General features: G+C 36.5%; 50 protein-coding genes and 4 pseudogenes (1 of these 54 running past the window's edge). 26 read left to right on the top strand and 28 right to left on the bottom strand.

Annotation, left to right across the window (positions count from 1 at the left end):
• A protein-coding gene (gene tyrR / locus CUB63_RS05065; RefSeq protein ID WP_109847597.1) for a transcriptional regulator TyrR crosses the window boundary here: on the top strand, positions 1-902 show its 3' portion. It extends 664 nt beyond the left edge of the window; only the last 902 of its 1,566 coding nucleotides appear in the window; the start codon falls outside the window, past its left edge; the stop codon is at positions 900-902.
• Positions 903-971: 69 nt separating this feature from the next.
• On the opposite strand, the gene tpx is transcribed toward tyrR, so the two are convergent.
• Positions 972-1,475, bottom strand: coding sequence for a thiol peroxidase (gene tpx, locus CUB63_RS05060; RefSeq protein WP_006537004.1), 504 nt, complete (start codon positions 1,473-1,475; stop codon positions 972-974).
• Positions 1,476-1,749: 274 nt separating this feature from the next.
• On the opposite strand from tpx, the gene CUB63_RS05055 reads away from it, so the two are divergent.
• Positions 1,750-3,318, top strand: coding sequence for a peptide ABC transporter substrate-binding protein (locus tag CUB63_RS05055; RefSeq protein ID WP_415752986.1), 1,569 nt, complete (start codon positions 1,750-1,752; stop codon positions 3,316-3,318).
• A 613-nt stretch (positions 3,319-3,931) separates the two neighbouring features.
• Here the strand turns inward: CUB63_RS05055 and CUB63_RS05050 are convergent.
• Positions 3,932-4,492: an Ail/Lom family outer membrane beta-barrel protein gene (locus CUB63_RS05050; RefSeq protein ID WP_109847595.1), complete on the bottom strand. Its 561-nt coding sequence runs from the start codon at positions 4,490-4,492 to the stop codon at positions 3,932-3,934.
• Between the two features lie 257 nt (positions 4,493-4,749).
• The gene (locus CUB63_RS05045; protein ID WP_072062525.1) at positions 4,750-5,091 is read right to left on the bottom strand and encodes a DUF4377 domain-containing protein; all 342 of its coding nucleotides are present in this window, start codon (positions 5,089-5,091) and stop codon (positions 4,750-4,752) included.
• A 347-nt stretch (positions 5,092-5,438) separates the two neighbouring features.
• On the opposite strand from CUB63_RS05045, the gene zntB reads away from it, so the two are divergent.
• Positions 5,439-6,422 carry a zinc transporter ZntB gene (gene zntB / locus CUB63_RS05040; RefSeq protein ID WP_109847594.1) on the top strand — a complete coding sequence of 328 codons (984 nt, stop codon included), beginning with the start codon at positions 5,439-5,441 and terminating at the stop codon, positions 6,420-6,422.
• A gap of 307 nt (positions 6,423-6,729) precedes the next feature.
• Here the strand turns inward: zntB and ttcA are convergent, their stop codons facing one another.
• Both ttcA and leuE read right to left on the bottom strand, forming a co-directional pair.
• Positions 6,730-7,653, bottom strand: a complete 924-nt coding sequence (gene ttcA / locus CUB63_RS05035; protein ID WP_006536998.1) for a tRNA 2-thiocytidine(32) synthetase TtcA — start codon at positions 7,651-7,653, stop codon at positions 6,730-6,732.
• A 552-nt stretch (positions 7,654-8,205) separates the two neighbouring features.
• Complete coding sequence (gene leuE / locus CUB63_RS05030) at positions 8,206-8,847, bottom strand: leucine efflux protein LeuE (RefSeq protein WP_082147295.1); 642 nt, start codon at positions 8,845-8,847, stop codon at positions 8,206-8,208.
• Between the two features lie 933 nt (positions 8,848-9,780).
• Here leuE and CUB63_RS05025 point away from each other — a divergent pair.
• From CUB63_RS05025 to CUB63_RS05010, 4 genes are all read left to right on the top strand, one after another.
• Complete coding sequence (locus CUB63_RS05025; RefSeq protein WP_006536995.1) at positions 9,781-10,317, top strand: Ail/Lom family outer membrane beta-barrel protein; 537 nt, start codon at positions 9,781-9,783, stop codon at positions 10,315-10,317.
• A gap of 334 nt (positions 10,318-10,651) precedes the next feature.
• A complete protein-coding gene (locus CUB63_RS05020; RefSeq protein ID WP_006536994.1) occupies positions 10,652-11,191 on the top strand; it encodes an Ail/Lom family outer membrane beta-barrel protein in 540 nt (179 codons plus the stop codon).
• Positions 11,192-11,384: 193 nt separating this feature from the next.
• Positions 11,385-11,840, top strand: coding sequence for a GNAT family N-acetyltransferase (locus tag CUB63_RS05015; protein WP_109847593.1), 456 nt, complete (start codon positions 11,385-11,387; stop codon positions 11,838-11,840).
• A gap of 171 nt (positions 11,841-12,011) precedes the next feature.
• The gene (locus CUB63_RS05010) at positions 12,012-12,293 is read left to right on the top strand and encodes a lipoprotein (RefSeq protein WP_109847592.1); all 282 of its coding nucleotides are present in this window, start codon (positions 12,012-12,014) and stop codon (positions 12,291-12,293) included.
• A 108-nt stretch (positions 12,294-12,401) separates the two neighbouring features.
• Here CUB63_RS05010 and CUB63_RS05005 read toward each other — a convergent pair whose 3' ends face one another.
• Together CUB63_RS05005 and cls are read right to left on the bottom strand one after the other, a co-directional pair.
• Positions 12,402-12,731, bottom strand: coding sequence for an HI1450 family dsDNA-mimic protein (locus tag CUB63_RS05005; RefSeq protein WP_373273825.1), 330 nt, complete (start codon positions 12,729-12,731; stop codon positions 12,402-12,404).
• A gap of 109 nt (positions 12,732-12,840) precedes the next feature.
• The gene (gene cls, locus CUB63_RS05000; protein WP_072062521.1) at positions 12,841-14,301 is read right to left on the bottom strand and encodes a cardiolipin synthase; all 1,461 of its coding nucleotides are present in this window, start codon (positions 14,299-14,301) and stop codon (positions 12,841-12,843) included.
• A gap of 305 nt (positions 14,302-14,606) precedes the next feature.
• On the opposite strand from cls, the gene CUB63_RS04995 reads away from it, so the two are divergent.
• Together CUB63_RS04995 and tonB are read left to right on the top strand one after the other, a co-directional pair.
• Positions 14,607-14,789 (top strand): YciY family protein, encoded by a 183-nt coding sequence (locus CUB63_RS04995; protein WP_036913581.1) that lies wholly within the window; start codon positions 14,607-14,609, stop codon positions 14,787-14,789.
• Positions 14,790-14,901: 112 nt separating this feature from the next.
• The gene (gene tonB / locus CUB63_RS04990) at positions 14,902-15,621 is read left to right on the top strand and encodes a TonB system transport protein TonB (RefSeq protein ID WP_109847590.1); all 720 of its coding nucleotides are present in this window, start codon (positions 14,902-14,904) and stop codon (positions 15,619-15,621) included.
• Between the two features lie 130 nt (positions 15,622-15,751).
• Here the strand turns inward: tonB and yciA are convergent, their stop codons facing one another.
• Positions 15,752-16,183 (bottom strand): acyl-CoA thioester hydrolase YciA, encoded by a 432-nt coding sequence (yciA, locus tag CUB63_RS04985; protein ID WP_006536988.1) that lies wholly within the window; start codon positions 16,181-16,183, stop codon positions 15,752-15,754.
• 292 nt (positions 16,184-16,475) lie between these two features.
• Positions 16,476-17,030 (bottom strand): annotated as a pseudogene (locus tag CUB63_RS04980) (septation protein A); the annotation flags it as partial.
• Positions 17,031-17,326: 296 nt separating this feature from the next.
• Here CUB63_RS04980 and CUB63_RS04975 point away from each other — a divergent pair.
• Positions 17,327-19,132, top strand: coding sequence for a SulP family inorganic anion transporter (locus CUB63_RS04975; RefSeq protein WP_232240046.1), 1,806 nt, complete (start codon positions 17,327-17,329; stop codon positions 19,130-19,132).
• Between the two features lie 119 nt (positions 19,133-19,251).
• On the opposite strand, the gene CUB63_RS04970 is transcribed toward CUB63_RS04975, so the two are convergent.
• Positions 19,252-20,025 carry a YciC family protein gene (locus tag CUB63_RS04970; protein ID WP_109400366.1) on the bottom strand — a complete coding sequence of 258 codons (774 nt, stop codon included), beginning with the start codon at positions 20,023-20,025 and terminating at the stop codon, positions 19,252-19,254.
• A gap of 432 nt (positions 20,026-20,457) precedes the next feature.
• On the opposite strand from CUB63_RS04970, the pseudogene ompW reads away from it, so the two are divergent.
• A pseudogene (ompW, locus tag CUB63_RS04965) lies at positions 20,458-21,093 on the top strand (outer membrane protein OmpW).
• A 664-nt stretch (positions 21,094-21,757) separates the two neighbouring features.
• On the opposite strand, the gene CUB63_RS04960 reads toward ompW, so the two are convergent.
• The 6 genes and pseudogenes from CUB63_RS04960 to CUB63_RS04930 all read right to left on the bottom strand — a co-directional run bounded on the left by CUB63_RS04960 (position 21,758) and on the right by CUB63_RS04930 (position 28,915).
• Positions 21,758-22,072, bottom strand: a complete 315-nt coding sequence (locus CUB63_RS04960; protein WP_006536978.1) for a BON domain-containing protein — start codon at positions 22,070-22,072, stop codon at positions 21,758-21,760.
• Positions 22,073-22,348: 276 nt separating this feature from the next.
• Complete coding sequence (gene trpA, locus CUB63_RS04955; RefSeq protein ID WP_006536977.1) at positions 22,349-23,155, bottom strand: tryptophan synthase subunit alpha; 807 nt, start codon at positions 23,153-23,155, stop codon at positions 22,349-22,351.
• A complete protein-coding gene (gene trpB / locus CUB63_RS04950) occupies positions 23,155-24,345 on the bottom strand; it encodes a tryptophan synthase subunit beta (protein ID WP_109847588.1) in 1,191 nt (396 codons plus the stop codon). The genes trpA and trpB overlap by 1 nt, the downstream gene beginning before the upstream one ends.
• A gap of 48 nt (positions 24,346-24,393) precedes the next feature.
• Entirely contained in the window at positions 24,394-25,740 is a 1,347-nt protein-coding gene (gene trpCF / locus CUB63_RS04945; protein ID WP_006536975.1) for a bifunctional indole-3-glycerol-phosphate synthase TrpC/phosphoribosylanthranilate isomerase TrpF, read from the bottom strand.
• A 4-nt stretch (positions 25,741-25,744) separates the two neighbouring features.
• A pseudogene (gene trpD / locus CUB63_RS18040) lies at positions 25,745-27,338 on the bottom strand (bifunctional anthranilate synthase glutamate amidotransferase component TrpG/anthranilate phosphoribosyltransferase TrpD).
• Complete coding sequence (locus CUB63_RS04930; protein ID WP_109847586.1) at positions 27,338-28,915, bottom strand: anthranilate synthase component 1; 1,578 nt, start codon at positions 28,913-28,915, stop codon at positions 27,338-27,340. Before CUB63_RS04930 ends, trpD begins: the two are co-directional and overlap by 1 nt.
• 308 nt (positions 28,916-29,223) lie before the next feature.
• Between CUB63_RS04930 and rnm the strand changes: the two genes are divergently transcribed.
• The 4 genes from rnm to CUB63_RS04910 all read left to right on the top strand — a co-directional run bounded on the left by rnm (position 29,224) and on the right by CUB63_RS04910 (position 33,203).
• Entirely contained in the window at positions 29,224-30,084 is an 861-nt protein-coding gene (rnm, locus tag CUB63_RS04925) for an RNase RNM (RefSeq protein ID WP_109847585.1), read from the top strand.
• A gap of 24 nt (positions 30,085-30,108) precedes the next feature.
• The gene (locus tag CUB63_RS04920) at positions 30,109-30,729 is read left to right on the top strand and encodes an L-threonylcarbamoyladenylate synthase (RefSeq protein WP_072062510.1); all 621 of its coding nucleotides are present in this window, start codon (positions 30,109-30,111) and stop codon (positions 30,727-30,729) included.
• Between the two features lie 420 nt (positions 30,730-31,149).
• Positions 31,150-32,073, top strand: a complete 924-nt coding sequence (rluB, locus tag CUB63_RS04915; protein ID WP_072062509.1) for a 23S rRNA pseudouridine(2605) synthase RluB — start codon at positions 31,150-31,152, stop codon at positions 32,071-32,073.
• 179 nt (positions 32,074-32,252) lie between these two features.
• Entirely contained in the window at positions 32,253-33,203 is a 951-nt protein-coding gene (locus tag CUB63_RS04910; RefSeq protein ID WP_109847584.1) for a hypothetical protein, read from the top strand.
• Between the two features lie 23 nt (positions 33,204-33,226).
• Here CUB63_RS04910 and cobO read toward each other — a convergent pair whose 3' ends face one another.
• Together cobO and CUB63_RS04900 are read right to left on the bottom strand one after the other, a co-directional pair.
• The gene (gene cobO, locus CUB63_RS04905; RefSeq protein WP_006536964.1) at positions 33,227-33,817 is read right to left on the bottom strand and encodes a cob(I)yrinic acid a,c-diamide adenosyltransferase; all 591 of its coding nucleotides are present in this window, start codon (positions 33,815-33,817) and stop codon (positions 33,227-33,229) included.
• 25 nt (positions 33,818-33,842) lie between these two features.
• The gene (locus tag CUB63_RS04900) at positions 33,843-34,604 is read right to left on the bottom strand and encodes a YciK family oxidoreductase (RefSeq protein ID WP_174704118.1); all 762 of its coding nucleotides are present in this window, start codon (positions 34,602-34,604) and stop codon (positions 33,843-33,845) included.
• A gap of 213 nt (positions 34,605-34,817) precedes the next feature.
• Here CUB63_RS04900 and sohB point away from each other — a divergent pair, with 213 nt between their 5' ends.
• Positions 34,818-35,864: a protease SohB gene (sohB, locus tag CUB63_RS04895; RefSeq protein ID WP_072062507.1), complete on the top strand. Its 1,047-nt coding sequence runs from the start codon at positions 34,818-34,820 to the stop codon at positions 35,862-35,864.
• Positions 35,865-36,263: 399 nt separating this feature from the next.
• Here the strand turns inward: sohB and CUB63_RS04890 are convergent, their stop codons facing one another.
• Positions 36,264-36,512: a YciN family protein gene (locus tag CUB63_RS04890; protein WP_006536960.1), complete on the bottom strand. Its 249-nt coding sequence runs from the start codon at positions 36,510-36,512 to the stop codon at positions 36,264-36,266.
• 307 nt (positions 36,513-36,819) lie between these two features.
• On the opposite strand from CUB63_RS04890, the gene topA reads away from it, so the two are divergent.
• The 3 genes from topA (at position 36,820) to cysB (ending at position 41,312) form a co-directional block, all read left to right on the top strand.
• Positions 36,820-39,417, top strand: coding sequence for a type I DNA topoisomerase (gene topA / locus CUB63_RS04885; protein ID WP_072062505.1), 2,598 nt, complete (start codon positions 36,820-36,822; stop codon positions 39,415-39,417).
• A gap of 155 nt (positions 39,418-39,572) precedes the next feature.
• Positions 39,573-40,097 (top strand): superoxide dismutase family protein, encoded by a 525-nt coding sequence (gene sodC / locus CUB63_RS04880; RefSeq protein ID WP_109847583.1) that lies wholly within the window; start codon positions 39,573-39,575, stop codon positions 40,095-40,097.
• Positions 40,098-40,337: 240 nt separating this feature from the next.
• The gene (gene cysB, locus CUB63_RS04875; RefSeq protein ID WP_006536954.1) at positions 40,338-41,312 is read left to right on the top strand and encodes an HTH-type transcriptional regulator CysB; all 975 of its coding nucleotides are present in this window, start codon (positions 40,338-40,340) and stop codon (positions 41,310-41,312) included.
• Positions 41,313-41,373: 61 nt separating this feature from the next.
• On the opposite strand, the gene CUB63_RS04870 is transcribed toward cysB, so the two are convergent.
• Positions 41,374-42,204, bottom strand: coding sequence for a hypothetical protein (locus CUB63_RS04870; protein ID WP_109847582.1), 831 nt, complete (start codon positions 42,202-42,204; stop codon positions 41,374-41,376).
• Between the two features lie 219 nt (positions 42,205-42,423).
• On the opposite strand from CUB63_RS04870, the gene acnA reads away from it, so the two are divergent.
• Both acnA and CUB63_RS04860 read left to right on the top strand, forming a co-directional pair.
• Positions 42,424-45,096 (top strand): aconitate hydratase AcnA, encoded by a 2,673-nt coding sequence (gene acnA, locus CUB63_RS04865; protein ID WP_109847581.1) that lies wholly within the window; start codon positions 42,424-42,426, stop codon positions 45,094-45,096.
• A gap of 215 nt (positions 45,097-45,311) precedes the next feature.
• Entirely contained in the window at positions 45,312-46,676 is a 1,365-nt protein-coding gene (locus CUB63_RS04860; protein WP_109400382.1) for an LbetaH domain-containing protein, read from the top strand.
• Between the two features lie 297 nt (positions 46,677-46,973).
• Here the strand turns inward: CUB63_RS04860 and ribA are convergent, their stop codons facing one another.
• A complete protein-coding gene (gene ribA / locus CUB63_RS04855) occupies positions 46,974-47,573 on the bottom strand; it encodes a GTP cyclohydrolase II (protein ID WP_109400383.1) in 600 nt (199 codons plus the stop codon).
• A gap of 285 nt (positions 47,574-47,858) precedes the next feature.
• Here ribA and pgpB point away from each other — a divergent pair, with 285 nt between their 5' ends.
• The 5 genes from pgpB to yciH all read left to right on the top strand — a co-directional run bounded on the left by pgpB (position 47,859) and on the right by yciH (position 51,329).
• Complete coding sequence (gene pgpB, locus CUB63_RS04850; RefSeq protein WP_006536945.1) at positions 47,859-48,566, top strand: phosphatidylglycerophosphatase B; 708 nt, start codon at positions 47,859-47,861, stop codon at positions 48,564-48,566.
• Positions 48,567-48,725: 159 nt separating this feature from the next.
• Positions 48,726-49,043, top strand: coding sequence for a LapA family protein (locus tag CUB63_RS04845; protein ID WP_072063882.1), 318 nt, complete (start codon positions 48,726-48,728; stop codon positions 49,041-49,043).
• Positions 49,044-49,055: 12 nt separating this feature from the next.
• Positions 49,056-50,225: a lipopolysaccharide assembly protein LapB gene (gene lapB / locus CUB63_RS04840; RefSeq protein ID WP_006536943.1), complete on the top strand. Its 1,170-nt coding sequence runs from the start codon at positions 49,056-49,058 to the stop codon at positions 50,223-50,225.
• Positions 50,226-50,270: 45 nt separating this feature from the next.
• Complete coding sequence (gene pyrF, locus CUB63_RS04835) at positions 50,271-51,005, top strand: orotidine-5'-phosphate decarboxylase (RefSeq protein WP_006536942.1); 735 nt, start codon at positions 50,271-50,273, stop codon at positions 51,003-51,005.
• Complete coding sequence (gene yciH, locus CUB63_RS04830; protein ID WP_006536941.1) at positions 51,006-51,329, top strand: stress response translation initiation inhibitor YciH; 324 nt, start codon at positions 51,006-51,008, stop codon at positions 51,327-51,329.
• Positions 51,330-51,462: 133 nt separating this feature from the next.
• Here the strand turns inward: yciH and CUB63_RS04825 are convergent, their stop codons facing one another.
• From CUB63_RS04825 to CUB63_RS04795, 7 genes and pseudogenes are all read right to left on the bottom strand, one after another.
• Positions 51,463-52,011, bottom strand: coding sequence for an RNA 2'-phosphotransferase (locus CUB63_RS04825; RefSeq protein ID WP_109400385.1), 549 nt, complete (start codon positions 52,009-52,011; stop codon positions 51,463-51,465).
• A 185-nt stretch (positions 52,012-52,196) separates the two neighbouring features.
• Entirely contained in the window at positions 52,197-54,143 is a 1,947-nt protein-coding gene (locus CUB63_RS04820) for an exoribonuclease II (RefSeq protein WP_109847579.1), read from the bottom strand.
• Between the two features lie 114 nt (positions 54,144-54,257).
• Positions 54,258-54,896, bottom strand: coding sequence for an endonuclease III (gene nth / locus CUB63_RS04815; protein ID WP_006536938.1), 639 nt, complete (start codon positions 54,894-54,896; stop codon positions 54,258-54,260).
• Between the two features lie 12 nt (positions 54,897-54,908).
• Entirely contained in the window at positions 54,909-55,613 is a 705-nt protein-coding gene (locus CUB63_RS04810; protein ID WP_072063886.1) for an electron transport complex subunit E, read from the bottom strand.
• 1 nt (position 55,614) lies between these two features.
• Entirely contained in the window at positions 55,615-56,241 is a 627-nt protein-coding gene (gene rsxG / locus CUB63_RS04805; RefSeq protein ID WP_109400387.1) for an electron transport complex subunit RsxG, read from the bottom strand.
• A gap of 17 nt (positions 56,242-56,258) precedes the next feature.
• Positions 56,259-57,335: an electron transport complex subunit RsxD gene (gene rsxD / locus CUB63_RS04800; RefSeq protein WP_109847578.1), complete on the bottom strand. Its 1,077-nt coding sequence runs from the start codon at positions 57,333-57,335 to the stop codon at positions 56,259-56,261.
• Between the two features lie 6 nt (positions 57,336-57,341).
• A pseudogene (locus CUB63_RS04795) lies at positions 57,342-57,671 on the bottom strand (electron transport complex subunit RsxC); the annotation flags it as partial.

The following is a 57,671-nucleotide window of genomic DNA, read 5'->3' as shown; positions in this document are numbered from 1 at the left end:
TGGCAATAATGGATGCTCCATTGTTATTAGTGGGGGAAACTGGTACAGGAAAGGATTTATTGGCAAAAGCCTGCCATTTATTAAGTAACCGTTTAAGGTATCCATTTCTTGGCTTAAATTGTGCTTCAATGCCTGATGATGTTGTTGAAAGTGAGTTATTTGGCTATGCTCCGGGTGCTTATCCTAATGCCATTGAAGGGAAAAAGGGCTTTTTTGAGCAAGCCAATGGTGGTACTGTTTTACTAGATGAAATTGGTGAAATGTCGCCACAAATGCAGATCAAACTTCTACGTTTTTTAAATGATGGAACGTTCCGTAGAGTGGGTGAAGAAGACGAAGTTAATGTAAATGTGCGTATTATTTGTGCTACTCAGAAAAATTTGTGGGAATTAGTGCAAAAGGGGTTGTTTAGAGAAGATCTCTATTATCGATTGAATGTATTAACATTAATATTACCGCCATTAAGGGAAAGAAAGGACGATATAATTCCTTTGGCAACTCATTTTATTAATCAGTACTGCCAAGAACAAAAAATAGGTGTACCATCTATTTCTGCTGATTTCTCCAATTATTTAATACAATATTCTTGGCCTGGTAATATTCGCCAATTGCGTAATACTGTTTATCAAGCAATGGCACAGTTAGCTGGAAATACATTGCGTGCTCAAGATATTACGTTACCAGAGCATACGGATGAAACATTATTTGATGAGAACCTATTAGAAGGTTCGTTGGATGAGATGACAAAACGTTTTGAAGCTTCTATTTTAGCACGTTTATACCATGATTATCCAAGTACACGTAAGTTAGCGAAACGCTTAGGTATTTCTCATACTGCTATTGCGAATAAACTCAGAGAATATAATCTTACGAATAAAAAGAGTGATAAGCCTGAAGACTAATGGAGTAATAAGATTTTGTGCATAATAAAAAATAGACGAGCATAATACTCGTCTATTTTTTTATCAGTATTATTTCAGTGCTTTTAACGCATCATCATAATTCGGTTCAGTTGTAATTTCATCAACCAGTTGGGTGTAGATAACAGTGTTATTTTCATCTAAAACAATCACTGCTCGGCTTGTTAAGCCAGCTAATGGACCTGATGTAATTGCAACACCGTAGTTTTCTTTGAATTCAGTGCCTCGCATTGTAGATAATGTTACTACATTAGCTAAGCCTTCAGCACCGCAAAAACGTGCTTGAGCAAAAGGTAAATCAGCTGAAATACATAAAACAACAGTGTTATTTAATTCATTCGCAACTTTATTAAATTGGCGAACACTCGCAGCACAAACCCCCGTATCTACACTTGGGAAAATGTTTAAAACTTTACGTTTACCTGCAAAATTCGCTAAAGAAACATCATTAAGATCTTTACCAACAAGAGAGAAATCTGCAGCTTTTTGACCTACTGCTGGGAAATTACCCGCTAGTGTCACTGCATTTCCTTGTAAAGTAACTTGATGTGCCATTGTTGTTCTCCTTTATTAGTTGTCAGACTAACTGTTATTAATACTCATTATTAACGATAATTTTCGTTAATGCTTAACCATAATTAAAATTTGCCACTATTGGCATAGTCACCACTAAAAACATAAAAATTTATAAAATATTTGTAATCAGTGATTGTGCCTTTTTATCAGGCTCTTATAATTGTGCTGTTTATTCTCATACAGATTACAGGACGAAACAGACATGCGCAAAATATTCGTCATCTCATGTGCACTTGTCGTTCAAGGATCAATCATGTCGCAGGTAAATGCGGCAGTAGTCCCCGCAGGAACGATACTCGATAAAAAGCAAGAAGTTGTTCGACATTTAAAAGATGAGCCTGCATCACTTGATCCTATTAATGCAGTAGGATTAACAGAAGCTCAAGTGCAACGTGATTTATTTGAAGGGTTGACGATAGAAGATGAGCATGGACGTCCCATTCCGGGTGTTGCTCAAAGTTGGCGTACAGAAGATAATCGTGTATGGATCTTCACTTTACGTGATAATGCAAAATGGTCTAATGGCGAAAAAGTAACAGCAACAGATTTTGTTTATAGTTGGCAAAGGTTAGTTGACCCTAAGAATCTTTCACCTTTTGCATGGTATGCATCACTTGCATCTATTGAAAATGCACAAAAGATTATTGATGGAAAATTAAAACCAACATCATTAGGTGTAGAAGCGATAGATGAAAAAACACTAAAAGTGACATTAGAGAGACCTGTTTCCTATTTTCCAAGTTTGACGACTAATTTTTCACTATATCCAGTGCCTCGTCATAGTATTGAAAAATATGGTTCAGAATGGATTAAAGTTGGTAATTTAGTGGGTAATGGCGCCTTTGTATTAAAAGACAGAGTGATTAATGAAAAGATTGTATTAGCACCAAATCCTTATTATTGGGATCATAAAAATACAGTATTAACTAAAGTGACTTTTGTTCCTATTAATCATGAATCACATGCGACAAAACGTTATTTAGCAGGTGATATTGATATAACGGAATCATTCCCTAAAAATTTATATCATAAGTTAATGAAAGATATTCCTAATGAGGTTTATATCCCAGATCAATTAGGAACATATTATTATGCTTTTAATACCCAATCGGGGCCAACAAAAGATATTCGTGTACGTAAAGCGTTAGCGATGGCAATAGATAGAAAAATTATCACTGATAAGGTATTAGGTACAGGGGAAAAATCAGCAAACCGTTTTACACCTGATGTCACGGCGGGCTTCACCCCAGAACCCACAATTTATGATGAATACACTCAAGATGAATTAGATAGCCAAGCTAAGATCTTGTTAGCGGCTGCTGGATATGGCCCTCATAATCCATTAACACTCTCATTGCTATACAATAATTCAGAGAATCATCAGAAAATTGCTATTGCTGTTGCTTCTATGTGGAAGAAAAAGTTAGGGGTAAAAGTCCAATTACGTAACCAAGAATGGAAAACATATATTGATAGCCGAAATTCGGGTGATTTTGATGTTATAAGAGCATCTTGGGTTGGTGATTATAATGAACCTTCTACTTTTTTAAGTCTATTGAACTCTAAACATGCAGGTAATATTTCGAAATATCAAAATGAACAATATGATGAAATATTACTATTCGCAAGTATGACTATCGATTCAAATGAAAGAAATAATTTGTATAACCGAGCAGAGCAAATGATTGCTGAAGATGCGCCAATCGCGCCTATTTATCAATATACGAATGGACACTTAATAAAACCATGGTTAAAAGGGTATCCCATTGAGAATCCAGAAGATGTTGCTTATAGTCATACGTTTTATATTCTTAAACATTAATTTAAAGACTAAATTAGAAGCTTAAAATTAAGCTAATATAAAAATTTTAATTTAGTAATAAAGTCATTGAGCATAAATTATACCTCAAGATTAAAATTTATTTTGAGGTGTTTTTTTATTCTATTATCAATAGTAAAAATGAAAATATTTTAATTTATAAATTGATATATTGTTGGTCGATAAGCTAAGAAAATAAAAAAGTATAAAAAAGAACCCCTTTAAAAAGGGGCGTAGCAAAATAAAGCAGGATGATTTATTGTCTGGGTATAAATTATATTCTTTATACTCTATTTGCACGTTTTTTATTGTGTCTAACTGTTACAGTGGTTAATAAAATATTTATAACAAAAAAATCCCTCTGTTATAAAAACAGAAGGAGACTCAAAAGGAATAAACATTGCAGAAAAGATGTTAATACATTTTTGCCACTTTGTTTTGACTAATTGTGCAATGTGTTCGATGTTAAATATTATATTTCATATTATTTATAGGTATAATCCCTTAAAGATGATAAAAAATGATAAATTTATTATTATATTTAAGCCATTTATAGATAAAGCTACCTCTTGGCTTCGATGCATTGTTAAATTAAATTATAGTTTATAAGGGCACTTTAAAAGCGATAACCTAAAGATAATTGTATACTATTTAATTCAATATGGCGTTTGTTTGCAGTGGTATCGGAATAAAGATAGCCAAAGTTAATTGCAACCTCTTTTATGGGGTTATAATCGATGCCTATTTGGCCAATAACACTTGTTGTATCCACTCTATGCGTGTCTGTAGTATTTATTTCAGGGTGAAATTTATCTTCTTGGTGTTTTAATTTATTGGGCCCCATTTGGGCATAAATAGAAAACTTAGGTGTTATTCTATAAGTAGGGCCGATTAATAGAGCGGTAGTTTTAGTTTTATATTGTTTTATTGATGGAGTGATAAAACGAGGATCTTTAAAGGATTCTTTATGGTTTGAATTTAAATAGAGTAGAGAAATTAATAAACCCCAAGCATTTCCTGTTTCATAACGATAATTGATTATAGGGCCTTTGGCGGTATCTCCTTTTAGTTTTCCATAAATATGGCCACTATAGACAGTATGTGATTCATTGTAGGCATATAATGTAGAAGAGTAAGGTAAAACTAAGACAATTAAAATAATTATTAATTTATTCATTATAGAGGTTCTATGTTGATGTAAAGAACTCTATTTTTAGTAAGTTTAAGCACAATTTCAATGTTAATTGATTGAAATTACTCTTAAAAAAAATTAGCAGACTTATCTTTAATACATAATAAAAATGAGATTACATAAATAGCTCATTAATAAGTTTATTAATTTGTAAATAAGCAACTATTAGAAGAATAATATCAATAGATGAATTACTCACAATAGCGAATATGGCCTATTGTGAGTTTGAGTTAAGTAAAAAATTACTTTTTATCGACAATTTCTACCAGTGTATATTTTACACTAGGTGCATCAGCTGGTGGATTAGGAATATCTGTAACATTTACTTTTAATGTGTATTCATTACCCGCTTTATATTCAAAACCTTCAATGTTTTGATAGAAAAGGGACCATTCGCCTGAAGGGAGTTCTTTCACCTTCATGCATTTCATTGGTGCAACACCGACACAGTCATAAAGTTGTGAATCGACCAGAAGTGTTTTTGTTGTATCAGAAGTAGAGGCAGAATTAGCACTTTCAGTCGATGTTGCATCATTGCATCCGGCTAAAAGCAAAAATAAAGGAATAGCGAGAAATTTTTTCATATTGATGACCTTATTTTTAGGTTGCAATAAATGTATAAGATAATATTTAGTATACACTAGGGATCTAATTATTATAAATTACAGTAGATAAAATTTTCCCTATAAATAAAGTAAGTTACCTATAGATATTTCTAGTATTAATATACTAATGTAATTCTCCGAATTGGATTTAGTGTAATAATCCTAAAGTGGGAAATATAAATAGAAGTTTTAGATTAATTATACAAAAATAGTGTTGATATACAGTGAATTAGAAAAAAGTATAAAATAACATATTGAAAAATAATTAGATAAAGAGACGATTAATTAATCTATAGCGACTAAAGCAAGAGTATGGAGGAAACTAAGTGAAAACAATTAATGACTCTATTTTGCAAGATTCAGATGCAATTTATACCACACAACTTGATGGTCATGGTGGGGTAATAAAAATAACAGCAGATACAATTGCTACAAACAATAATCCTTATTGGATACATTTGGACTATCGTAAGCCACAAAGTGCGAAATGGATAGAAGAAACAGAATTACTTCCTCCTATTGCGAAAGATATATTACTTGCAGAGAATGTTAGACCAAAAGCACAACGCATTGGTGAAGGTGTCGTCATCAATTTGCAAACAATTAATAATAATCCTAATGATAGGCCTGATGAACTAGTCGCATTCAGAATTTATATTAACAGCCAAACAATTGTTTCGAGTCGTCATCGTCGAGTTAACTCGGTGGATTCTGTTATTCATACCTTAGAGTTAGGCAGTGGGCCGGAAAGTAGTGGTGATTGGCTTATAACTATGGCAGATGCTGTTACTGATGAAATAGGTGAATTTGTTGAAACTTTACATGATCAATTAATTGAACTCGAAGATATGATCCTCGACCAACAAATACCAGCAAGAGGTGAACTTGCATTATTAAGAAAACAATTGATTGTTTTACGGCGTTATATGGCCCCGCAACGAGATGTATTCTCAAGACTCTCCATTGAAAAATTACCCTGGATGAGTGATAGCGATCGGGTTACGATGTTAGAAATCTCAGAAAGACTTTCTCGACGTTTAGAGGATTTGGACAGTAGTATTTCTCGTACGGCAGTGATTGCTGATGAAATAACATCAATGATGGCTGATGCAATGAATAGACGTACTTATACTATGTCACTAATGGCGATGTTATTTTTACCAACAACATTTCTAACAGGGCTATTTGGTGTCAATTTAGGTGGGATCCCTGGAAATGAACTTCCTTATGGTTTTGCCATTTTTTGTTTATCTCTCTTTGTTTTGATTGTGATTGTTACTTGGTGGTTAAAACGTAGCAGGTGGTTGTAAATTTTCAGAAAATTAATCGTAACTAAATGGATTTAAAAAAGAATTCTCTAACCCTGTTTGAGATATATCAATTTTTTAAAATAGAACATCTGGCATTATAACTCTCGCAGGTGAATACAACGTTGAGCGATGAACGTTGTGCTCCATAATTGTAGTTTTTCTCATATTGAGTTCTTAATACAGAATAATTGACCATTATTACACCGATGTTTATTAACATCGGTTTTTTTTTGCTTAAACTTATTATTGGCGATTATTTGGCCATAAAAATCCTAAGCCTTGAATACAAGGCTTAGGAGATAGTCGATTATTTCACTTCAACAATATCGAGTTTGTTTTGACTAAAGTCAGGACGTTCATCATCTTCGTCTTGGAACATCACTGGAACGGTTGGAATATCGTCTTTATCAAAAGCTAAGTCGCCACCATTAATGACTTCATCACCATGTTTGATATTCACAAAATCAAATAATTGAGTATCACATAAGTGTGATGGAACAATGTTTTGTGTTGCTCTAAACATGGTTTCGATACGACCAGGGTAACGTTTATCCCAATCTCTTAGCATCTCTTTAATAACTTGACGCTGAAGGTTAGGTTGTGAGCCACAAAGATTACATGGAATAATTGGAAATTGTTTAGCTTGTGCGAAACGCTCAATATCTTTTTCACGAGCATAAGCAAGAGGACGAATAACGATTTGTTTGCCATCGTCGCTCATTAATTTAGGTGGCATACCTTTAAGCTTGCCACCATAGAACATATTTAAAAATAATGTTTCTAAAATATCATCACGATGGTGGCCTAAAGCAATTTTAGTCGCACCAAGTTCTGTTGCTGTGCGATATAAAATACCACGACGTAAACGTGAGCATAAAGAGCAGGTTGTTTTACCTTCTGGAATAATATCTTTAACAATTCCATAGGTATTCTCTTCAACAATTTTATATTCCACACCAAGTTCATTTAAATACTCAGGTAAAATATGCTCAGGGAATCCGGGTTGTTTTTGGTCTAAATTGACTGCAATAAGTGAAAAATTAATTGGCGCACTTTTTTGCAGATTCATTAGGATAGAAAGTAGCGTGTAGCTATCTTTACCACCAGAAAGGCAGACCATGATTTTGTCGCCATCTTCAATCATATTAAAGTCAGCGATAGCTTGCCCAACATCACGGCGTAAGCGTTTTTGTAGTTTGTTGAAATTATACTGCTCTTTTGGGATGCTCATTTTTTACGGTTCTATATCGTTGCTGATTATTCTGTAACTTGCTAACCAAGGCTTTGTTCTTCGGTATCTTGGATACCTTAACAATATGATAAATCAATAAAATATTTTATAGATTCAAATAATAAGTTGTGTGAAAAACAAAGTTATTTATGGCAAGAATATGGATAAGTCGCCAATGATACCAGATGGTAGGGTAGTTTCGATATAGATAACTACAGTTAAGCGATTTCAAGGCGGTAAAAAGTAATAACCTTATACACGAAATAAGGCTATTACTTTTTGTATCACGCGACGATTATTGATAGATATAAACCTTAATAAGGCATCGTTAGTCGTTCACGTAAAATAGCATTTTTCTACGTTCAGCGGTCAATTGTGACAATTCATCATCAGAGAAAAAATTAAGACATTTTGAGGGCAACACTCAACATAAGCAGAGCCTTGTTCTCTATGATTACATAAATCACATTTAATGATATCAATTTGAAATTTCTGACCAAACTCTAAATTATTTCGATTACCGTCTCTTTAATGGATATCTGTTACCAAAAATTATGATGATAATGTTGCTAATTTAGTTGCGAACCCCATAAAGAAAAGCCCGATAACACCATTACCTAATTTAGCGATATTTTTACGTGAGCCAAAGAAACGGGCAAGAGCTACACCACCAAATATTAGAAAAGAGAGATAGATAAAACTAAATGCTTCAAGCATGGAAGCGAGGATTAAATAAGATAATCCAGTATGTGCATAATTAAAATCGATAAATTGAACAAAAAATGAAATATAGAATAGAATCGCTTTAGGATTAGTCATACTTAATGTAAGTGCTTTTCTAAAAACGTGTTTCTGTGCTGTTGTTGTTTGTTCTGAATGTACTTTTTTGGAGAAAAAAGTGGCATGGATAATTTTTATTCCTAAATAAAGGAGGTAAAAAGCACCTAAAAAACGAACAATAGTAAAGAGTATAGGAGAGGCTTTTATAACGGATGCGACACCGATAAAAGCGAGAAAAATCAAAATTGCATCACCTAAAAACACACCAAATGCAGCACGATACCCGTCACGAACACCGCCTGATGCGCTTGTTTTTAGCACATAGAGTGTATTAGGGCCAGGAACGAGGATAATAAAAAACATGCCTGCAAGGTATGTCCAGATATTGAGTACACCAAATTGTTCAAGCCACACGTTAACCCCCAATCCTACTTTCTCTGTATTACTTAATGAATTGCTATTATATAAAGAGAATCCGCATTATTTAAACGCCTATTTTCACTCAGATAGAAGATAAATGTTTGATGCTTACTGCTTTCTGTTTGAAACAGCACCCTGTTAATACTTCAATGGATTACACCCTGTTATGAGCATTTAAAAAGATTTACTTTTCTTCTGTAAAGAGAGTGGGTCTCTTAAGTTAACTAAATTATATTTAACTGTTTTTTATACAGTGTTTATGTCGAACAATGATGATAAGGGAAATGTAATGTTAAAAGTCATTGCTGAAGATTTTATTAAAACAGAAGCATTACTAGGGAAATTGTAGAGTCGAATAACAAACTGATTTCTCCTTGTAGAAAAGAATTTTTTAATTTATGCCAGCTAAGTTTTTGGTTAAAAATGCAACTTGCTAATAATATATGAAAGGAAAAGCCACTTATAGAGTGGTTTTTTTATACACATTAATATTAATAAGGTTATCTATCTTAGATACCAGATTAAAAATACACTTAAATATTAATCAATATCATATAGGTTAAGACAAATTAATTTTACTTAGTAAGTGTCTTTTATTTTACTGATTAGTAACCAATAGAATTTCAATCGAAGCTTTAATCATATTTAAATTGTGGCTGAAACTAATGATAAATTGAAATTACTTCTTTTTTAATAACGTTATGATCTTAATATTTGCTTAGTAATAGTGAAAAATAAGGTAAGTTTATTGTTAGAGCGGATGGTCTTTTAATTATCAATTTAATCATAAGAATTTCTTTATAAAAATTAATTAATAACGTATTATTTATAAATAAAATTTATTGAGTATTAAACTCAATTTGATAAGAAAGCTAAATTCTATTTTAGTTCCTTTTTCTATCCTTTGCTTTTATATAGAGAATAAAAATGAAACGTAATTTATTTCTGTCTACTTCGTTGTTAGCTATTTCTACACTTTCTTTTAATGTACAAGCCGCGTTAGATAACACTTTATCAGTGGGTTATGCTCAAAGCTCAATTAAATTGAATGATGATAAAATAGATGATAATCCTAAAGGGATTAACTTTAAGTATAATCATGAGTTTGATAATGATTTGGGAATTATTGGATCACTGACGTATACAAAATTAACCTATAATTATTATAGTCGTTGGGGAAAAATTGGTTCAAGTGAAATTGACTATGTTTCATTAACGGCTGGCCCTAGTTATCGTTTTAATGACTATTTTAGTGCATATGGTTTAATTGGTCTTGGTCACGCTAGTCAAGAAGATAAATATTATTATGCTAATGATACATACAGCAAAACATCCGTGGCTTATGGATTAGGTTTACAAATTAATCCAATTCCAAGCGTAGCAATAGATGCATCTTATGAGTATTCAAAATTTGATGATGCAAAATTTGGTACTTGGGTATTAGGTGTTGGTTATCGTTTCTAATTTCAAGTTAATAAATAATATTGTTAAAAGGTCACGTAACGTGGCCTTTTTATTTTTTATAAAATATAAATTAAATAATATTAAAATAAATCATTTTGTTTAATTTTAAAATCTAATCACCTTCATTTTTCAAATAAATATTTTATTTATTTACCTTTATTTGGATGGTTCTCTTTATTATTTTTCAATTAAAATTAAATTATTTATATAAGTTTTACTTTGATTTATTATTTTGAGTGGAAGCAGCGATTTATAGTGTTGAATTAATTGCAATTTAAACTATTTTTATTGCTGTTTCTTATTTTATTAACTAAAGATAATATTGAGATATATAATGAAAAATAAATTATTATTACCAATTACAGCAATTTTCTTATCAATAACGGCATTTAATGCATCTGCTACATTGAAAAACACATTGTCCATAGGCTATGCACAAAGTCAGATAAAAGTAGATGGCGAGAAGGTAGATGAAGATCCTAAAGGATTTAATATTAAGTATGATCGCAAGATAAATAATGATTTTGGTCTTATCGGTTCATTTGTTTATAATAATAAAAAATATAATTGCTATGATGATAATGATAAAAATGTAGGGCATATTGATGTAGATTATTATTTATTTTCGGCTGGACCAAGTTATCGTTTTAATGAATATATTAATGCGTATGGTTTAATCGGTACTAGTGTTTTTAATGCTAATTATAAAGCTCCCTCTGAAGAACAGCATGAAAACAAAGTATCTATAAGTTATGGATTAGGTTTACAAATCAACCCAATTCCAAATGTAGCCATCGATGCATCTTATGAATACTCAAAATTAGATGATATGAAATTTGGTACTTGGGTGTTAGGTGTTGGTTATCGTTTCTAATTTTAAGTTAATAAATAATATTTTTAATAGGTCACGTAATGTGGCCTTTTTATTAATATAAATGTTTATCGCTATATTTGAGATGTAACTTATCAAAATGCATTTAATATACACTAAATGTGTTTTTTTTATTCAGATTGCTTGACTGTTGATAAAGGATCTTTATGATGCCATATTTTATATAGAGGAAAATATGTTAACTGTAATAAAAGCAGAACCTTCGCACTATGATGAAATGATTGCGGTTTGGGAATCGTCAGTTAGGGCTACACATACATTTTTATCTGAAGATATCATCTTATCGCTTAAAAAAGATATTGTAGAACACTATTTTCCAATGCTTAATACATATGTTGCGATAGACAATAATAATATTATTCACGGGATTTTAGGCACAGCAGAAAATAAGTTAGAAATGCTATTTGTTGATGCAAATTCTAGAGGGCATGGTTGTGGAAAATTGCTTACAACTTTCGCGATAAATACACTGCATATTGATGAGCTAGATGTCAATGAGCAAAATCTTCAAGCGATTGGCTTTTATCTTTATATAGGATTTGAGCAAGTAGGGCGTTCAGAATTAGATGGGCAAGGCAATCCTTTTCCATTGCTACATTTAAGATTAAATAAAAATAAGTATAAATACTAAATAAAGAGATGTTAAAGATATAAAATAGGGAGAAAAGTAAAAACTCTCTTTATTTATCTTATGCAAGTAATAATTATCCACTTAAACTTGATTTATATCGTGATAACTTATCTACTTTAATGAAATAATTTTTTCATAATTAAATAAATCTAACACGATAGTGGAATAGTTATGAAAAAAACCTTAATTATTATTTTCTCTTTATTTTTATTATCCTCTTGCTCTGAATCACAAGAAAATAAAGTTATTGAATATTGTATGGATACATTAAATATTTATAGTAATGTGAGCAAAGATCAATGTTTATGTTTTTATAATGAAGCAAGTAATAAATTTTCTTCAACTGAAATAGATAGAATGGTCAAATCACCGCCAATAAAACAAGAAAGTACACTGACAAGAGAAGGCACCATGTTTTTAACTATCGCACATTCATCTAAATGCTTCGAGTAACAGATATTATGTGTAATACCTAACAACAATGTGGCTGTTCCTCGCCCACATTAGGCGAGGGTTTACGGCGGATTTTGCTAAAAGATAAGCAAGTGAAGAGAAAAGAGATCATGATTTCCAAATAATATGGAACATAGGTTGTAGTGGATCACGACTAATTAGAACACGACCAAAAATATCATCAATATCAGAATCATCGTCTGGAGCGAGACCAATAATCACTTCGCTAAAACGGGCTGATGTGACAGGTAGGCCAACAATAAATTGCCAATCATTACCTAATGGAACTACTTCAGCAGCACCTCTTTCTTCAAATTGCAGGTTAAACAATAATTGGTCTGCAACATCTAAATTATCAGCTGCTTGGGCTAAAAATAGATCGTAAGCTTGTTCTAAAGCGTCATCTTCACTCATTAAAGTTGGTTCATTCATGGTAATGCCTGTCTATTATTTCAATCATTATTGCGTTAGTGGTATCGCATTTTTACTAATTTAGCACCGTTATATCTTATCAGTTCTTAGTAGTCTATTGATTATAACATTTCTGTTATAACAGAGGACTAAAGAAATAGCAGATGCGCTCTAATACACGATTTAAGAAGGGACGTTTTTCCCATTCATCCATGGTTAATTCTGTTGAGCGGGCAATATAATCATATTGCACAATGCTTAAATCACTTCCAAAACCTTCATCATCAATGACAACGGTAATTTCAAAGTTTAACCATAGACTACGCATATCAAGATTAACTGAACCTACCATGCTGAGTTGTCCATCAACCATCACACTTTTGGTATGTAATAAACCATCTTCAAATTGAAATATTTTTACACCGGCTTCTAGCATTTCTGTAAAGAAAGAACGGCTTGCCCAACGCACAAGGAAAGAGTCATTACTGCGAGGAATAATAATACTGACATTAACTCCTCGCATCGCAGCGGTTGAGATTGCATGAGCCAGATCATCGCTAGGTACAAAATAAGGTGTTGTGAGTACCAGTTCTTTTCTTGCAGAGTAAATCGCTGTAATAAGTGATTGCTGAATTAGCTCATCAGGAAATCCTGGGCCTGAGGCGATGATTTGTGTTGTATGACCACTTTCTTGTTCACAAGGCATAATATTGTCATCAGGAGGAGGAGGTAAATGGCGCTCACCCGTTTCCATTTCCCAGTCAAAAGCATAAATCATACCTAATGTTGTAGAAACAGGGCCTTCCATTCTTACCATAATATCAATCCATTGACCTACTCCGGAATCTTGCTTGAAATAACGAGGGTCAACCATATTCATACTTCCTGTATAGGAAATGTAATTGTCGATCAATACGATTTTTCGATGTTGACGCAAATCCATGCGGCGTAAGAAGAAACGGAATAAATTAACATGCAGTGATTCAACGAATTCAATACCTGCGGCTCTCATTACATCTGGGCCATTAGTACGGAAGAAATTCCAACTACCTGCGGAGTCAACCATGACTCTGCATTTTACACCGCGTTTAGCGGCTCTGATTAAGGCATCGGTGACTTCATCGACTAAACCACCTGATTGCCAAATATAGAAGACCATTTCAATGTTATCACGAGCGTTATTAATATCGCGTGTAATTGAATTTAGCGAATCTTCACAGGTAGTTAACAGTTCAATTTTGTTACCTTTAACGCCTCTAATACCCTGGCGTTTAGCGGTTAATTGGAAAAGAGGGGTTGCAATATCGCTCGTACTTGTAGCAAAGATATGTTTACATTTTCTCAAGTCTTCAAGCCACGCAACAACAGAAGGCCACATCTGTTTAGCATGTTCAACGCGTCGTTTTCCTAGGTGTAATTCACCAAAAGCAAAATACGCAATAACTCCGACTAATGGCAGAATATAGATGATTAATAACCATGTCATTGTTGATGTAACCGGTCGTCGGTGCATTAGGACACGAAATGTGACCCCTGCAATTAATAGCCAATAGAAGAAAAAGGTTAGCCAACTCAATACAGTATAAAATGTTGTCATAGTAGAGCTATTTTCCGTTGAAAATGAATTGCATGGATATGCTAAAGGCAATTTACTAAAAATAGTTCATTATTTTTGTTATTTGCCGAATGTTGTTATTAAATCAGGATTATTATCTCTGTCAAATCTCTTTCTTAAGAGATAAGTATTAAATAAGTAATAAGATACAACTCTTTATTCATTTTTTCTTTGTGAGAAATGCTTAAATGCTGGATGAAATTTAAGCAAAACATAAATCCCCCCTTGGATCACAAAATGAACGTCTTATAATAGTCCACTTATTCGAAAAAATAGGTGCTGATAGTATGAGACACAGTAGGACTGAAGTAGCTCGTTGGCGAATGATGAGACAAGCTATACGTAAACGACGCCGATGGCTAGAAGGGCAATCTCGCCGTAATTTCCGAATTTATAAGCTGCGTAAACTTGATACTTCTAGAAAACATAGAGCACTTTTATTTGTACAACACATAGAATGGAACTCATAATTTCACTTTTTAACAGTTAATATCAATCATTTTGCTAAACCTTATTGAATATGATTGCTATTTGCATTTAAACTAGGGGCATATTTTTTCTTTAGGTGAAATAAGATCAGTTATGCGTTGGAAGCTTTGGGTACTCATATCACTTTGTCTACATGCCTCACTTGTTGCGGCTGCGATGTTATATGTTGTAGAAGATAAGCTAGTTACACCTGAGCCTATCTCTATACAGATGTTGGCATTTGCAGCAGATGAGCCTGCAGGCGAACCAGAGCCTGTGGTTGAAGAAGTTACCCCGCCAGAACCTGAGCCGGTTGTTGAACCAGAACCAGAACCTGAGCCAGAACCTATTCCTGATGTAAAACCTGTTATCGAAAAACCAATAGAGAAAAAACCTGAACCGAAACCAAAGCCGAAACCAAAACCTGTGGACAAACCCAAACCGCCTGTTGAGCGACCACAACCTTTAGTTGTTAATAAAGGTAATGATCTCAAAAATCTTAACCCAACGGCAAAGCCAAGCGATAAAGGCGATGAAAAACCAGTTGCAGTGGCAAGCAGTGGTGAAGGCAGAGTACCAAATGCAGTACGCCAAGGTTTACCTGAATATCCTTCGCGAGCAAGAGCTGTGGGTATTGAAGGGGCTATAAAAGTTCGTTTTGATGTTGATGCTGATGGGCGAGTGGACAATGTAGAAATACTTTCTGCTGATCCAAAAAACGTGTTTGAACGTGAAGTAAAAAGAGCCATGCGCCAATGGCGTTATGAAAAAATCCCTTATAAAGGAAAAGTGGTTCTTATTGAGTTTAAAATGACAGGGATATCAGCAAGCTAATTTTTATAAAGTTAGCGGTTAAACAAAGCGATATTATTATTTAATACCAGATAAATAAAAGGCACTTTTAATAAGTGCCTTTTTTAGTATCTCAATTTTAATACTTTTCGTTATTTTGGGTAATGGCGTTTTATTCCATTGTGCTTGTTAACGTAAAGTGAGCTTTACCTTCAGGTAAACGGCGAGCTGAATTGTTCTCATCAACGGCAACGTAGGTAAACACTGCTTCTGTTGCGCGATAGCGTTGGCCGACAGGTTCTGTGGCAACTTTCTTAACCCAGACTTCAATATTAACCGTAATTGAAGAATTACCTGTTTTTAAGCAACGTGCATAGCAACAAACGACATCGCCAACAGCAACAGGTTTAAGAAAGGTAATGCCTGTTACGCTTACAGTAACGACACGACCTAACGCAATTTCTTTTGCTAAAATTGCACCACCGATGTCCATTTGAGACATTAACCATCCACCGAAAATATCACCATTGGCGTTAGTATCAGCAGGCATGGCAAGGGTACGTAAAACGAGCTCACCATTAGGCAAAGATTGTTGTTCAGTCATGAAAATAAAGTATCTGTAAATAATGTTGAAAACAAGGAGATATTTACTCGTCATACTTCAAGCTGTAGCGTTGTTGACTTCGTTCATTCGCATTAGTCACATACTGATGTATGCTCCTAGTGTTTCATTCACTTGTCGCCTAACTACACCTCGAATTATTTAGAGTACATATCCCCCAATAAAATAAAAATGATTATTCAGATTTTGAATGAGCATCATGTGATGTCGGTTTAGATGCTTGTTTTACCATATCATCTGATAATTTGTGTTCACTATTTTCTGCAGTTTCGTCTTTAGTTTGTTCTTCTGGTAAACGGTTATTCCAGATATAAACCACACTAGCGATTGTAAAGATAAAGGTTAAAATAGTTAAGCCAAAGACTTTAAAATTAACCCAAGTCTCTTCTGCTAAAGAAAATGCCACATAAATATTACCAAGAGCACAAGCAAAAAAGAAAATCACCCATGCAATATTGAGTTTCTTCCAATTTGCGGGTGGCATAGCAAGTTCTTTGCCTAACATTCTTTCCATTAACGTTTTTGGCGTAAATAACTGCATACCAATTAAAACGATGGCAAAAATGGCATAAATCGCGGTTACTTTCCATTTAATAAAATCAGCAGAATGGAAGAAGATCGTTAATGAGCCAAAAATAGTCACCACGATGGCAGTAATGAGCGGCGCTTTCTCAACTTTATGGAAAATAAGCCATGTCAAACCGACTGAGATCCACGTCGCGATAATTAATGCACCTGAAGCATAGAAAATATCTTGCCATTTATAAAAGATAAAAAACACTAATAGTGGAGCAAAATCAAGTAATTGCTTAAGCCAGCCATTTTTCATAACAGATAGGAACCTATGGTTATTAAATTCATAAACTTCGCTATTCTAATGCAAAGCGACAGAAAATGGGTAAACAATTGCATATCTTTAACGACAGAGAGTTAATTTATACAAAAAACGCTATTTTTATCTGAAATAACCCAATGAAAAATCAACGTAATTGTGTTTATGTAAAATTAAAACTCAAGCTTGAGTTATGAAAGAGGATTTAAATATAACTCTAGTATATGATTTAGTTACTCATCATTATCATCCGCCACTTTTTGATGAATGTATATTCTGATAAGAGGAAATCAATGAACGGAAAAAGAATAATAAAATGGATGCCAGGATTAGGCTTATTATTTAACTATAAGCGTGAATATTTTGGCTATGACTTAAAAGCAGGGCTTTCGGTTGCTGCCGTCGCGCTACCTGTTGCTATTGCTTATACTGAATTATTAGGCATTAATGCTATTGTTGGATTGTATGCCTGTATTTTCCCCATGATTATTTATGCATTATTTGGTACTTCTCGCCAATTAATTACGGGACCAGATGCAGCAACGTGTGCGGTTATTGCGGCAGTCGTTATTCCATTATCTGCTGGTGATGAAAATACACGATGGCAACTTGCCATTATTATGACTGCAATGACGGGGTTTTGGTGTATTTTAGCTAGCCATTTCCGATTGGGGGCATTCACTGACTTTTTGTCTCGTCCTATTCTTCAAGGGTTATTAAATGGTGTGGCTATCACCATTATGGTCGGGCAAATTAGTAAAGTATTTGGTTTTGACACTTCTCCAGAACACCTAATTGAAAAACTTATTGAAGTTCCATTTCGATTAATGGATGCGCATTTACCTACGGTATTGATGTCAGTGGTAACACTCGCCTTATTATTAGGTATTCGGTATTTTCGTAGCCGATGGCCAGCACCACTAATTGCTATGGTTGTAATGACTTATCTTAGCTGGCAATTTGATTTAGCAAATTATGGTATTGCAATTGTGAATAAAGAAGCAGGAAATGTTGATCTATTCCTGCCAGTCGTGTCGATGAGTGGATTTCATCCTAGTGTATTACGAGAGTTATTGGTTCCATCTATAAACTTGGCTGTCATTAGCTTTGTGAGTTTTATGATGACAGCTCGCAGTTTTGCCAGTAAAAATGGTTATGATGTCGATGCAGATCAAGAATTAAAAGCATTAGGTATTGCCAATATTGCGGCTGCACTTTCACAAGGATTTGCTGTAAGTGCAGCAAGTAGTCGTACCGCAGTCAATGATTCTGTCGGTGGTAAAACGCAATTAGTTTCTATTATCGCAGCACTGGTTATTCTACTGGTGCTATTATTTATGACAGATTTCCTCGCCTATATTCCATTATCTTCACTTGGAATTGTGTTGATCGTCTCTTCATGGTCACTGCTGAGTATTCGTCATATTTGGTCTTATCGTAAACGTAATAAACAAGCATTTACATTGGCATCATTCACCTTGTTAGCAGTGTTATTAGCAGGGGTGATTAATGGTATAGGCTTTGCGGTCTTATTAGGCTTATTACAATTTTTACGTATTGTTTTTCGACCAAGCGATCAGCTATTGGGTATCGATGAGCAAGGAATGGTTCACTCAATGAATAAGGATAATGGTATTGAACCTATCGATGGCTTAATGATGTACCGTTTTAATTCACCACTGACTTATTTTAATGTGGGTTATTTTAAAAAACGGGTACTTCAACTTGTTGATAGTGCACCTCAACGTCCAGCTTGGTTAGCGGTAGATGCAGCTGTAAGCTTTACCTATGATGATGTCAGTGTATTTGCCGCTATTGATGAACTAATACGAGAGTTGCGAATAAAAGGCGTTAAATTGGTTTTGGCAGGACGGAGAACAGAGTTAAATCGCTGGATTGAACGTAACAAAATTTCGCTCAATGAAGATGACTTGATTATTGCTCCTGATCTCTATTTTGTGATCAGACTTTATCAAAGCCGACAACAGATCAAAGAAAAACAGAAAGAAGCAAGAAAAGAAGCGTTAAAGCAAGAAGCAGAGAGTAATAAAACATCGATATCAGAAGTATCAAGAGAGAGTCAGACTTCAACACCTTAAGCATTCCAGCTAAGTTTATGAGTGGTAATAAATAAACAGTAAAATCCCGTGATAAGTCGTTAGCTTATACACGGGATTTTTTATCGATAAGTTTTATGGGGAGTTATGTTTTGAATAAATTAGCGCATTTGTTGCGTTGTGTATTTGTTTTCAACCAACATAAATAAACGAAATAGGTAAATAATCATCCATGCTGAAGCCATATTTTTCAGAAGATAGAATAAGAAATTATGGATAAGATCAGGTAGTTGAATAGTTAGATTACTCACAAAACCAATGCCAAACTGCAATAAGATCCAAATACCTAAAGCAGGAATAAGTGAGCCAGATTCACTAAAGCCAATTTTCCAGCCTAAACGAATTGCACTACCCATATTTTGTTGGCGCACTAAAACAACGGGGGCTAATGCAAAACCAATAAGTAAAATGATGCCAGGAATAATCATCACCATAAAACCTGCGCTAATTAAAATAGAGCACAGAACAATTAATAAAAACATTTTTGGTAAGCGAGGTAAGCACGCGTTAAATGTTTGCCCAAGAGTAACATTGTGACCAGCAGAGATTGCCATAGCGAACATCAATAAGGTGAGAACCAAGATGCTTTGCTGTAATGTTTCAAATGCATACAGTGATAACACTTTTTTGGCAATACCCACGACACTGTTTGACATTGCTTCTAACTCCGCAGGAGAAGCAGAGGAAAGCTGTGTATTTTTAAAATTAGCCACAAATTCAATCATCACTTGGTATTCTTGAGGATTAGGGCCAATTAAGACATGAATTATCGCTAAAATAACAGCAAGGATAGCGGAAAGTGTAACAATACTACGTCGTTCATTCTTATAAAAATTCAGACTGTCTCGGTAGATTGTGCGTGCCGTGGTAGGCATGAAACTGCTCCTATAAAAAATAGACTGTGTCAATGCGCGCTATTGTACCTTCTACAACAACAAAATGGGATATTTTCTCTTACTTCTCTTATTTGGTTTTTTTCTTGTTATCAGTAATTAGAATATACTTATTATTTAAAATAAATAAAACATTATTTTAACATAAAAATAACCTTATTTTTAATTACATTTTTCAGGATATTTTTATTCAAAAATTATTAATAAAAATAAATTTAATTATAAGAAAAAATTGTATTAATCGGTAATTTGATGCAGATCAATTATAAATAATCGCATTGATAAATAATAATAAGAGAAATAACACTTTCTGCAAAAATAATTCCAAAGTTGTGATCGGTATTAGATCATAATTATCAATAAATGGTTATATTTTTAGCGGAGATTTTACTTATTACAGGAATGGGTTAAATAATGAAAAAACTTTCTGCGCTTATTTTAGCGGCTGCAACTCTTGCGCCTTCTATTTCTTTTGCTCACCAAGCAGGTGATTTCTTATTCCGTGCAGGTACTGCAACTGTTCGCCCTAATGCAGGTTCTGATAATGTATTAGGTATTGGGCATTTTGAAGCTAATAATAATACCTAATTAGGTTTAACCTTTGGGTATATGATCACTGATAATATTGGTGTTGAGCTATTAGCAGCTACTCCTTTTGAGCACAAAGTATCATTAACAAACTTTGGTGAAATTGCGACAGTTAAACATTTACCACCAACATTAATGGCACAATATTACTTTGGTAATGGTGAAGATAAATTACGTCCTTATCTAGGTGCAGGTCTTAACTTTACCACTTTCTTTGATGAAAAATTCAATTCAGCGGGTAAAGGTGCTGGTTTATCTGACTTAGATCTTAAAGATTCATGGGGCTTTGCGGCACAAGCGGGTTTAGATTATAACCTCGATAAAAACTGGATGCTGAATGCGTCTGTTTGGTGGATGAATATCGAAACGGATGTTAAATTTAAAGCAGGTGAAGATAGACAATCAATCAGCACACGTTTAGACCCATTTGTCTTTATGTTTGGTGTGGGCTACCGTTTCTAATTATTCTTTCTTTAAAAGAATATCTTATAATGAAAAAGCGAAGTTTATCTTCGCTTTTTTTATGTTTTAAATTTGAACCAAGCCTTTCACTTTTAGATTATATAAATTCTCTGTTTTATTGTTGAATACATCATTTATGAGTAATTAAAAATAGAGATAAAACAAAAGATGTATTTTAAATATAATATTTAAACATTAATAAAAATGTATCTTATATATATCTTTTTTTTACCTTCTTAATAAGATAGAAAAGTGTATTTTTATTTATTAAAAACCAATGGTCTTTTTATAAATAAAATAGGGCAATGTATAGATTTATTTTAAATGCAACTTTATTTGATTTTAGTGGAAGTGCTTTGTGTATCAAGAGATAGAAAGAAATAAAAAAAGAATAAAAGAGGGTTAAGAGAAGCAATATTCATAAAAATAAGAAAATTGGTTTTTAATCATTAAATGATTAATTATTCTTTTTAATTGTTCTCTTTACGAACATTTTTTTAAGTCGAAGTGAAAACACCCTTTTTTAATCTATTTGCGTTTTTTATAAAAATTGATCTGCTTTATGATAAAAGCTAATACTGAGAATGGTGTACTTAACAAAAAAAGACCACCGAAAAGGTGGTCTGAAAAGTAAGGCTAAAGGAAGGCTAGAATAAAGAAAGGATCAGCGAATCACCATTGAGTTGATAACACCTTTTACGCCAGTTACTTTACGGGTTGTTTCAATGGCACGATTAGCATCCGCTTGAGAAGAGACAAAACCACTTAATTGAACTTTACCTTTAAAAGTCTCAACGCTAATTTGTGTTGAGTTAAGATTTTTTTCACCAATTAGTGCTGTTTTAACTTTGGTAGTGATCACGGAGTCATCAAAATAACCCCCAGTACCTTCTGATGTTGCAGTTGGAGAACATGCAGACAACGTAAATGCCATCAGTAATGCCGCCATAACAGCGGAGATTTTTGCCCATAGTTTCATTATCAAACTCCTTATACATTGCGTAATTAATTGAGTATCTTTGAAAAGAAAATATAAAGCGCTTTATAAAGTATGTGCAAAAAATAAAATTTTGCCAAATTTTTATAGGTATTGATTATGTTACTTTAAATGGAGAAAAAAGAGGGATTGCGCCATTTCATGCGGACTAAGCACCAAAACGGGCCTTCAAAAGCGTGAGTCAATTAATAATGAATTAAGAGTAATCCGCTTAGAAAAATAGCAAACTATTCTCCTAAAGCGGATTGATTATGATAGTTAAGAGAGTGTAGCTGCTTTCATTTCTTGGACAAATTGAGTAAGCGCTTTAAGCATCACTTCAGGTTGATGAAGATTTTTCTCAATAATTTGTACAACGGCTGATCCTGAAATAGCACCCGCTGCACCATTTGCAATCGCCTCTTTCACTTGTTTTGGCTCTGAAATGCCAAATCCTTGTAATGCTGGGGGCGCATTATAGGTTTTTAGCTTGTCAGTAAGATGTGTTAGTGATTGTTCTGCGCGTTTATCTGTGCCAGTTACACCTGCTCTTGATAGTAAATAGGTATAACCTTTACCTGACGCTGCTAACTCTTGTAAAAGCTCATCATCAGCATTAGGTGGGCAAATAAAGATTGGAGCGATATTCGCTCGCTTTGCTGCCTCTCGGAACGCTTTTGATTCACGTAAGGGCACGTCACCAATTAAGACAGAATCGACACCAGCTTGTTGGCATTTACCATAAAAATTATCAATCCCATTACTAAAAACAAGATTGGCATAAACTAATAGGCCAATAGGAATATTAGGATGCTTTTTACGTACATTAGCTAAAAGTGCAAAGCAATCAGTGGGAGTTACGCCAACATTGAGGGCACGTAAATTAGCACCTTGAATAGTAGGGCCATCTGCAAGAGGATCGGAAAATGGAATACCAATCTCTAAAGCATCTGCGCCACCTTCAATTAATGTATCAATAATTTGTAATGACAGCTCAGGAGAAGGATCACCTAATGTGACAAAAGGAACGAATGCGCCTTGCTGTTGTTGTGCTAATGCCTCAAAGCATACTTGATAACGGCTCATTAGATTTCTCCTCTTGCTGCTAAAATATCGTTTACAGTAAAAATATCTTTATCACCACGGCCTGATAAGTTCACAATTAATAACTGTTCTTTGTCAGGATTTTGTGCAATTAATTTCAGCGCATAAGCCAATGCATGAGAAGATTCTAAAGCTGGAATAATTCCTTCTCGGCGAGAAAGTGCTTTAAAGGCTTCTATGGCTTCGTCATCGGTAACAGAAACATAATCAGCACGACCAATGCTGTTTAAATGTGCGTGTTGTGGTCCAACTGATGGGAAATCAAGACCCGCTGAAATTGAATATGACTCTTCAATTTGTCCTTCATCAGTCTGCATAATTGGGGATTTCATCCCAAAATAGATCCCTAATTTTCCATGTTTCAGAGGTGCGCCATGTTCACCTGTTTCAATGCCTTTACCCGCAGGTTCAACGCCAATGAGTTGCACAGGTGTTTCTGGAATAAAGGAAGCAAATAAACCGATAGCGTTAGAACCACCACCAATACAAGCAATAACAGCATCAGGTAGACGACCTTCACGCTCTAAGATTTGTGCTTTGGCTTCATCACCAATCATACGTTGAAACTCACGGACAATAGTTGGATAGGGATGAGGGCCTGCTGCTGTTCCTAATAAGTAATGCGCGCGATCGTAACAGCCAGACCAGTCGCGCAACGCCTCATTACAGGCATCTTTTAAGGTAGATGAACCACTATGAACGGGAATAACTTCAGCACCCATTAAACGCATACGAAAGACGTTAGGTGATTGACGTTCGACGTCTTTTGCACCCATATAAATACGACACTTCATATTAAGCAGTGCACAGGCCAAAGCCGTTGCAACACCATGTTGACCTGTCCCCGTTTCTGCAATAATTTCGGTTTTACCCATACGTTTTGCTAATAAGGCTTGGCCTAATACTTGGTTAGTTTTATGAGCGCCGCCATGCAGTAAATCCTCACGTTTTAGATATAAACGAGTCCGCGTGCCTTCTGTTAAATTACGGCAAAGAGTTAATGCTGTTGGTCTACCTGCATAATTTTTTAATAAATCTTGGAATTCTTGCTGAAAAGAGGGATCGTTTTGTGCATCAATAAAAGCTTGTTCGAGTTGATCCAACGCAGGAATTAAGATTTCAGGTACATATTGGCCACCAAATTCGCCAAAGTAGGGGTTAAGTTTTCTCATTGTGATGTCATCCTGTTTAAAATTTTATCTTTGTGAAATTTAGTTTTGCTATAATTGTGCAAAGACTTGGTTCAGACGTTGCGCATCTTTTATGCCCGGAGCCGATTCTACTCCAGAGTTAAAATCAAGCCCGATACAGCCTGTTTTAACTGCATCTAAACAGTTTTCACTGTTAAGACCACCTGCAAGTAATGCTTTTTCACGTATTGTGTTTGGAATTTTTTGCCAATTAAATGTTGTTCCTGTACCGCCTGTGCCGTTATCAAGTACATATTTATTAACGTGTGAAACGGGGAGAATATCACTGTGAATTGCCATATTTATGGCTTGCCAAATCTCACAGCTAGGTTGAATTTTTTGTCTAAGTTGCTCAATAAACTGAGCATCTTCTTGTCCATGTAATTGAATGGCAGATAAATTAAGTTTTTCTGCATAGTCACAAATAAGTTCAATAGGTTGGTTTTGAAAAACACCGACAAACGCTAAGGGGGCTTGTGTTATCAGCTCTTGAGCTTGTGACAATGTCACTTTACGTGGAGATTTTTCTGCGAAAATTAATCCTGCATAGTAAGCACCGGCTTGATAAACCGCTTTTACATCTTGTGTACGAGTTAACCCGCACACTTTATGCTTTCCCAAAACGAGTGCTCTTACTGCTTGGTCAATATTTTCTTGTGACATTAAGGCACTACCCACTAAAAAACCATTAGCATATTGGCTTAACTCTTGAACTTGCTGGTGGGTATGAATACCTGATTCACTGATCACGATTGCATCTTTAGGTAATCCTTGGCTTAACTGTTGGGTACGAACTAAATCAATAGAGAGATCTCGCAAATCGCGATTATTAATACCAATAACTTTGGCATTAAGCTTAATTGCTCGTTGACGCTCTTCTTCGGTGCTGACTTCGGTTAACACACCCATATTTAATTGATGAGCAACTGTTGATAGCGCGCGATATTGTTCATCATCTAAGACAGAAAGCATTAATAAAATGGCATCTGCTTGATAAAAACGTGCTAAATAGATTTGGTATTCATCAATAATAAAATCTTTGCACAAAACGGGCTGATGTACGGCTTGGCTGACTTGACGTAAATAATCAAAGCTTCCTTGAAAATATTTTTCATCGGTTAATACCGAAATTGCTGCAGCATAAGGCTGATAAATTTTTGCAATTGTAGCGGGATCAAAATCAGCACGAATTAATCCTTTTGAGGGCGATGCTTTTTTACATTCTAAAATAAAAACCGTATTAGGTTGAGTTAATGCCTGATAAAACGAGCGCGTTGAAGGCACTATTTGCTGCACAAATTCTGATAACGGTTGGCTTGCTTTACGTGCGATCAAATATTCTGCTTTATCTTTTACAATGGCGTTTAATACAGTCATGTTTTTATCCTCTCGCGGCTAATGCGGTAACACGATTTATTGCTTTACCGCTATAAATGGTGTGCATAGCAACTTCAGTATTTATTTTTAAATCTTCTTGCCCATGTAAACGCATTAATAAAGCGACATTAGCTGCGACAGATTCGGTATGTGCTCTTTTTCCTTCGCCTTGCAGTAAATTCGCCAATAATTGACGGTTAACTTCAGGTGTACCACCTTCCAAATCGGCCATTGAACAAGGACGAAGACCAAAATCACTTGGTGTGAGTTCATAACGCGTAATTTCACCATTACGTAATTCAGCGACTTGAGTCGGTGCATGTAACGACACTTCATCCATACCGCCACTGTGTACCACGGCGGCGCGTTCATAACCCAATACTTTTAGTGTGTCTGCAATAGGCATTAATAACTCAGGGCTATAAACACCAATTAATGCTAATGGTGGGCGTGCTGGATTAATCAAAGGACCTAATACGTTAAATAAGGTGCGTGTTTTTAGTTGTTGGCGCACAGGAGCAGCAAAACGAAAACCACTGTGATATTGCGGTGCGAATAAAAAGCAAAGTCCCACTTCATCTAATAATTGACGTGCATCATCTGCACTTCTATCTAATGGAATACCAAAAGCAGCGAGTAAGTCTGATGAGCCTGAGCGACTAGATACGCTACGGTTACCGTGTTTGGCAACTTTAATGCCGACTTCTGCCGCTACGAATGCGCTAGCAGTTGAGATATTGATGCTGTTCGCGCCGTCGCCACCTGTGCCAACAATATCGCAAAAAGTGTAATCAGGACGAGGAAATGGCAGTGCATTTTCAAGTAATGCTCGTACAGCACCGGCGATTTCTTGTGGATGTTCACCACGCATTTTCATGCTAATTAATACAGCGGCTAATTGTGATTCTGTTAATTCACCACGGATAATCGCGCTAAACAGGGTTTGGCTTTCTTCTAATGTTAACTGTTGCGCGCTAAATAATTTGTTGAAGATAGTTTCCATTTTATGCGTCTCCTTTAGGAGTTAATGCCCATGCGATTGTTTGTTCTAAAAGTTGTGCGCCTTTGGTGGTTAAAATTGATTCTGGGTGAAACTGGAAACCACATGTTTTATGTTGACGGTGACGCACCGCCATAACAGTGTTATCGCACCAAGCATTAATAATAAGTTGTGCTGGAACTTGTTCTCCTGAAAGTGAATGATAACGAGCAACGGGTAAAGGGTTAGGTAGATCTACAAACATTTCACTGTTATCGTGTTCAGCTAATGTCGCTTTACCGTGTAAGATCTCTCCACATGAAGAAACTTTGCCACCGTAAGCTTCAATGATGGCTTGATGGCCTAAACAGATACCAACAACAGGTAATGTACCTAATACGCGTTTTAACAGTTCAGGCATACAGCCCGCTTGTGAAGGTGCGCCAGGCCCCGGAGATAACAGTAAAATAGGGTTATCGAGTTCGCGCAACTTCTGTTCAATAAAATCAGCTGTGACGCTATTGCGATAAATCACCACGTTATTACCAAGGCTACGTATTTGATCAACAAGGTTATAAGTAAATGAGTCAATGTTATCGAGCAGTAAGATAGTCGCCATTAACAAGCCTCCTGCTGTTGTGTATCCGTATGCGCTTGTAAAATAGCGTTGATTACAGCTTGTGATTTATTGCGGGTTTCTTCCGCTTCCATTTTGGGATCTGAGTCGAGCACAATTCCAGCTCCGACTTGAATTGTGGCAATATTATTTTCAACATAAGCAGAGCGAATAACTATGCAAGTATCAAAATCACCGGCACCAGTAAAATAACCAATGGCTCCACCATAGCTGCCACGTTTCGTTTTTTCATAACGAGCAATTAATTGCATAGCACTGACTTTAGGCGCTCCCGATAACGTTCCCATATTCATACAAGCTTGATAAGCATGAAAAATGTCTAAGTCATCACGTAATTTTCCAACTACTCTAGAGACTAAGTGCATCACAAAAGCATAACGGTCAACTTTTGTTAACTCCGCGACATAACGGCTACCTGCTTGGCAAATGCGTGCTAAGTCATTACGCGCCAAATCAACTAACATTAAATGCTCTGAAAGTTCTTTGGTGTCAGTACGCATTTCTAGCTCAATACGGCTGTCTAAATCTGCATTAATTGAACCATCGGCATTGCGCCCTCTAGGACGAGTTCCCGCAATAGGGTAAATTTCAATTTGTCGATCACTGGTTTGATATTTCAGTGCGCTTTCTGGTGATGCACCAAAAACAGTGAATAGCGCATCTTGCATATAAAACAGATACGGGCTTGGGTTTTTCTGTTTCAACACTTGATATGCAGCAAGTGGTGAAGGGCAAGCTACTTGAAAGCGACGAGATGGCACGACTTGGAAAATATCACCACGACGAATATAGGTTTTCATTGCCTCAACGATATCACCATAGCCTTTATCATCCATATTGGTGTGTATTGTTGATCCTTCTGCTGTTAAAGCGTGGCGAATAGGGTGTTTTAACGGTTGTTTAGCCAGCGAAATTAACTCAGTTTGTCGTAAAGTGAGACGTTGGCATTCTGTTTTATCATCGGTAAATGCAATGGAAACCAATTGACTATCTTCATTTTGATGGTCGATCACGATTAATTGTTCGGCTAAATAAAAGCAATAATCAGGGCAAGAAAAATCACTTTCTAATTCAGGAATAGATTCAAATCCGCAGACTAAGTCATACGCAAATAAGCCACCAACAAAGATAAAGTTTGCATCTTTAGTATCTTTATTAACAAGAAAGAAGCGTAACGCATCAAATACGCTAGCAGATTTTAATTTGCTTTCTTCATCGGTCTCTTGTGAAGGCGTTGCAAAAGTAAAGACACACTGTTTGTCGTTTTCTGACGTCAAATTAGCTTTTTCTTTTAGTGCGATTTTTAATGCAGGCAATAACGCTTGTCCATTAACGCTTAATGCATCAATAGTGACTTGATTTTTTACTGCACTGATGCGTAATGCACTATCAACAATTAATAAGCTTTTTAAGTTCGCTTTAGTGTCGATTTGTGCGGATTCTAACAATAATGTGTAATGTTGATTTTCACATAATGTATTGAAAAGCAAAGCGGGTTCTCTGTGATAAGGCAGTGGCGTTGCCTTGGTATTAAATGAGAATGCAAGTGATGTATTCATTGTTATCGCTCTATATTATTTTCTTTATTTGCTGTTTTTAAAGCATAAAAAAACCCGCGTAGGCGGGTTTTAGATATCACTGACGTTAAGCCGGAGATCAAACCGCCCATAAAAGAGTGTTGCGCCACCAAAGAACGATAACATGTTGATTGATATTCATAAGATCTCCTTACAGCTAACGACGAATAAATGAAAAGTGAACTAGCTCGTGTTACGTACTAGTAAACTGGATTGTGTTAGGTTCGTCAAGTACTTTATGGCATACTCTTTAAAATTTATTATCTAGTTAAGGTGAAAAGGGAGACGTGATGACTGAAGGGCTATCTGATTTGAGAGTGATTTATGATTTACACAGCCACACTACCGCGTCAGATGGCGAGCTTTCACCAGAAGAATTGATTGATAGAGCGATAGAGCGTCAAATTAATGTTTTAGCGATTACGGATCACGATACAACAGCGGCAATTGCACCGGCTAAGCATTATATTGCAGAAAAAAATCTGCCTCTTACTCTGATATCAGGTGTCGAAATATCGACTTTGTGGGAGAATATAGAAATCCATATTGTTGGATTAAATATTGATATTGACCGTAACGCGATGAAATCGCTCCTTTCATCACAAAGCCAATGTCGTGAAACACGTGCGATAATGATAGGTGAGCGATTAGAAAAAGCAGGTATTGCCAATGCTTTTGAAGGCGCTAAAGCGCTAGCGCATGGTGGGCAAGTAACAAGAGGACACTTTGCCCGATTTTTAGTGAATGACGGACATGTTGCTTCAGTTAATAAAGTATTTAAACGTTATTTAGCGAAAGGAAAAACAGGCTATGTACCTCCGCAATGGTGCTCAATAGGTGACGCGGTCACAGCAATTCATGCTGCTGGTGGTGTTGCAGTATTAGCACATCCGGGTCGATATGGTCTATCTTCTAAATGGTTAAAACGATTAACACTTTATTTTAAACAACAAGGTGGTGATGCAATCGAAGTGGCACAATGCCAACAACCACCACAAGAACGAGAACAACACGCGGCATTAGCTCAATCTTATGAGCTAAAAGCTTCGTTAGGTTCTGATTTTCATCGTCCTTGCTCGTGGATAGAGTTGGGGCGTAATTTATGGTTACCCAGTGGCGTTGAACCAGTTTGGTCGCTATGGCAGGAGTAACATCAGAAATTCGTTGAGGGATGTATGAGCCAACTTTTTTATATTCACCCTGATAATCCGCAGGCTCGTTTAATTGAACAAAGTGCTGATATTTTACGCAAAGGTGGAGTGGTGATTTATCCAACAGACTCTGGTTATGCTATTGGCTGTTGTTTAGAAAATAAAGATGCAATGACGCGAATTTGTCGTATTCGCCAATTAGATAAAAAACACAATTTTACACTGATGTGCCGTGATTTATCAGAAATCGCCAATTACGCTTATGTTGATAATGTGGTATTTCGTTTAATAAAAAATAACACGCCAGGTAATTACACTTTTATCTTAAAAGCGACTAAAGATGTACCAAAGCGTTTGATGAATGATAAGCGTAAAACTATAGGCTTGCGTGTTCCTTCTAACCCTATTGCATTGGCATTGTTAGAAAATATTGGTGAGCCATTAATGTCAACTAGCCTGATTTTACCAGGCAATGATTTTGCTGAATCTGATCCGGAAGAAATCGAAGATTTATTAAGCAAACAAGTTGATTTGGTTATCCATGGTGGTTATTTAGGGCAAAAACCGACAACGGTAATTGATTTAACAGAAGACACCCCTGTCATCGTGCGTGAAGGTACGGGTGATATTACGCCATTTCAGTAAATTATTGAGTTGATTAAACGAGATTAGAAGCAAATGACTCGATAGTGAAGAAATTTATCACAAGATAAAGAGATAAAAGGTGAAGGGATGTATCGCTTGTGTTAAATTTATACATTGCGATAAAAATCATGGTGCTTATTTTTGAAATCGGTTATATCAACGCGTATTTTAAACGCAAAATACAATAACTCGATCTGCAGACAAACGACTAATTGTCGTTAAGATTTTTACCAACATCGTTTTATCGACACTATTTATCACAATATTGATGTGAAAAATCGTCAATATTGTTCACTATTGAATCAATAAACCTGTGTTTATTTCTTATGTTAATAAACATGGGTTATTTTTTACTTAATTGATTTTTAAAAATTAATTCTATTGTATGACGCCTGTGAAGGCGACAAATGAGGTTGTTTCATGAGCGATAAATCGCAACGTACTGAAAAGTTACAAAAAATCCTTGCTCGTTCTGGTCACGGCTCTCGTCGTGAGATTGAAGGTTATCTTCAAGAAGGACGTATCAGCATTGATGGTACAAAAGCAAAATTAGGTGATCGTATTGATGTCACCTCTACAGCAAAAATCCGCTTAGATGGTCGTATTCTAAATATTCGTGAAGCACAAAAAGATGTCTGTCGTGTGCTTGCTTATTATAAACCTGAGGGGGAGCTGTGTACTCGCAGTGATCCGCAAGGTCGTCCAACTGTTTTCCAACGTCTTCCTCGTCTTAACAGTGCTCGCTGGATTGCTGTTGGTCGTCTTGATGTAAACACCAGTGGATTACTGTTATTTACCACAGATGGTGAATTGGCTAACCGTTTAATGCATCCTAGCCGCGAAGTTGAGCGTGAATACGCAGTTCGTGTTTTTGGTGAAATCGATGATGCGAAAATTCGTCAATTAACGCGAGGTGTACAATTAGAAGATGGTCCTGCTTCATTCCGTTCTGTTTCTTACCGTGGTGGTGAAGGGATTAACCAATGGTACAATGTTTCACTGACTGAAGGGCGTAACCGTGAAGTGCGTCGTATGTGGGAAGCTGTTGGTGTACAAGTTAGCCGTCTTATTCGTGTTCGTTATGGTGATATTGATTTACCAAAAGGTTTACCGCGCGGTGGCTGGGTTGAATTAGGGTTAGCTCAAATCAACTATTTACGTCAGTTAGTTGAGTTAAACGACGAAACAGTAACAAAAGTTGCAGTCGAAAAAGATCAGCGTCGCATCAAAGCGAATCAGATCCGTCGTGCAGTTAAGCGTCATACTAAAATTTCAACACGCACTTCAACATCGCCTGCTAAAAGAGCATCAAGTCGCCGTCAATCAGCAGGAAATAAAAAGTAATTAGCGAATAATTATTTATTATTTTAAATTAAAATATCATTTTGAAAATAATCGCTCTATTTTAATAGGGCGATTATTTTTTTGACTACTTTCTTTTTTTTATAAATCTATTTATGATGACCCTATTAGGGTGTATTTATTAATAACTTTATATTTAACGATAAGGTATTCAAAATAATATGTATCGTTATTTTCATTTAATTGCTGTGTTATATATAGCCTCTTTAGTAACAGGGTGTGATTATCCTGCTATAAGAGAAAAACAAAATGGTGTTTTCTACATCAACAATAATCAATTGGAACCTTTAGAGTTTAAAATTGATAATACTAAATTTGTGATGGGGAAAGGCGAAGTAAAAAAAATTAAACTTAATAATGGCGAACATATACTTATTGATAGTCAAGGTAAACAAAGTATATTTATGGTTTATCCTGGAAACCGAGGAGGAATAATTAATCCCAATAGAGATATCTATTATAGTTTCACCACGTTATTTAAACAAGAATATCCTCCATCTGAGGAAATCCGTATAGATGAACGTACTGTATGGGTTAATGGTATTCTTTTAAGAGGAGCGATTAATAGTTCTGACTCTCTCTTTATTGATAATAATATTTTTAGTTGTGATATTCCAATCGATGAACCACTACCTACTTATTTATCTGATTGGGAAGGTAATGAAAAAGTAAGTGCATTAACCAAATGTTTTACAAAAGATGATTTTTATCAATATATCATTAAATTTCCCTATGGAATTAAATTTTATTCTGAGCATGATTTATTAACTCAATATATAACAGAAGATAATTTTAATTGGATCGATAAAAATAATACACGAACAGATAGTTTATCTCCGTTAGATGATAACTTTAGCTTCAATGATGAAAAGTTGATGAAAGAAGCGATAAGCATTCATGAAGTAGTTAAAAAATATTTAACTTCAAGAGATCCTGCAGAAAGAAAATTATTTTATAGTGAGTATCATAAGCATATCATGAAGATGGCAATACTTTATGATCAACAAATAAGAAGTCATATTTTTGTTGATAGAGAGATGTATTTAGATTTTATTAAAAGAAATGGGCGTATATTTGGTGCTGGTATTTTAGGGGAGCCCATTCTTATTTAATATTCGAGTTCTTTACATAGTGGTTACCAATCTATGCCTTTTTGTGCTTTTATCCCACTATCAAAAGCGTGTTTAATAGGACGCATTTCTGTCACTGTATCTGCTAACTCGATTAATTTTCTATGGCAGCCTCTTCCAGTAATAATGACATTTTGATGGGCAGGGCGAGAGCTAATAGCTGAAATAACTTCATCTAATGGCAAATAGTTAAAGGTAATCATATAGGTAATTTCATCAAGAATAACTAGATCGTATTCTGGGTCATTAAGTAGTTTGAGTGCATATTGCCAAGTATTTAAACAAGCTACTGTATCTGTACTTTTATCTTGAGTTTCCCAAGTAAATCCTGTTTCCATCACATAGAAAGGTACACCAAACTGTTCTAATAAATTACGTTCACCGTTTTCCCATGTTCCTTTAATAAATTGCACAACACCGACCTTTTTTTGATGACCCACTGCGCGTGTCGCTGTACCCATCGCTGCCGTCGTTTTGCCTTTACCATTACCTGTAAAGATCATCAAGATACCTTGTTCTCGTTGAGCTTGCTCAATTCTAGTATCGACTTTCTCTTTTAAACGTTGTTGGCGCTTTTGGTGTTGTGCATTATTCATTTTGCTACCTCAAACTTAAATTACGTTATTCAGCGGGACCGGCTTTACGACCAGGTTGTGCATCTAAAGATTGTCCTTTCACATCAATACTGTCATCACTCATTAAATAGAGATATAACGGCATCAAATCTTTAGGTGTTTTTAGTTTTTGTGGGTTCTCATCAGGGAAGGCATTTGCTCGCATTGCAGTACGAGTACCACCAGGATTAATGCAGTTAATACGCAAGGTACTTTCGTTATATTCTTCATTAAGTACCTGCATAAAGCCTTCTGTAGCGAATTTAGAAACAGAATAAGCCCCCCAGCCATAGCGTCCTTGGCGACCAACGCTGGATGTAGTGAGAATGAGGCTTGCATGAGGTGCCTTGAGCATCAATGGTAATAGTGCTTTCGTGAGCATAAAAGTTGCATTGACGTTGACTTGCATCACGTCATGCCAAAGGTTACTTGGTTGATTAATAATAGGCTCGATAACGCCTAATAAGCCCGCATTTTGTAATACACCATCAAGATGGGGAAAACGTTTAACGAGTGTGTCAGCAAACTGTTGAAAGTCGTTCTCTGTTGCTGTAAGTAGATCAAGTGGATATAACATGGGTTGTTGACCACCTGATGTGATGATATCTTCTTGAACATCTTCAAGTTTTGATAGAGTACGTCCTAATAAGATAAGTGTTGCGCCATATTGCGCATAAGTTAGTGCGGCTTCTTTTCCTATACCATCACCAGCACCTGTTACTAGAATAATTTTATCTTTTAGCACGCTATGATCGGGTTGATATTGCAACATATTGATATCCTGTCTAGTAAAAAGTAAATAAAGTGTAACGTCTTATTTGTCTACCGACCAGTTTTGCCAGATTTTTTGTTTACAATTTATGGCTGTTTTCTTTATGGTATTAAACATAATCATGCCTTTGTTGCTGGCGCTAAAGCAGAATTTCGTTAAACTAGGCATATTGGTTTTAGTCAGTGTTATTAACCTTAAAAAGAGGTCTTTGTGGAGTATATTTTACAATATGGACTGTTTTTAGCAGAGATTGCCACTGTTGTTGTGGCGATTATCGCTATCGTGTTGTTTTTCGTTGTGATTGGAAATAAAAAACAAAATCGTAAAGGGACGTTAAGAGTGACAGATCTTGCTGAAGCTTACGAAGAAAAACAGCGTGTTATGCAACAAGCAAAAATGGACGATGCTGAATTAAAAGTCTGGTATAAAGCGTTTAAAAAGCAGCAGAAAAAAGAGAATAAACAGAGTAAAAACAATGCAAAAGAAGGGAAAAAAGGCGTTGTAAAACCTTGTTTATATGTGCTTGATTTTAACGGTAGTATGGATGCACACGAAGTGGGTGCATTACGCGAAGAAATTAGTGCCATTCTTTCTGTTGCACAAGCAAATGATGAAGTGTTACTGCGTTTAGAAAGTCCTGGTGGCATGGTTCACGGATATGGATTAGCCGCAGCTCAATTAACTCGCCTAAAAGAAAAAGGGATTAAACTGACCGCCGTTGTCGATAAAGTGGCGGCTAGTGGGGGATATATGATGGCATGTGTGGCAGATAAAATTGTTGCTGCGCCATTTGCGATTATTGGTTCGATTGGTGTTGTCGCTCAGATCCCTAACATTCACCGCTTACTTAAGAAAAATGATATTGATGTTGAGTTACATACTGCTGGCGAATATAAGCGTACATTGACCTTGTTAGGCGAAAATACCGAAGAAGGCCGTGAGAAATTTAAGCAAGATTTAAATGAAACACATTTATTGTTTAAATCATTTGTGCATAAATACCGCCCACAACTTGATATCGATAGTGTTGCAACTGGAGAATATTGGTACGGCTCTGAAGCGTTAAATAGAGGCTTAATTGATGAGGTTGGAGTGAGTGATGATTGGTTGATCAATCATATTAATGACTTTGAAGTTCTCTCTGTCCAATATGTTACCAAGAAGAAAATGGTTGAGCGCGTTACAAGTGGTGCAATGGAAAGCATCGATAAATTGATGATGCGTTGGGTACAAAGAAGTAAAAAACCACTTCTATAAGCCAAATAAAGATGTAATACATGATATCAGTGATACAAGTTATCGCTGATATCATCCTTCCTTCTTCCTTACTAAACATGATCCTTAAACTTACCGAATAAATATTCTAATTTTCATTCCGATAAAGCAAAAAAAACCAGTGAAAATATCACTGACAATCAAAGAAATAATTGATATTACTGATTGTATTGATAGGCAAGTATAATCGTGAATTAAAATGTGACAGATAATTTCACCTTAGGATAAAAGTGAGTTTTTATTCTTTTATTTTGTTTAATTATGCCAGTTATTGGCATCTAGATTAAGGCAATAACTGGCAAGTAAATTCTCTTTTTTGCTATCGATAAAGAGTAAATGAATTTACTTTAGGAAATAAATAAAAATAATCACAAAGATGACTTATTCTAAATGGTATTTATCAGATAACACATGAGCTAAGTGCTTAAACATATTGAATGCTGCGGTGCTTTTTGCTGTAGGCAAACCTTGTTTATCTAAAAAAAATTCGCCTTTAAATACGAGGACATTACCTTTCTGTTCAACTGAATCAGCACGCATACCTTGTAAATAATCTTCATGTTCACATATGATTTTATTCGCTTTTTCAAGTAGCATCTCTGTTGTGATCGGTGTAGTTTGTTTTGACATAATCTGTGCTCCTTAGAAAAATAATTTGTTGCGCCTCACTTTTTATCAGGTAGAGTGTGGCATTTTTAAAAGCTTAGCTACTCTATATGTAGCAAACAATGATTTGCCTGTTCCTGATCAAGGCTGTGAGGTAATTAAAATACCTCAAAAAAGGGCATGAGTTTTGAGCTCAAACAAAAGCTTTGAATAAAAACAGGTTGATATATTGCAAAACTAACGCAATATAAAAAAGAGATTTTAAACATTTTTTTAGTTGAGGGTATTAAACAATACCGTCATAACAAAGTTTAATTAGGTAAAGGTAATTATGGGTAAAGCTCTTGTTATCGTGGAGTCCCCGGCTAAAGCCAAAACGATCAATAAATATCTTGGCAATGACTACGTAGTTAAATCTAGCGTGGGTCACATTCGTGATTTGCCAAAGAGTGGTTCTGGCAGCCAGAAGAGCGAAAACTCATCCGCCACGAAAGGCGTGAAAAAAGTTAAAAAGGATGAGAAGTCAGCCTTAGTCAGTCGTATGGGCGTTGATCCCTATAATGGATGGAATGCGAATTATCAAATTCTACCCGGCAAAGAAAAAGTCGTGGCTGAACTAAAAGCATTGGCTGAGAAAGCTGATCATGTCTATCTCGCAACGGACCTTGACCGCGAAGGAGAAGCTATCGCATGGCATTTACGCGAAGTTATCGGCGGTGATGATGAACGATTTAGTAGAGTGGTTTTTAACGAAATCACTAAAAATGCTATTACACAAGCTTTCCAAACTCCAGGTGAGTTAAATATAGATCGCGTTAACGCGCAACAAGCACGTCGCTTTATGGATCGTGTTGTGGGCTATATGGTTTCACCTTTACTTTGGAAAAAAGTTGCTCGTGGATTATCTGCGGGTCGAGTTCAATCAGTTGCTGTGCGTCTTTTAGTTGAACGTGAGCGTGAAATTAAAGCCTTTGTTCCTGAAGAATATTGGCAATTACATGCATCATTATTAACGCCTGATGAACAGCCTCTGCGTATGGAAGTCACGCATTATAATGATAAAGCCTTCAACCCTGTTTCATCTGATGAAACTCAGGTAGCGGTTAAGGCATTACAAAATGCGGCCTTCACGGTAAAAGATCGTGAAGATAGACCAACATCAAGTAAACCAAGTGCACCGCTTATCACATCAACCTTACAGCAAGCGGCAAGTACACGTTTAAGCTTTGGTGTGAAAAAGACGATGATGCTTGCTCAGCGCCTTTATGAAGCTGGTTATATAACTTATATGCGTACTGACTCAACTAACTTAAGTCAGGATGCCATTCAAATGGCGCGCGATTATATCAATGAGAATTTTGGTGCTAAATATTTGCCGAAAGAGCCAAATGTTTATTCGAGCAAAGAAAATTCTCAAGAAGCGCATGAAGCTATCCGTCCTTCTGATATTAATGTTATCGCAGAATCTTTAAAAGATATGGATAACGATGCCAAACGTTTATACCAACTGATTTGGAATCAATTTGTTGCTTGTCAAATGACACCAGCAAAATACGATTCAACGACATTAACCGTCGAAGCAGGTGATTATAAACTCCGGGCTAAAGGTCGTACTTTGCGTTTTGCCGGTTGGACGAAAGTCATGCCAGCGATGCGGAATAAAGATGAAGATAAAACTTTACCTGCAGTTGATGTAGGGGCAACACTGGCTTTAGCTGAGTTAGAGCCAACTCAGCACTTTACCAAGCCACCAGCACGTTTTAGCGAAGCAACGTTAGTTAAAGAATTAGAAAAACGTGGAATTGGCCGTCCTTCAACGTATGCATCTATCATTTCTACCATTCAAGATCGCGGTTATGTGAAAGTTGAAAACCGTCGCTTTTATGCAGAAAAAATGGGTGAAATTGTAACCGATCGCTTAGAAGAGAATTTTAGCGATTTAATGAATTATGATTTTACTGCGCAAATGGAAGATCACCTTGACCATGTTGCCAATAATGAAGAGAACTGGAAAGAAGTATTAGATGCGTTCTTCAGCGATTTTAGTCAGCAACTAGAGGTCGCTGAAAAAGATCCTGAAGAAGGTGGAATGCGGCCAAATCCAATGGTAATCACGTCGATTGAATGCCCAACTTGTTCTCGTCATATGGGAATTAGAACGGCGACAACAGGCGTATTCTTAGGATGTTCTGGGTATGCTTTACCGCCTAAAGAGCGTTGTAAACAAACTATTAACCTTATTCCTGAAGATGAATTATTGAATATTCTGGAAGGGGAAGATGCAGAAACTAACGCATTACGTGCTCGTCGTCGTTGCCCGAAATGTGGTACTGCAATGGACAGTTACCTGATTGACACGCATCGTAAATTACATGTTTGTGGTAATAACCCTGCTTGTGATGGTTATGAAGTCGAAGAGGGTGAATTCCGCTTAAAAGGTTACGAAGGGCCAGTCATAGAGTGTGATAAATGTGGCGCTGAAATGCACCTGAAAATGGGGCGTTTTGGTAAATACATGGGTTGCACCAATGATGAATGTAAAAATACCCGTAAAATCTTAAAAAGTGGTGAGATTGCGCCACCAAAGGAAGATCCTGTACCGCTTCCTGAGTTGCCGTGTGAAAAATCGGATGCGTATTTTGTCTTACGTGATGGTGCCGCGGGTGTATTCTTAGCCGCAAATACCTTCCCTAAATCAAGAGAAACGCGAGCACCAAAAGTAGAAGAACTGGTGCGCTTTAAAGACCGTTTAGCAGAGAAAATGCGTTATTTAGCAGAAGCTCCAGTGGCTGATCCTGAAGGAAACCCAACTATTGTGCGTTTTAGTCGTAAAACAAAACAGCAATATGTTTCTTCAGAGAAAGAGGGTAAAGCAACAGGTTGGTCTGCATTTTATGTCGATGGCAAGTGGGTTGAAAAAACCAAATAACATTGACATTACGTGGTAAATAAAAAAGCGACTAATGAGAGTTAGTCGCTTTTTTGTATTAAGAAGGTATGCTAATTAAATATACCAAAACAGTATTAATGGTTAATTTCTATTTGTCTGATGCTTTACCTTGCTAATAATAAGACGGAGATACTATGAAACTGATACCTTTGTTACTATCTAGCTTACTCTTCACTTCAGTGGCAAGTGCTGCAACGTTAGATGTCACGTTAAAAGAAGCGTTACCAACGGGTGCTGGTAACGATATTGGTGTTGTCACTATCACTGAAACTGATTATGGGCTGTTATTTACGCCAAAACTTTCCGGATTAACACTGGGTATTCATGGTTTTCATATTCATGCTAATGGTTCTTGTGAGCCAGATATGAAAGATGGCAAACCTGTACCTGCTTTAAAAGCGGGAGGGCATTTAGATCCTGAAAAAGTCGGTGTTCACTTGGGGCCTTATAATAAAGATGGGCATTTAGGCGATTTACCAGGATTAGTTGTCAATGATAAAGGTGTTGCTGATTACGCAGTATTAGCACCAAAACTCACTAAGCTTGAGCAAGTAAAAGATAAAGCAATTATGGTGCATGTGGGAGGGGACAATTATTCTGATGATCCTGAGGCTCTTGGCGGTGGTGGCGCAAGAATGGCATGTGGTGTGATTAAATAATTTAGTGCCACTATTATTATGGGGTAAAAGCTGACAAATAAGGTCGGCTTTTTTTATGCTTCTTTATAGCTTATAACTATTCGATATAACAAAATCTAAATAACACTATTAATTACGTTAGACCGAAATGAAATAAATGATATAGTGGTTATATATTACATCTTTATTATTCTTTTTAGTTATATGAATATAAATAGAATAACGGAATAATAAGTCTTTTGTTGAAGGGATAGCCTCTCCATGAAATTACAACAGTTGCGTTATATCGTTGAAGTGGTGAATAACGATTTAAATGTTTCGACCACGGCAGAGCGTTTGTATACATCTCAACCGGGAATAAGTAAACAAATTCGTATGTTAGAGGATGAGCTCGGTATACAAATATTTTCTCGTAGTGGGAAGCATTTAACGCATGTGACACCAGCGGGTGAAGAAATTGTAAGGCTATCTCGAGAGATTTTATCAAAAACAGAAGCTATTCGTTCAGCTGCGGGCGAACACACTTATCCAGATAGAGGTTCACTATCGATTGCAACAACGCATACGCAAGCTCGTTATGTATTACCTCCTGTAATAAAAGGATTTATTGAGCGCTATCCAGATGTTTCACTGCATATGAACCAAGGTTCGCCAACGCAAATTGCTGAAGATGTATGCAGAGGTAAAAGTGATTTTGCGATAGCGACAGAATCGCTGCATCTTTATAACGATTTAGTGATGCTACCTTGTTATCGTTGGAACCGTATTGTAGTGGTGTCAAAAGATCATCCTCTGGCACAAAAACGAGAAGTAACGTTAAAAGAGCTTGCAGATTACGATATCGTTACTTATACCCAAGGTTTTACAGGACGTTCAGATCTTGATGATGCATTCGGTAAAGTAGGGTTAAAACCTAAAATAGTTTTCACTGCAACTGATGCGGATGTCATTAAAACTTATGTGAGACTGCATTTAGGTATTGGTGTAATTGCCAGTATGGCATTTGATCCCGTACTTGATAGTGATTTAGTTGCTATTGATATGCGTGATAAATTTAGTTATAGCACTACTAAAATTGCATTTCGACGCAGTGGTTTCTTACGTGGTTATATGTATGATTTTATGTGGCGTTTTGCCCCTCATCTTACGCGTAATTTGATTGAGCAAGCTGTTGCGTTACGAACAAATGAAGAGATTGAAGAGTTATTTAAAGATATTGAATTACCATTAGTGTAATACTGAAAGGCGGGTTATTCCCGCCTTCAAGCGTGTTCATAAACCTAATTGTTGTGATTACTCATTTCAAATAAAAATCCCCACTAAAAAAAGCGTCTGATTTTGCAATACTTAGCTGACGATACTTATTCAAAAAATCATAAAACTGCTGATTAATCAGTGGATCATCAAGAGCACTAGTATCAAAAATAGAGGTAATGGTGGTGTACTCTAAAGAGAGGGTAAATTTACTACCTATACAGCTAGCGAGTAGCATTTTCGCTGATTGATAAGAAAAACGTAGGCTCAAAATTTTCAGCTTTGGAACAAAAATAAGATGATTATTATGATTGAGGATCTCCGTGATCCCCGCAATAGTTATCGTTTGATAGCTGTCTAATGATTTTCGTAAGCCAACTTCTATTTTTTGTCCTTGAGTTCGTAAAAAATCAATAAATTCTCCAAGTGCAGGAGAGGTGGCATTGATTGCAGCTCCTAGTAATAATTGAATAAACGCTTGAGCAACAGAAAAATCAAAGGTTTGTTTATGAAGTTTCTTTGTCTCAACTTTATTGTGCCCTAGAAGTGGTAAATGGTTGAGCGTGTCTAACCAATGTTCGGGACGATAATAGGCTTCATTATCCTCTTTTTTTAATGCGGCAAGATGGTTTGCCATAATAGAAATAAGCCCAATTTGGATATTTTTAAGTTGTGACATTTTTTCTATTTCAGAAGGCTCAAAAGGTTTTGGCGACGCAATGATAAATTGCACCAAACCTTCTGAATCTTTTATATTTTGAGAATGTAATGCATTCATCGATAAGGTTTGTGGAAAAGGAGGAGTAACAGGTTCCGCAAAATAGTGATCAGCATTCATAATGTTTTTGAGTAAATCAGATTGTTTATTAGTCATAAATATTATCCTTACGTAGTTATACCTCCTTCATTAAAACTTAATTAAGTGAAAATTTAGAGACCAAAATTTATTAACAATATGACAGCCATAACATTGTGTTTACAAATTGTGTGGTCTTTAAGCGAAATTCAACGTTATATGGTATGTTTAATAAATAACCTTACCTATTTTGATAGTTTGAACATGCTGTCAGTATAAAAATAAGAAGGAGGAGCTATGTCGTTACGTTTGAAGAAAGAGAGCCATTCCACGCTCTTAGTCGGATCTCAAAAATATGAGTACTACCGTCTTTCAGAAGTTGCTCGCCAGTTAGGTGATATTACCCGTCTTCCTAAATCACTGAAGGTGTTACTAGAAAACTTAGTGCGTCATCTCGATGGTGATACAGTCGTTGACGAGGATATTAAGGCGCTAGTTGAGTGGCAAAAAACAGCTCATGCATCACGTGAAATTGCGTATCGACCTGCAAGGGTGCTGATGCAAGATTTTACAGGTGTGCCTGCGGTTGTTGATTTAGCGGCTATGCGTGAAGCTGTGAAATCTTTAGGTGGGCAAGTGGATAAAGTTAATCCATTATCACCCGTTGATCTAGTTATTGACCACTCTGTTATGGTTGATGAATATGCCAGTAAAAATGCGTTTGCTGAAAACGTGGAAATTGAAATGGAGCGTAACTATGAACGCTACCTTTTCTTGCGTTGGGGACAACAATCCTTTGAACGCTTCCGTGTCGTGCCGCCAGGGACAGGAATTTGTCATCAGGTAAATCTTGAGTATTTAGGCAAAGCTATTTGGTCTGAAATGCAAAATGGGCATCATGTAGCTTATCCTGATACATTAGTCGGTACGGATTCTCATACCACCATGATCAATGGCCTTGGCGTGTTAGGTTGGGGGGTAGGAGGCATTGAAGCAGAAGCTGCAATGTTAGGTCAACCTATCTCTATGCTAATTCCAGATGTTGTTGGTTTTAAACTGACAGGAAAATTACGTGAAGGGATCACGGCAACTGATCTGGTATTAACCGTCACACAGATGTTACGTGCTCATGGTGTTGTAGGTAAATTTGTGGAGTTTTATGGCGATGGTTTAGCATCATTACCTTTAGCCGATCGTGCAACAATAGCGAATATGTCGCCAGAGTATGGCGCGACCTGCGGATTCTTTCCAATAGATGATATCACTCTTGATTATTTGCGTTTAACAGGACGTGAAGAGCAAGAGATTGCACTTGTTGAAGCGTATAGCAAAGAGCAAGGTCTATGGAGACACACAGGCGATGAACCTATCTTTACGTCAACATTATCGCTAGATATGGGAACCGTTGAGGCAAGCCTTGCAGGACCTAAACGTCCTCAAGATAGAGTTAATTTACCGAGTGTACCTAAGGCATTTAAAGCCGCAGTCGATCTTGAAACCAATAAGAAATCACTGGTGCAATTTTCTCAAGTTAAAATTGATGATTATCCTGCTTTTGAGTTAACCGATGGTGCTGTTGTTATTGCGGCAATCACATCATGTACCAATACATCAAACCCTAATGCCTTAATGGCAGCCGGATTACTGGCTAAAAATGCGGTAGAAAAAGGATTACAGCGTAAACCTTGGGTTAAATCTTCTTTGGCCCCAGGCTCGAAAGTGGTGACGGATTATCTTAATTTAGCAGGACTAACACCTTATCTTGATAAATTAGGGTTTAATCTTGTGGGGTATGGTTGCACAACATGTATTGGTAACTCAGGACCTTTATTAGCACCGATTGAAAGTGCGATTAAGGATAATGACTTAACTATTGCGGCTGTATTATCTGGTAACCGTAACTTTGAAGGTCGAATTCATCCCTTAGTGAAAACCAACTGGTTAGCATCACCGCCTTTAGTGGTCGCTTATGCCTTATCAGGAAATATGAATATCGATCTTACTAAAGAGCCATTAGGTAAAGATAAACAGGGTGCTCCTGTTTATTTAAAAGATATTTGGCCAGACAGCAAGGCGATTGCTGATGCTGTCGAAAAAGTGAAAACAGAGATGTTCCATAAAGAGTACTCTGCCGTGTTTGAAGGTGATGAGACATGGAAATCACTGCAAATACAAGATACTCCTGTTTATGATTGGCAACCAGATTCTACCTATATTCGACATCCTCCTTTCTTTGAAGGAATGTCAAAAGTGCCAGCTCCGATTAAAGATATTCATCAAGCCAGTATTTTGGCTATTTTAGGTGATTCGGTGACAACGGATCATATTTCACCCGCAGGTAATATTAAGGAGGATAGTCCTGCAGGGCGTTATTTACGTGAACATGGTGTCGAGCCGAAAGATTTTAACTCTTATGGATCAAGACGCGGCAATCATGAAGTAATGATGCGAGGCACATTTGCCAATATTCGTATTCGTAACGAGATGGTACCAGGCGTTGAAGGTGGTTTTACCAAGCATATTCCAACCGGCGAAACACTGGCTATTTATGATGCAGCCATGCGTTATCAACAAGAAGATACGCCACTGGTGATTATTGCCGGTAGTGAATATGGTTCTGGTTCTAGCCGAGATTGGGCTGCGAAGGGAACGCGTTTATTAGGAGTACGAGCTGTCATTGCAGGCTCTTTTGAGCGTATTCACCGTTCTAACTTAATCGGTATGGGGGTGTTACCTTTAGAGTTTCCTAAAGGGGTATCTCGTCAAACATTAGGCTTAAAAGGGGATGAGAAAATTGAGATCACAGGGCTTAATGCATTAATACCGAGCCAAGATATCGCGGTTAATATTACTTTTGCAGATAATCGTACTGAAACTATTATGGCGCGTTGTCGTATTGATACTCAAACCGAATTAGCTTATTTCCAACATGGTGGTATATTGCATTATGTGATTAGAAATATGTTATAAATAATATTCTAATAACATAGATAAAAAATATTAAGTTATTATCATAAAAGACAGTATTTAAAATTTTAAATACTGTCTTTCTATTTTAAATTAATAGGTCTATTTTTTTATTTAATGTTACCTAATTATTTTTTTCTTTATATTATTCCAATGGTTCTTGTTTTGGAGGAGTTTCTATTTTAATAAGATTATATTAAATAGACGCGAGGCGTATAATGAAAAAATATATTATTACAAATGAATCAAAAGAATATAATGGTGTTACCCTGTTTAAAATTAAAAGAGTATATACTGGTAGTCCAGGGGGATGGATTGAAAATGAAAGTAATTTAAGTCGAGAAGGTGGTTGTTTTATTTATGATGATGCAATGGTATTTGGTAATGCGAAAGTGATAGAAAATGCAATAATATCTAAAAATGCTAAAGTTTATGATAATGCGATAATTTCAGGTAATGCATCAGTATCTGATAATGCAGAAATATATGATTCTGCTGTAGTCACACAAAACGCGAGCATTAAAAATAGAGCTAGTGTTAGAGGAAATGCAAAAATTGAAGGTAATGCGGTTGTTTTTAATGATGCTATTGTTGAAGGGAATTCCGTCATATCAGGTAATGAAAAAATTGAATATTATATAGGTAATTGGGAAGATATTGAAAGTGTAATACAATTTACTTTTTATATTAATCACCTGGATCAAGAATCAAATATTTGTGTAAATGGTAAACATCAAGTTCCTATCGGTGTTGGTTTAATTGTACTAGATAAAGAAAAAAGACATTTTAAAGTGTCAGAAGAAGAAATGCATAAAAATATTTTTATTGTTGATGATAAAAATGAAGCGTTAAATTCAGATATACATATTTCTAAAGAAGCAAAGGGTTATATTTATCCTCACAGTGATAATTATTATGAGCAAATAAATTATTCAGCATGTATATGGTATGTATCTGTTGATAAAATCATGGATACTTTAAAACTATGTGCACAATTTACTGCCAATGGTACAAAATATACAACCGCTTTTAGACCTAATAGTCCTATATATCGGCAGAGTGTTGTAACATTAAATGTGATACCGCCCCGCGTTTTTACAAAAGAGGATATGGATATTGATCCGCTAATATACCCAGAAGTAGAAAAAAATGTGTTAATGCCCGGTGGAACGCTGTCTAAGTATTACCTTGCATTTAATGGTAATGGCGGTGCAATAACAACAAGTGCAGAGTGTGAGGAAAATAAAGATTTTTATTATTATCATAAAAATAATTATCAATTAATAGGTACATCAACGGATCAATCGGTTTTATTCGATCCTTCTGGTTATTATACAAAGAATTTCCATTTTGATAAAATGTCCTCAATTCAAATAACATCAATTAATAAAGAAAGAGTAGGATTATGTTTCTGGACTTATAGTATAAACTATGGTCTACCATTTTCTTCAAGTAAGAAAGAAGACAAAATGGATTGTATTATTCGAGATCAATATGGGAATGGTGCTAATGTTTCAGTTAAAGCAGATGAAAATAATAAATTAATTTTCATGTTAGATAATAAAGTGAAATTAGCCTATTAATTTTTATATTGAGATTAAATTTAATCACTAGTTATTAATTTTATACACTTTCTATAAGTAATATAGGTGTAAGGCGAGTTTCACTCTCAATAAAAAATACCATCTTTCTGTTTTAAATAGAATACATACTAAAATTTAACTATTAAATTTTTTATTAGTAATAATAAAAGCTTTAATTAATAAAAAGGACATTTTATGAAATATAAGTTTACTAATTAATAGAATAAAAGGAATAAATAAAAAATCCGAGCGCTTAGACTCGGATTTGAAAAGAATTAATGTTGTGTTGTTGCTGTATTATTGCACTTTCTTAAATAAAAGATGGCCCATTTTATCGGCTTTAGTATCAAGATAATGTGCATTACTTGGATTACGTCCGACGATCAAAGGAACTCTTTCAATAACATTAATCCCTGCCGCTTTCATTATTTCAATTTTCTTCGGATTATTGGTTAATAATCGAACTTCATGAACACCTAATAGGTTATACATATCAGCACAAAGGGTAAAATCACGTTCATCAGCTTTAAAACCTAACTCGAGGTTTGCTTCAACGGTATCTAATCCTTTATCTTGTAACGCATAAGCACGTATTTTATTTAGTAATCCAATATTTCGCCCTTCTTGGCGATGATAAAGTAATACGCCCCGACCTGTTTTGCTTATTTGTGAAAGTGCGGCTTCAAGTTGGAAACCACAATCACAACGTAGGCTAAATAAAGCATCACCCGTTAAACATTCTGAATGAATACGAGATAATACAGGCTCGGAGCCTGAAATATCGCCATAAACAAGGGCGACATGATCTTTACCTGTTGCGATTTCTTCAAAACCAACCATTAAAAACTCACCAAAAGGAGTAGGTAGTTTTGCTTCTGCGATACGTCTTAATTTCATTATTTTTTGACTCATAATTTCAGGTGAAACTCTCGTTCAAGTTCAAGATTATACACTTTATAACGAGAACAAAGAGAAATAAAACACTGAAATACTTCCATGTCTGATAGGCAAGGAAATTGGATAACACACACTTATAAATTCACACCAATACAAATTATCAGATTTTGCACCTTCTTGCATAATGATTTATTGCTAAACTTGCATCGTTTATACTGATAATCTTTAGCTGTAAGTGGAAGATAACATTTGTATTTGAGAAGGGACAATATATTGAGTAAGCAAATGGCAAAGTTGATTCTATTAGGTAGTATGTTGCTCTTAATCATACCAAGTGCCGTGTTGATATTGGGTTGGAAATGGCAACCTACTGATCACCCTTTCGGTGGCATAAGTACATTATGGATAGCAGATAGTGCTGCGAAACCTTGGGGAGCTGTGACGGTTATTATTTTTTTAGCGTTGCTCTTTATCGCTTTGAAATTAAAACGTAACCATTTTATTCAATTGGCAGTGATAATTATTATTACATTATCTATTGGCCAATTAATTAAGGTTGCGGTTAAAAATACAGTAAAAGAACCTCGTCCTTATGTTGTTTGGGTCAGTGAAAATTTACACATTACACCAGAGGCTTTTTATCAAGTATCAAGACCTGAGCGAGAACAATTACTCCAAAATGGATTAGTTAATTCATCGGTGATCCCTGAATGGCAACTTCAATATTGGAAAGCTGAGACGGGTTATGCTTTTCCGTCTGGTCATAGTTTATTTTCAGCCACACTCGCATTATTTGTTTTTGTCCTTTTTATGTTGCGTCGTCATTATTTTTTAGCGTCACTCGGGTTATTATGGGGGATAGATGTCACGGTAGGGCGTATTGTATTAGGAATGCACTGGGCATCTGATGTGATTGTCGGTATTCTTATTAGCACAGTGCTGGTTTGGTGTGCATTTAAGGTGATTGAGCGACGTTTATTGCTCAAATCCTGACGATAGCCCTTATTTTTGAGATACAGAATGTCTTTTTCGATATTTATGTGAAAAAATATACGAAAATCAGATGATTCTAAGAAATGACTTTCTTTGTGCGCAGTGAAAATGCTACCTTTATCTGTCTACTAAAGAAAAGAGAATAAAAAAGGAAATAATGTGAAAAAAGTCCTACTTTTTATTTTGGTTATTCTTGTTCTTGCCATCGTGGTGATTGCCATGACTTTAGGCTCAAATAACGATCAGGTAGTCACATTTAATTACCTTATTGCTCAAGGTGAATATCGTATTTCTACCTTGTTAGCGATCCTGTTTGGTGTGGGCTTTGTACTTGGTTGGATTGTAAGTGGTGTTTTTTATCTACGTGTACGCTTATCACTAGGCCGAGCAAAGCGTAAAATTAAACGTCTTGAAAGCGCCCAAACAAAACAAGAAAGCCAAGAAAGTCGCCCAACGGTTGCTTCCGCTACGAAATAAGGACGATAGCTGATGCTAGAATTGCTGTTTCTGTTATTACCTGTCGCGGCGGCTTACGGCTGGTATATGGGGCGTCGCGGCGCTCAACAGGACAAACAGCAGAATGCCGATCGCCTGTCACGTGAGTATGTGGCGGGTGTTAACTTTTTACTCTCTGATCAACAAGATAAAGCCGTTGATCTTTTCCTCGAAATGCTTAAAGAAGATAGTTCAGCTTTTGAAGCTCATCTTACTTTAGGTAATCTTTTTCGCTCTCGTGGCGAAGTCGAACGAGCTATTCGTATCCACCAATCGTTAATGGAGAGTGCTGCGCTTTCCTTTGATCAACGTCTACTTGCTGTTCAACAGTTAGGTCGTGACTATGTGGCGGCGGGTGTTTACGATCGAGCTGAAAATATGTTTCAGCAACTTATTGATGAACAAGAATTTCGCCAAAGTGCTCTACAATCCTTGTTGGCTATTTATCAGTTAACCAGTGATTGGGGAAAAGCGATAGAGACGGCTGAAAAATTAGTTAAATTAGGTCAGCATGAATTAAAAGAACAAATTTCACATTTTTATTGTGAATTGGCACTTCAAGAAATGAGCAGTGATAATCTTGATAGCGCGCTTAATTTGTTGCAAAAAGCAGGGCAAATGGATCCTTTTTGTGCCCGTGTTTCAATTATGTATGGTCGTATTTATATTGCTCGTGATGATAAACAAAAAGCTATTGATGTTTTAATGAAAGTTATTGAGCAAGATAAAGAGATGGTCAGTGAAACCTTACCTATGCTTTTTGAATGTTTCCAAGCTCAAGGTGATACTTCTCGTTGGGAAGCTTATTTACGTCAATGTGTAGATAGTAATTGTGGTGCAATTGCGGAGCTTTACCTTGCAGACATTATTGAAGCTAAAGAAGGTATTGAAGCGGCTCAGTTATACATTAATCGTCAATTAGAACGTCATCCAACCATGCGTCTATTCTATCGTTTAATGCGTTACCATTTAGCTGAAGCGGAAGAAGGACGTGCCAAAGAGAGCCTTATCTTATTGCGCTATATGGTGGGTGAACAAATTCGCACAAAACCAGATTATCGATGTCATAAATGTGGTTTTACCTCTCATGCATTATATTGGCATTGTCCATCCTGTCGTTCATGGGATACCGTTAAACCTATTCGCGGTTTAGATGGTCAGTGATGATGTCACTTTTTTAATAGTCTCTTTATAAATAAAGGCCCTAAAATGTCATTTCATTGTGATAAAAAATCGCCCGAGCTTACCTGCGCGCCCGTTATTGTGGCACTAGACTATGAAGACCAAAAAAGTGCATTAGATTTTGCACAGCGTATTGATCCCTCATCTTGTCGTTTAAAAATTGGTAAAGAGATGTTTACCCGTTTTGGACCTCAATTTGTGACTCAATTACAAAAAGAAGGGTTTGATATTTTCTTAGATTTAAAATTTCATGATATTCCCAATACCGTTGCAAGAGCAGTTGCAGCGGCGGCTGATTTAGGTGTATGGATGGTCAATGTACACGCGAGTGGTGGAAGTCGTATGATGCGTGCGGCTAAAGAGAGTCTAGCAGCCTTTGGTAAAGATGCGCCACTTTTAACAGCAGTGACTGTACTTACCAGTATGGATCAATCTGATTTGATTGAATTGGGAATAACATTGACGCCTGCAGAACAAGCAGAGCGCTTGGCATTACTGACAAAATCTTGTGGTCTTGATGGTGTTGTCTGTTCTGCTCATGAGGCAACGCGTTTTAAACAAGTTTGTGGTGATGATTTCTTATTAGTGACACCAGGTATTCGCCCTGCAGGAAGTGATGTTGGCGATCAGCGTCGCGTCATGACACCAGAACAAGCCATTGTAGCAGGGGTTGATTATATGGTGATTGGACGTCCTATTACACGTAGTGATAATCCTCTTGAAACATTGCAACAAATTAATCGTTCTATACAAGGTATGTAAATGGATAATAACTCTCGTTTGGTTTATTCCACAGATACAGGTCGCATAAAAGAAGAAGAACAAAAGCCAGTACGCCCTGCTGGTGATGGTATTGTGCGTATTCAACGTCAAACTAGTGGACGTAAAGGCAAAGGGGTTTGTGTTGTTTCAGGTATCGATCTGGATGATGCAGAGTTAGCCAAACTAGCGGCTGAATTGAAGAAAAAATGTGGCTGTGGTGGTAGTGTCAAAGACGGTTTAATTGAGATCCAAGGCGATAAGCGTGATTTAATTAAATCGCTATTAGAAGCCAAAGGAATGAAAGTTAAACTTGCTGGTGGCTGATTTATAGTATGGAAGAAGATAAGAAAGGCTCTAAAATTACGATCACAGGTTATTCTGATTAATTATTAGTAAAACAGCGAGTTCATCAATAATATCATAGGTGACATTGTCACCTATTTTTTTGCATTTCATTCTATTCATTCTCATCGATTTTTAGATATTTAGCTGGTACTGAAAGTGTTAGCCAAACACCATTATCTGCTTGATAAAATTCAAAACCTTCACTAAACATTTTTTCACTATCCACCGTTAAAACAACGGCTTTTCCATGACGATTGCCGACATTCACGGCTGTTTTATAATCTTGTGAAAGGTGAACGTATTGACGACCATTTGGTATTAAGCCTTGATCAAAAATGCTGGTGATAAAGCGAGTAGCCGTGCCGTGATAAAGTATTTTAGGAGGAGTAATAGCTTGGTAATCAACCGTAGTCTTAAGAGAGTGTCCTTGAACGGCACGAATAAAAAGTCCATCTTCTGAGATAGCAAAACGCTTTTTATCATTGGTTTCTACAACGTCTTTAATTAACTTAAGGGTTAGTGGTGTTCCATTTTTCTGTGCTAATGAAATTAATGTTGATATTTCTCCCCAACCTTGATCATCTAATGTTAAACCAATACTTTCAGGGGCATGACGTAATATATAACTTAAAAAACGACTAATTTGTACTTTGTCTTTCATTAATTCAATCCATTCGTTATTTACTAAATTTATGGTCTGAGTGTTCTATTTTCTTAATACCATAAAAGATCCCTTTTTTATTCCCTTTAAACTTCTAGTGTTGTGTCTAGCAAAAATAAGAGGCATAAAAAAACTGATGGCTTAAAATGAACCATCAGTTTTATTGTATACCGACCACAGACTAATTAGATAGGGCGAGCAACGATATTACGTGTTTCCAGTTTTACATCTTCGATACGAACAGGAATGATATCATTGAGTTTATAAGCACTTTCGCCTTTCGCAATCACTGTCCCCGTTTCTTGACTACATTGAATTTCATCACGCACAGCATGTAAGAAAGGAGCCGGAATAAAGGCGACCGCACCATTTTCAACTAAACGGACACGAACACCACCACGCGTAATATCAATAATTTCTGCATTAAATGATGTTTCAGTACCAGCAAAAGGTTTTAAGAAACGTGCATATAACCAATCACCCACATCACGCTCAGCCATACGATTAGCACGACGGCGTTCTGCAATACGAATACCATCTTCTTCTTGTGGCTTTTCAGCGGGTTCTTTGCTGATAATCGCTTTGAGTAAACGGTGATTTAAAATATCACTGTATTTACGAATTGGTGAAGTCCATGTTGCATAAGCTTCTAAACCTAAACCAAAGTGTGGGCCTGGCTCTGATTTGATTTCAGCAAAGTTTTGGTAATGACGAATACGACTATCAAGGAATTGATTCGGTTGGTTATCAAGTTCACGACGTAATTGGCAGAAGCCTTCAAGCGTTAATAAACGTTCAGATGTTGTTTCAATACCGTTATCTTTTAAGGTCTGTACAACTTGATCGATATAGAGTGGATCAAAACCAGTATGAACGTTATAAACACCAAAGCCTAAGTTTTTCGCCAGCACTTTAGCTGCACAGATATTGGCTGTGATCATTGCTTCTTCGACAATGCGGTTTGCGATACGACGTTTTTCTGCAACGATATCTAAAACATTACCGCCTTCATCAAGAATAAAACGGTAATCAGGACGTTCTTTAAAGACTAGAGCATGTTTTTCACGCCATTCATGACGTTTTTCACACATCTCTTTTAATAACATCACTTGCTCATGAACCATTTCATTTTCAGGTTGCCATTGTGAGTTTTCACCTTCTAGCCAATCTGAAATGTTGTCATAAACCAGTTTAGCTTTTGATTCTACCCATGCAGAATAGAAGTGAATGTCTTCATGTAATGCACCATCTTGTGCAATGCTGACTTGGCAGACTAATGCTGGGCGCTTTTCATTAGGACGTAATGAGCAAATGTTATCAGATAGCTCACGAGGTAACATTGGGATATTAAAGCCAGGCAGATAATTAGTCAGCGCGCGTTGTGCCGCAATTTTATCTAATTCGCTATTTGGCAGAATATAAGCCGTAGGATCGGCGATTGCGATAAATAGTGTTAATTGGCCGTTATCTTCTTTACGAATAAAGAGCGCGTCATCCATATCTTCTGTTGAGGCACTATCAATAGTGACAAAGGAGAGAGAAGTCAGATCTTCGCGAGGTAATGCGTCATGTAATGTTAGCGCTTCGTCACCCATTTCTGGGGCATCACGTTCAAGTTGATGACGCATTAAGGTCACCCACCAAGGTGCGAAGTGATCATCTTTATCCGTAATATAGTCAGTTATTTCTGCTTGAAAACCTTTATCACCTTTATTCAGTGGGTGGCGACGCATTACGGCAACTGCCCAATCTTGATCCACAAAGCTATGCGTTAAACCTTGAGCTGGACGGCAAGGGATCACATCTTTTAAAAGAGGATGGTCTGGGATTATCCACAGACGGTTATCACCTTCTTTTTTCTGAATACGGCCGACAAAACGTGTTAAGAAAGGTTCGACTAATTCTTCGGGTTCAACCGATTCTTTATCACCGTTTGTATGAACGGCAGCAATAACTCGGTCGCCGTGCATCACTTTTTTCATTTGCGGAGGGGGAATAAAATAGCTTTTCTGACCATCAACTTCAAGGAAGCCAAAGCCTTTATCTGTTCCCTTTACAAGGCCTTCCACGCGCGGTGTCTGGGCATGGAGTTGCTGTTTTAGCTGTGCAAGCAGCGGATTGTCTTGAAACATATTTTTCCGGAAAGTCGGCAGTTTTAATAATAAAAAGTGGGCAATAGTTTTATTCGATTGTATGTAGTGACGCAAGTAATATTGCATCAGAAAAACAGACAAATCGGTAAAAAATTATTCAGGATCTGTTTTTTCTTTAAATTCACACAGATCTTCAATAATACAAGAGCCACACCGTGGTTTTCGTGCAATACAGGTATAACGACCATGAAGAATAAGCCAATGGTGACAATCAACTTTAAATTCTGCCGGAACAACCTTTAACAGTTTTTGTTCTACTTCATTGACATTTTTACCGGGGGCGAAACCTGTGCGATTACTTACTCTAAAGATATGTGTATCGACAGCAATGGTTGGCCAACCAAATGCTGTGTTTAAAACGACATTTGCTGTTTTACGACCAACACCAGGTAAGGCTTCTAGGGCTTCTCTGTTTTCAGGAACTTCACTGTTATGTTTATCGACTAAGATTTGACAGGTCTTAATCACATTTTCAGCTTTAGTATTATAGAGGCCAATGGTTTTAATATATTCTTTAAGACCATCCACCCCTAAATTGAGTATCGCTTGTGGTGTATTGGCAACTGGATAAAGTTTAGCAGTTGCCTTATTGACACTCACATCGGTCGCTTGTGCAGAGAGTAACACGGAGATCAATAGTTCAAACGGAGAGTCAAATTTTAGCTCTGTCGTAGGTTGCGGATTGTTATCACGCAACCGAGTTAGAATTTCAATACGTTTTGCTTGATTCATTATGCTCACAAATTAATTTTTAACGATATGACTACCACAGCCTTGCTCTTTTTCGTAAGTTTTCGTTGTCAAAGCGCTGCGCTTTTTCTGTCTTTCATCGATAAGGTATTTTGCTGCCAACATAAAGCCTAAGCCGATAAAAGCACCTGGTGGCAAAATGGCGAGTAAGAAGGGTGAGTCTAAATGTATTATCTCAACTCTTAATACTTGAGCCCATTCGCCTAACAATAAATCTGCACCGTCAAATAATGTTCCGTTACCTAAAATTTCACGGATCGCGCCTAACACAAAGAGTGCGGCTGTTGCCCCTAATCCCATTGCTAAACCATCAATGGCAGAAGGAAAGACTTCATTTTTAGCAGCGAAAGCTTCAGCGCGGCCAATAACAATACAGTTGGTGACTATTAATGGAATAAAGATCCCCAACGATTGGTATAAACCGTAGGCGTATGCGTTGATCAGTAATTGCACAGCACTGACGACAGACGCAATTATCATAACATAAATTGGGATACGAATTTCAGAGGGAACCCAACGACGTAAGCTAGAAACAGCCACATTGGTGCAAAATAGCACTAATGTTGTCGCAATACCTAAGCCTAAGGCGTTTGTTGCTGTAGAGGAAACCGCCAGCAAAGGGCATAGACCAAGTAATTGCACTAAGGCTGAGTTGTTTGTCCATAACCCTTGGGCAAAGAGCGTTTTGATGGAGTTCATATTAATTCGCCTCACAGACAGAGAGTGTATCGAGTTTCTCTGGTAATGATTGTATTAGCCATGCTGTGCGTTTTGATGAGTTAACGACAGCGCGGGGGGTGATTGTCGCACCTGTAAATTGATCAAAATCTCCGCCATCTTTTTTTACTGCCCAGTGTGGATCGTTTTCACTGGAAATGAATTTATTACTTAGCGTTGTGATCCAATCGGAAATGCGTGTCTCAATTTTATCACCCAGACCAGGCGTTTCGTTATGTGCGGTTACACGAACCCCTAGCACGTTGCCTTTAAAGTCAGCGCCAACAAGAAGCTCAATTGCACCTGAATAACCATCTGGGGCGGTAGATTCTAAGGCTGCTGCAACAGGTTTACCTTCTAAACGCGCAACATAAAGTTTATGAGGTTTTGAATTTCCCAATTCAGGGGCCGTAAGTAGATAACAATCTTTAGAAAGCTCATTGTCATACATTGCTTGAGGGATCACCTGATCCAATAATTTCTGTTTTTCTATAGCCACTTGTTCTGCAATGGTGTTTGCGGTTAAGTGGTATACCACAGCGGTTAAACCCGTAGTACAAGCTGCAAAGATAGCTAATGTGAGTCCATGGCGTTTTAAGATTTCGATCATCATTTTCTCCTTAGCAATTAATGGCCATAAACACGAGGGCGTGTATAGCTATCAATAAGAGGTACAGCAATATTGGCTAGTAATACAGAGAAGGCAACGGCATCTGGGTATCCGCCATAAACACGTATAACCCAAACTAATAAACCAATCATTCCCGCATAAATTAAACGACCTTTAGGTGTTGTTGAGGCGCTAACAGGATCAGTAGCAATAAAAAATGCACCTAACATTGTCGCTCCAGAGAAAATCTGTAATAACGGTTGTGAGTAACGAGTAGGGTCGATACCCCAGCTAATAACCGAACAAAGCGCTAATACAGAAATCATCGCAACAGGGATATGCCAGCTAATAATGCGTTTATAAAGTAGAACTAATCCACCAATTAAATAAGCGACATTCACCCATTGCCATCCAATGCCGGCAAATTCACCTTGTAAAATAGGTGTCGCTAAGACTTCATCAATAGAATGTGTGAGTAAGCCTGTTTTAAAACTATCTAGAGGTGTTGCTTGTGTAATGCCGTCAACAGAGCGTCTTAAATCTTCAAGTGTTAAACCTGATGAGGTATGACCTGTAAAGAAGACGCTTAAACTGTCCATGACATTGTAAGAAACTGCTTGTAATTCAACAGGAGGCATCCACGATGTCATTTGTACTGGGAATGAGATCAGTAAAACTACATACCCTACCATTGCAGGGTTAAACGGATTTTGCCCTAAACCGCCATAAATATGTTTTGCGATAACAATCGCAACAAAAGTGCCTAAAACAATGATCCACCAAGGCGCTAAAGGTGGAATGCTAATGGCGAGTAATACGCCTGTCAGTAGTGCTGAATTGTCTTTCAGATAAAGTAAAGGATCTTCTTTTTTAAGCTTTACGCAGAGTGTTTCAGTGACAAGCGCCACAATAATAGCTAACACAATTTGGTAAATAGTGCCTAAGCCAAAGAAATAGATCTGGCTTAAGATCCCCGGCAGTGCTGCTAATGTTACCCATAGCATAACTTGGCTGGTGGATTGCTGATTATGCGTAAAAGGGGAACTCGCAATTTTTAATTTACTGTTGTTATTTTGTATCGGTCTAAATTTCATCTGTGATTAATCCAAGGTAACTTCTTCTTTAGCTCGACGTTGTTCGGCTTCTTTTTTTGCTTTTACTCTGGCAATAGCAGCGGCAACGGCAACTTTACGTGGATCGACATCTTCGGCTTCAGCGTTTTCAACAGGTGCTTCAACGGCTGGCGTTGCTTGAGAGGCTTGTTCGGCTTCTTTTTTAGCTTTTACTCTAGCAATAGCGGCGGCAACAGCAGCTTTACGTGGATCGACATCTTCGGCTTTAGCGCTTTCAACAGGCGCTTCAACGGCTGGCGTTGCTTGGGAAGCTTGCTGTGCTTTCTTTGCTTTCACACGAGCCAATGCAGCGGCAAC

The organism is Proteus penneri, assembly GCF_003144535.1.
Lineage (GTDB): Bacteria > Pseudomonadota > Gammaproteobacteria > Enterobacterales > Enterobacteriaceae > Proteus > Proteus penneri.
The sequence above is the reverse complement of the archived record's forward strand: the minus strand, read 5'-3'. Positions and strand labels throughout refer to the sequence as shown.

Bases quoted from the DNA above. Each gene is read 5' to 3' on its own strand.
- tpx (WP_006537004.1), bottom strand. From the start codon at position 1,475: ATGGCACATCAAGTTACTTTACAAGGAAATGCAGTGACACTAGCGGGT.
- CUB63_RS05055 (WP_415752986.1), top strand. From the start codon at position 1,750: ATGTCGCAGGTAAATGCGGCAGTAGTCCCCGCAGGAACGATACTCGAT.
- CUB63_RS05050 (WP_109847595.1), bottom strand. From the start codon at position 4,492: ATGAATAAATTAATAATTATTTTAATTGTCTTAGTTTTACCTTACTCT.
- CUB63_RS05045 (WP_072062525.1), bottom strand. From the start codon at position 5,091: ATGAAAAAATTTCTCGCTATTCCTTTATTTTTGCTTTTAGCCGGATGC.
- ttcA (WP_006536998.1), bottom strand. From the start codon at position 7,653: ATGAGCATCCCAAAAGAGCAGTATAATTTCAACAAACTACAAAAACGC.
- CUB63_RS05025 (WP_006536995.1), top strand. From the start codon at position 9,781: ATGAAACGTAATTTATTTCTGTCTACTTCGTTGTTAGCTATTTCTACA.
- CUB63_RS05020 (WP_006536994.1), top strand. From the start codon at position 10,652: ATGAAAAATAAATTATTATTACCAATTACAGCAATTTTCTTATCAATA.
- CUB63_RS05015 (WP_109847593.1), top strand. From the start codon at position 11,385: ATGTTAACTGTAATAAAAGCAGAACCTTCGCACTATGATGAAATGATT.
- CUB63_RS05010 (WP_109847592.1), top strand. From the start codon at position 12,012: ATGAAAAAAACCTTAATTATTATTTTCTCTTTATTTTTATTATCCTCT.
- cls (WP_072062521.1), bottom strand. From the start codon at position 14,301: ATGACAACATTTTATACTGTATTGAGTTGGCTAACCTTTTTCTTCTAT.
- CUB63_RS04995 (WP_036913581.1), top strand. From the start codon at position 14,607: ATGAGACACAGTAGGACTGAAGTAGCTCGTTGGCGAATGATGAGACAA.
- tonB (WP_109847590.1), top strand. From the start codon at position 14,902: ATGCGTTGGAAGCTTTGGGTACTCATATCACTTTGTCTACATGCCTCA.
- yciA (WP_006536988.1), bottom strand. From the start codon at position 16,183: ATGACTGAACAACAATCTTTGCCTAATGGTGAGCTCGTTTTACGTACC.
- CUB63_RS04975 (WP_232240046.1), top strand. From the start codon at position 17,327: ATGAACGGAAAAAGAATAATAAAATGGATGCCAGGATTAGGCTTATTA.
- CUB63_RS04970 (WP_109400366.1), bottom strand. From the start codon at position 20,025: ATGCCTACCACGGCACGCACAATCTACCGAGACAGTCTGAATTTTTAT.
- CUB63_RS04960 (WP_006536978.1), bottom strand. From the start codon at position 22,072: ATGAAACTATGGGCAAAAATCTCCGCTGTTATGGCGGCATTACTGATG.
- trpA (WP_006536977.1), bottom strand. From the start codon at position 23,155: ATGAGCCGTTATCAAGTATGCTTTGAGGCATTAGCACAACAACAGCAA.
- trpB (WP_109847588.1), bottom strand. From the start codon at position 24,345: ATGAGAAAACTTAACCCCTACTTTGGCGAATTTGGTGGCCAATATGTA.
- trpCF (WP_006536975.1), bottom strand. From the start codon at position 25,740: ATGACTGTATTAAACGCCATTGTAAAAGATAAAGCAGAATATTTGATC.
- CUB63_RS04930 (WP_109847586.1), bottom strand. From the start codon at position 28,915: ATGAATACATCACTTGCATTCTCATTTAATACCAAGGCAACGCCACTG.
- rnm (WP_109847585.1), top strand. From the start codon at position 29,224: ATGACTGAAGGGCTATCTGATTTGAGAGTGATTTATGATTTACACAGC.
- CUB63_RS04920 (WP_072062510.1), top strand. From the start codon at position 30,109: ATGAGCCAACTTTTTTATATTCACCCTGATAATCCGCAGGCTCGTTTA.
- rluB (WP_072062509.1), top strand. From the start codon at position 31,150: ATGAGCGATAAATCGCAACGTACTGAAAAGTTACAAAAAATCCTTGCT.
- CUB63_RS04910 (WP_109847584.1), top strand. From the start codon at position 32,253: ATGTATCGTTATTTTCATTTAATTGCTGTGTTATATATAGCCTCTTTA.
- cobO (WP_006536964.1), bottom strand. From the start codon at position 33,817: ATGAATAATGCACAACACCAAAAGCGCCAACAACGTTTAAAAGAGAAA.
- CUB63_RS04890 (WP_006536960.1), bottom strand. From the start codon at position 36,512: ATGTCAAAACAAACTACACCGATCACAACAGAGATGCTACTTGAAAAA.
- topA (WP_072062505.1), top strand. From the start codon at position 36,820: ATGGGTAAAGCTCTTGTTATCGTGGAGTCCCCGGCTAAAGCCAAAACG.
- sodC (WP_109847583.1), top strand. From the start codon at position 39,573: ATGAAACTGATACCTTTGTTACTATCTAGCTTACTCTTCACTTCAGTG.
- cysB (WP_006536954.1), top strand. From the start codon at position 40,338: ATGAAATTACAACAGTTGCGTTATATCGTTGAAGTGGTGAATAACGAT.
- CUB63_RS04870 (WP_109847582.1), bottom strand. From the start codon at position 42,204: ATGACTAATAAACAATCTGATTTACTCAAAAACATTATGAATGCTGAT.
- acnA (WP_109847581.1), top strand. From the start codon at position 42,424: ATGTCGTTACGTTTGAAGAAAGAGAGCCATTCCACGCTCTTAGTCGGA.
- CUB63_RS04860 (WP_109400382.1), top strand. From the start codon at position 45,312: ATGAAAAAATATATTATTACAAATGAATCAAAAGAATATAATGGTGTT.
- ribA (WP_109400383.1), bottom strand. From the start codon at position 47,573: ATGAAATTAAGACGTATCGCAGAAGCAAAACTACCTACTCCTTTTGGT.
- pgpB (WP_006536945.1), top strand. From the start codon at position 47,859: ATGGCAAAGTTGATTCTATTAGGTAGTATGTTGCTCTTAATCATACCA.
- lapB (WP_006536943.1), top strand. From the start codon at position 49,056: ATGCTAGAATTGCTGTTTCTGTTATTACCTGTCGCGGCGGCTTACGGC.
- pyrF (WP_006536942.1), top strand. From the start codon at position 50,271: ATGTCATTTCATTGTGATAAAAAATCGCCCGAGCTTACCTGCGCGCCC.
- yciH (WP_006536941.1), top strand. From the start codon at position 51,006: ATGGATAATAACTCTCGTTTGGTTTATTCCACAGATACAGGTCGCATA.
- CUB63_RS04825 (WP_109400385.1), bottom strand. From the start codon at position 52,011: ATGAAAGACAAAGTACAAATTAGTCGTTTTTTAAGTTATATATTACGT.
- CUB63_RS04820 (WP_109847579.1), bottom strand. From the start codon at position 54,143: ATGTTTCAAGACAATCCGCTGCTTGCACAGCTAAAACAGCAACTCCAT.
- nth (WP_006536938.1), bottom strand. From the start codon at position 54,896: ATGAATCAAGCAAAACGTATTGAAATTCTAACTCGGTTGCGTGATAAC.
- CUB63_RS04810 (WP_072063886.1), bottom strand. From the start codon at position 55,613: ATGAACTCCATCAAAACGCTCTTTGCCCAAGGGTTATGGACAAACAAC.
- rsxG (WP_109400387.1), bottom strand. From the start codon at position 56,241: ATGATCGAAATCTTAAAACGCCATGGACTCACATTAGCTATCTTTGCA.
- rsxD (WP_109847578.1), bottom strand. From the start codon at position 57,335: ATGAAATTTAGACCGATACAAAATAACAACAGTAAATTAAAAATTGCG.